The sequence below is a fragment of the Rugosimonospora africana genome (genome assembly GCF_016862975.1).
In the GTDB taxonomy this organism is placed as follows: Bacteria; Actinomycetota; Actinomycetes; order Mycobacteriales; family Micromonosporaceae; genus Rugosimonospora; species Rugosimonospora africana.
The window spans coordinates 1-57,671 of the sequence record NZ_BONZ01000062.1 but is presented as its reverse complement, the minus strand read 5'-3'; the positions used below and the strand labels follow the sequence as shown (position 1 = coordinate 57,671).

Annotated in this window: 44 protein-coding genes (1 of these 44 running past the window's edge); 22 read left to right on the top strand and 22 right to left on the bottom strand. The window is 69.6% G+C overall.

Features of this window, described 5'->3' with window-relative positions:
• Positions 1-352, bottom strand: partial view of an orotate phosphoribosyltransferase gene (locus Raf01_RS30870; protein WP_203921583.1) — the 5' portion only. The gene continues 170 nt to the left of window position 1, outside the view; only the first 352 of its 522 coding nucleotides appear in the window; it begins with the start codon at positions 350-352; its stop codon lies beyond the left edge, outside the window.
• 70 nt (positions 353-422) lie between these two features.
• On the opposite strand from Raf01_RS30870, the gene Raf01_RS30865 reads away from it, so the two are divergent.
• Positions 423-902, top strand: a complete 480-nt coding sequence (locus Raf01_RS30865) for a MarR family winged helix-turn-helix transcriptional regulator (RefSeq protein ID WP_239134069.1) — start codon at positions 423-425, stop codon at positions 900-902.
• Positions 899-2,137: an MFS transporter gene (locus Raf01_RS30860; protein WP_203921582.1), complete on the top strand. Its 1,239-nt coding sequence runs from the start codon at positions 899-901 to the stop codon at positions 2,135-2,137. Before Raf01_RS30865 ends, Raf01_RS30860 begins: the two co-directional genes overlap by 4 nt.
• Before the next feature lie 5 nt (positions 2,138-2,142).
• On the opposite strand, the gene Raf01_RS30855 is transcribed toward Raf01_RS30860, so the two are convergent.
• Entirely contained in the window at positions 2,143-4,350 is a 2,208-nt protein-coding gene (locus Raf01_RS30855) for a transglycosylase domain-containing protein (protein ID WP_203921581.1), read from the bottom strand.
• A 527-nt stretch (positions 4,351-4,877) separates the two neighbouring features.
• Between Raf01_RS30855 and Raf01_RS30850 the strand changes: the two genes are divergently transcribed.
• The 5 genes from Raf01_RS30850 to Raf01_RS30830 are packed head-to-tail and all read left to right on the top strand — an operon-like array spanning position 4,878 to position 9,151.
• Positions 4,878-6,455 (top strand): sensor histidine kinase, encoded by a 1,578-nt coding sequence (locus tag Raf01_RS30850; RefSeq protein WP_203921580.1) that lies wholly within the window; start codon positions 4,878-4,880, stop codon positions 6,453-6,455.
• Positions 6,452-6,910: a roadblock/LC7 domain-containing protein gene (locus Raf01_RS30845; protein ID WP_203921579.1), complete on the top strand. Its 459-nt coding sequence runs from the start codon at positions 6,452-6,454 to the stop codon at positions 6,908-6,910. The genes Raf01_RS30850 and Raf01_RS30845 overlap by 4 nt, the downstream gene beginning before the upstream one ends.
• A 28-nt stretch (positions 6,911-6,938) precedes the next feature.
• The gene (locus Raf01_RS30840) at positions 6,939-7,283 is read left to right on the top strand and encodes a DUF742 domain-containing protein (protein WP_203921578.1); all 345 of its coding nucleotides are present in this window, start codon (positions 6,939-6,941) and stop codon (positions 7,281-7,283) included.
• A gap of 10 nt (positions 7,284-7,293) precedes the next feature.
• The gene (locus Raf01_RS30835) at positions 7,294-7,869 is read left to right on the top strand and encodes a GTP-binding protein (RefSeq protein WP_308442674.1); all 576 of its coding nucleotides are present in this window, start codon (positions 7,294-7,296) and stop codon (positions 7,867-7,869) included.
• Positions 7,870-7,918: 49 nt separating this feature from the next.
• Positions 7,919-9,151, top strand: a complete 1,233-nt coding sequence (locus Raf01_RS30830; RefSeq protein WP_203921576.1) for a styrene monooxygenase/indole monooxygenase family protein — start codon at positions 7,919-7,921, stop codon at positions 9,149-9,151.
• A gap of 11 nt (positions 9,152-9,162) precedes the next feature.
• Here the strand turns inward: Raf01_RS30830 and Raf01_RS30825 are convergent, their stop codons facing one another.
• Positions 9,163-10,098, bottom strand: coding sequence for a U32 family peptidase (locus tag Raf01_RS30825; protein ID WP_203921575.1), 936 nt, complete (start codon positions 10,096-10,098; stop codon positions 9,163-9,165).
• A 135-nt stretch (positions 10,099-10,233) separates the two neighbouring features.
• On the opposite strand from Raf01_RS30825, the gene Raf01_RS30820 reads away from it, so the two are divergent.
• Positions 10,234-11,046 (top strand): IclR family transcriptional regulator, encoded by an 813-nt coding sequence (locus tag Raf01_RS30820; RefSeq protein ID WP_203921574.1) that lies wholly within the window; start codon positions 10,234-10,236, stop codon positions 11,044-11,046.
• Here Raf01_RS30820 and Raf01_RS30815 read toward each other — a convergent pair.
• Entirely contained in the window at positions 11,030-12,076 is a 1,047-nt protein-coding gene (locus tag Raf01_RS30815; RefSeq protein ID WP_203921573.1) for a zinc-dependent alcohol dehydrogenase, read from the bottom strand. The genes Raf01_RS30820 and Raf01_RS30815 overlap by 17 nt on opposite strands.
• A gap of 202 nt (positions 12,077-12,278) precedes the next feature.
• Entirely contained in the window at positions 12,279-12,419 is a 141-nt protein-coding gene (locus Raf01_RS30810) for a hypothetical protein (protein WP_203921572.1), read from the bottom strand.
• Between the two features lie 392 nt (positions 12,420-12,811).
• On the opposite strand from Raf01_RS30810, the gene Raf01_RS30805 reads away from it, so the two are divergent.
• From Raf01_RS30805 to Raf01_RS30775, 7 genes are all read left to right on the top strand, one after another.
• Positions 12,812-15,673: a beta-L-arabinofuranosidase domain-containing protein gene (locus Raf01_RS30805; protein ID WP_203921571.1), complete on the top strand. Its 2,862-nt coding sequence runs from the start codon at positions 12,812-12,814 to the stop codon at positions 15,671-15,673.
• A gap of 89 nt (positions 15,674-15,762) precedes the next feature.
• Positions 15,763-16,776, top strand: coding sequence for a hypothetical protein (locus Raf01_RS30800; RefSeq protein ID WP_203921570.1), 1,014 nt, complete (start codon positions 15,763-15,765; stop codon positions 16,774-16,776).
• 380 nt (positions 16,777-17,156) lie between these two features.
• Positions 17,157-18,173, top strand: a complete 1,017-nt coding sequence (locus tag Raf01_RS30795; RefSeq protein WP_203921569.1) for a LacI family DNA-binding transcriptional regulator — start codon at positions 17,157-17,159, stop codon at positions 18,171-18,173.
• Positions 18,174-18,205: 32 nt separating this feature from the next.
• Positions 18,206-19,777 (top strand): sugar ABC transporter ATP-binding protein, encoded by a 1,572-nt coding sequence (locus tag Raf01_RS30790; RefSeq protein WP_203921568.1) that lies wholly within the window; start codon positions 18,206-18,208, stop codon positions 19,775-19,777.
• Positions 19,774-20,826, top strand: coding sequence for an ABC transporter permease (locus tag Raf01_RS30785; protein ID WP_203921567.1), 1,053 nt, complete (start codon positions 19,774-19,776; stop codon positions 20,824-20,826). Before Raf01_RS30790 ends, Raf01_RS30785 begins: the two co-directional genes overlap by 4 nt.
• Entirely contained in the window at positions 20,823-21,851 is a 1,029-nt protein-coding gene (locus tag Raf01_RS30780) for an ABC transporter permease (RefSeq protein WP_203921566.1), read from the top strand. Before Raf01_RS30785 ends, Raf01_RS30780 begins: the two co-directional genes overlap by 4 nt.
• Before the next feature lie 110 nt (positions 21,852-21,961).
• Positions 21,962-23,041: a substrate-binding domain-containing protein gene (locus tag Raf01_RS30775; RefSeq protein ID WP_203921565.1), complete on the top strand. Its 1,080-nt coding sequence runs from the start codon at positions 21,962-21,964 to the stop codon at positions 23,039-23,041.
• A gap of 124 nt (positions 23,042-23,165) precedes the next feature.
• Here Raf01_RS30775 and Raf01_RS30770 read toward each other — a convergent pair whose 3' ends face one another.
• The 7 genes from Raf01_RS30770 to Raf01_RS30730 all read right to left on the bottom strand — a co-directional run bounded on the left by Raf01_RS30770 (position 23,166) and on the right by Raf01_RS30730 (position 39,706).
• Positions 23,166-23,882 (bottom strand): SDR family NAD(P)-dependent oxidoreductase, encoded by a 717-nt coding sequence (locus Raf01_RS30770; protein WP_203921564.1) that lies wholly within the window; start codon positions 23,880-23,882, stop codon positions 23,166-23,168.
• Positions 23,883-24,054: 172 nt separating this feature from the next.
• Positions 24,055-27,126 carry an RICIN domain-containing protein gene (locus Raf01_RS30765; RefSeq protein ID WP_203921563.1) on the bottom strand — a complete coding sequence of 1,024 codons (3,072 nt, stop codon included), beginning with the start codon at positions 27,124-27,126 and terminating at the stop codon, positions 24,055-24,057.
• Positions 27,127-27,636: 510 nt separating this feature from the next.
• Positions 27,637-29,289: a ribulokinase gene (gene araB, locus Raf01_RS30760; protein ID WP_203921562.1), complete on the bottom strand. Its 1,653-nt coding sequence runs from the start codon at positions 29,287-29,289 to the stop codon at positions 27,637-27,639.
• 372 nt (positions 29,290-29,661) lie between these two features.
• On the bottom strand, positions 29,662-33,729 hold the full coding sequence (locus Raf01_RS30755; RefSeq protein ID WP_203921561.1) for a PxKF domain-containing protein: 4,068 nt from the start codon (positions 33,727-33,729) through the stop codon (positions 29,662-29,664).
• A gap of 27 nt (positions 33,730-33,756) precedes the next feature.
• Positions 33,757-36,402 (bottom strand): LamG-like jellyroll fold domain-containing protein, encoded by a 2,646-nt coding sequence (locus Raf01_RS49880; protein ID WP_239134068.1) that lies wholly within the window; start codon positions 36,400-36,402, stop codon positions 33,757-33,759.
• 611 nt (positions 36,403-37,013) lie between these two features.
• On the bottom strand, positions 37,014-38,930 hold the full coding sequence (gene htpG / locus Raf01_RS30735) for a molecular chaperone HtpG (protein ID WP_203921560.1): 1,917 nt from the start codon (positions 38,928-38,930) through the stop codon (positions 37,014-37,016).
• A gap of 125 nt (positions 38,931-39,055) precedes the next feature.
• Positions 39,056-39,706 (bottom strand): TetR/AcrR family transcriptional regulator, encoded by a 651-nt coding sequence (locus tag Raf01_RS30730; RefSeq protein WP_203921559.1) that lies wholly within the window; start codon positions 39,704-39,706, stop codon positions 39,056-39,058.
• A gap of 118 nt (positions 39,707-39,824) precedes the next feature.
• Here Raf01_RS30730 and Raf01_RS30725 point away from each other — a divergent pair, with 118 nt between their 5' ends.
• From Raf01_RS30725 to Raf01_RS30715, 3 genes are all read left to right on the top strand, one after another.
• On the top strand, positions 39,825-40,850 hold the full coding sequence (locus tag Raf01_RS30725; RefSeq protein ID WP_203921558.1) for a glycoside hydrolase family 113 protein: 1,026 nt from the start codon (positions 39,825-39,827) through the stop codon (positions 40,848-40,850).
• A 77-nt stretch (positions 40,851-40,927) separates the two neighbouring features.
• Complete coding sequence (locus tag Raf01_RS30720) at positions 40,928-41,623, top strand: SRPBCC family protein (protein WP_203921557.1); 696 nt, start codon at positions 40,928-40,930, stop codon at positions 41,621-41,623.
• A gap of 63 nt (positions 41,624-41,686) precedes the next feature.
• Positions 41,687-42,574: an aminoglycoside phosphotransferase family protein gene (locus tag Raf01_RS30715; protein ID WP_203921556.1), complete on the top strand. Its 888-nt coding sequence runs from the start codon at positions 41,687-41,689 to the stop codon at positions 42,572-42,574.
• 11 nt (positions 42,575-42,585) lie between these two features.
• Here the strand turns inward: Raf01_RS30715 and Raf01_RS30710 are convergent, their stop codons facing one another.
• Both Raf01_RS30710 and Raf01_RS30705 read right to left on the bottom strand, forming a co-directional pair.
• Complete coding sequence (locus Raf01_RS30710; RefSeq protein WP_203921555.1) at positions 42,586-44,592, bottom strand: amylo-alpha-1,6-glucosidase; 2,007 nt, start codon at positions 44,590-44,592, stop codon at positions 42,586-42,588.
• A gap of 74 nt (positions 44,593-44,666) precedes the next feature.
• Positions 44,667-45,779 (bottom strand): glycosyltransferase, encoded by a 1,113-nt coding sequence (locus Raf01_RS30705; protein ID WP_203921554.1) that lies wholly within the window; start codon positions 45,777-45,779, stop codon positions 44,667-44,669.
• Between the two features lie 223 nt (positions 45,780-46,002).
• Between Raf01_RS30705 and Raf01_RS30700 the strand changes: the two genes are divergently transcribed.
• Entirely contained in the window at positions 46,003-47,775 is a 1,773-nt protein-coding gene (locus Raf01_RS30700; RefSeq protein WP_239134067.1) for a glycoside hydrolase family 3 protein, read from the top strand.
• A gap of 110 nt (positions 47,776-47,885) precedes the next feature.
• On the opposite strand, the gene Raf01_RS30695 is transcribed toward Raf01_RS30700, so the two are convergent.
• The gene (locus Raf01_RS30695; RefSeq protein ID WP_203921553.1) at positions 47,886-48,794 is read right to left on the bottom strand and encodes a DMT family transporter; all 909 of its coding nucleotides are present in this window, start codon (positions 48,792-48,794) and stop codon (positions 47,886-47,888) included.
• Between the two features lie 286 nt (positions 48,795-49,080).
• On the opposite strand from Raf01_RS30695, the gene Raf01_RS30690 reads away from it, so the two are divergent.
• A complete protein-coding gene (locus Raf01_RS30690) occupies positions 49,081-49,719 on the top strand; it encodes a hypothetical protein (RefSeq protein WP_203921552.1) in 639 nt (212 codons plus the stop codon).
• Here Raf01_RS30690 and Raf01_RS30685 read toward each other — a convergent pair.
• Positions 49,643-50,488 (bottom strand): aldo/keto reductase, encoded by an 846-nt coding sequence (locus Raf01_RS30685; RefSeq protein WP_203921551.1) that lies wholly within the window; start codon positions 50,486-50,488, stop codon positions 49,643-49,645. The two genes, Raf01_RS30690 and Raf01_RS30685, sit on opposite strands and share 77 nt — an antisense overlap.
• 160 nt (positions 50,489-50,648) lie before the next feature.
• On the opposite strand from Raf01_RS30685, the gene Raf01_RS30680 reads away from it, so the two are divergent.
• Positions 50,649-50,810 (top strand): hypothetical protein, encoded by a 162-nt coding sequence (locus tag Raf01_RS30680; RefSeq protein WP_239134066.1) that lies wholly within the window; start codon positions 50,649-50,651, stop codon positions 50,808-50,810.
• A gap of 152 nt (positions 50,811-50,962) precedes the next feature.
• Here the strand turns inward: Raf01_RS30680 and lon are convergent, their stop codons facing one another.
• The 3 genes from lon to Raf01_RS30665 all read right to left on the bottom strand — a co-directional run bounded on the left by lon (position 50,963) and on the right by Raf01_RS30665 (position 55,313).
• Positions 50,963-53,293 carry an endopeptidase La gene (lon, locus tag Raf01_RS30675; protein ID WP_203921549.1) on the bottom strand — a complete coding sequence of 777 codons (2,331 nt, stop codon included), beginning with the start codon at positions 53,291-53,293 and terminating at the stop codon, positions 50,963-50,965.
• A 155-nt stretch (positions 53,294-53,448) separates the two neighbouring features.
• Complete coding sequence (locus Raf01_RS30670; protein WP_203921548.1) at positions 53,449-53,853, bottom strand: hypothetical protein; 405 nt, start codon at positions 53,851-53,853, stop codon at positions 53,449-53,451.
• 101 nt (positions 53,854-53,954) lie between these two features.
• Positions 53,955-55,313, bottom strand: a complete 1,359-nt coding sequence (locus Raf01_RS30665; protein ID WP_203921547.1) for a pyridoxal phosphate-dependent decarboxylase family protein — start codon at positions 55,311-55,313, stop codon at positions 53,955-53,957.
• Positions 55,314-55,392: 79 nt separating this feature from the next.
• Between Raf01_RS30665 and Raf01_RS30660 the strand changes: the two genes are divergently transcribed.
• Entirely contained in the window at positions 55,393-55,812 is a 420-nt protein-coding gene (locus tag Raf01_RS30660) for a hypothetical protein (protein ID WP_203921546.1), read from the top strand.
• A 129-nt stretch (positions 55,813-55,941) separates the two neighbouring features.
• Here the strand turns inward: Raf01_RS30660 and Raf01_RS30655 are convergent, their stop codons facing one another.
• From Raf01_RS30655 to Raf01_RS30645, 3 genes are all read right to left on the bottom strand, one after another.
• A complete protein-coding gene (locus tag Raf01_RS30655) occupies positions 55,942-56,550 on the bottom strand; it encodes a maleylpyruvate isomerase family mycothiol-dependent enzyme (RefSeq protein ID WP_203921545.1) in 609 nt (202 codons plus the stop codon).
• A gap of 78 nt (positions 56,551-56,628) precedes the next feature.
• Positions 56,629-57,090 (bottom strand): SRPBCC family protein, encoded by a 462-nt coding sequence (locus Raf01_RS30650; RefSeq protein ID WP_203921544.1) that lies wholly within the window; start codon positions 57,088-57,090, stop codon positions 56,629-56,631.
• Positions 57,087-57,389: an ArsR/SmtB family transcription factor gene (locus Raf01_RS30645; protein WP_203921543.1), complete on the bottom strand. Its 303-nt coding sequence runs from the start codon at positions 57,387-57,389 to the stop codon at positions 57,087-57,089. The genes Raf01_RS30650 and Raf01_RS30645 overlap by 4 nt, the downstream gene beginning before the upstream one ends.
• Positions 57,390-57,671: the final 282 nt, after the last annotated feature.

Below are 57,671 nucleotides of genomic sequence, written 5' to 3'. Positions count from 1 at the left end.
TCACCACGTCCTCGACCACGAGAACGCGGCGCCCGGCGATCTCCGCGCCCTCGGCCAGCCGGGCGGTGCCGTACGACTTCGCCGCCTTGCGCACGAACGCGCACGGCAGGCCCGTCCTGCGGCCCAGCGCGGTGACCACCGCGATGCCGCCCATTTCCAGCCCGGCCAACACCTCGACCCGGTCGGGTACGAGCGCCGCCATCCGCTGCGCCAGGGCGTCGAGCAGCACCGGATCGGCCTCGAACTGGTACTTGTCGAAGTACTCCTCGCTCACCCGCCCGGACCTCAGCACGAACCGTCCGCTCAGGCGGCTGACGTCACGCACCCGGCGAGCGAGATCGATGTCCTCCACCCCGCCAGCATGCCAGCGCGTGAGCGGAAGCATAAGCAGCTTTCATAAGTTCGTGATACAACTGATCCTCATGGCAGGTACCACGGGCAGGCGGCGGAAACACCCGGCCGAACTCGACCTCGTGTCGCTCGCGACGCATCTGGAGCGCATCCTGTCGCTCATCCGGCGGCTGAGCCCGCCCGGCATGAGCCTCACCACCGCGTCGACCATGCGCGCCCTCGAGGAGGGCGGAGCGTCCCGGCTGTCCGACCTCGCGGCCCGCGAAGGGGTGACTCAGCCGGCCATGACCCAGCTGGTGACCCGGCTCGAACGCGACGGCTACGCGGAACGCGGCGGCGATCCGGACGACGCCCGGGTGGTCCGCGTGCGGCTGACCCAGCGGGGCGCGCAGGTGCTGCGGGAACGTCGCGAGATCCGCGCACAGCAACTGGGCGGCATGCTCGGGCGGCTGTCCGCCGAGGAGGTCGAGGCGATCGCCGCGGCCATGCCCGCCCTCGACCGGCTCATCGCCATGGGCCAATCGACGCCAACCCCCGGAGATGTTCAATGACCAACGCACATCCCGCGCCAGCCAGCCCGTTCCGCCAGCCGAAGGCGGTCTGGGCCGTCGCCTTCGCGTGCGTGATCTCATTCATGGGCATCGGCCTGGTCGACCCGATCCTGCCGGCGCTGTCCAGCCAGCTCAACGCATCGCCGAGCCAGGTCGAGCTGCTGTTCACCAGCTACCTGGTGGTGACCGCGGTCGCCATGATCGTGACCAACTGGGTGTCCAGCCGGCTGGGCGCCAAGCGCACGCTCATCGCGGGCCTGATCCTCATCGTGGTGTTCGCCGCGCTGGCCGGCGCGTCGAGCGGCATCAATGGGATCGTCGGCTTCCGGGCCGGATGGGGTCTGGGCAACGCCCTGTTCATCGCGACCTCGCTGGCCGTCATCGTGGCGTCGGCCAGCGGCGGGTTCGGCGGGGCGATCATCCTGTACGAGACCGCGCTCGGCCTGGGTATCGCGGTGGGTCCGCTGCTCGGCGGTCTGCTGGGCGGCATCAGCTGGCGGGGGCCGTTCTTCGGCGTCTCCGCGCTGATGGCCATCGCGCTGATCGCCACCGTCGTGCTGGTACCGCAGACCCCGAAGCCCACGCACCACACGTCGATCACGGCGCCCATCAAGGCGCTGCGGCACCGCAGTCTGCTCATCATGAGCATCACGGCGATCTGCTACAACTGGGGCTTTTTCAGCCTTCTGGGGTACGCGCCGTTCCCGATGCACCTGTCCGCGCACAAGCTGGGCTTGGTGTTCACCGGCTGGGGCGTACTCGTCGCCATCTTCAGCGTCGCGGTCGCACCCCGCCTGCAGCGGCGCTTCGGTACCGCGCCCACGCTGTACGTGAACCTGGCGCTGCTGGCCGGCGTGATGGCCGTCATCGGCGCGTTCACCTCGTCCCAGGTCACCATCATCGTGGCCGTCATCGTGGCCGGGGCGTTCATCGGCATCAACAACACGCTGACCACCCAGGCGGTGATGAGCGTGGCTCCGGTCGAGCGGCCGGTGGCGTCGGCCGCCTACGGGCTCGTGCGCTTCATCGGCGGCGGGATCGCGCCGTTCGTGGCCGCCAAGCTCGCCGAGCACTACTCCGTACACGTGCCGTTCTACCTGGGTGCGCTGGCGTTCGCCGTAGCCATCCCGGTACTGGCAACCGGTCACCGCATGCTGCGCGTGGCCGACAGCGGCGGCGCCGCCGCACCCGCCACCGCGGCTGCCGGCACGCCGGCCGTTCAATCGGCCGGCTGATCAACTCATTGGGTCGACCCGCCGCGATGTCCACGGCGACCGGGCCCCGGCGGCGCACCCTGGTCGCCCTGATCCGGCTGCTGGTGAGGAGTGACGGCGGGCGGATTCGCGGGCGGCCGGCCGTCCGGGCCGTAGGCGATGGTGACGCTGGGCGCGGTGAACTTCTTGACCGGCAGGCCCTGCACCGCGGTCATCAGGGTGTGCGCCACCGCCGCGGCCACCGACGACTCGACGGCGGAGCCGACGCTGTCGCTGGCGTTGGCCGGGTCGGCGGCGATGCCGGCCGCGGCGACCTGCGGGGTGAAGCCCACGAACGTCTCGGTCGCGTTGTTCTCCGAGCTTCCGGTCTTCCCGGCCACCGGCCGGTCGCCGAAGATGCCGCCGACGTTCGTGGCGGTACCGCCGTTGCACATGCCGTACGCCGACTGCTGGCCGACCGGGCAGCGGGCGGCGTCGGTGGCGGCCCGCGCGATGTCCGGGTCGAGTACCTGGTGGCAGTTCGGGTCCCCGGCGCTGACCTTGTGGCCGCTGGCGTCGGTGATCGACACGACCGGTACCGGCTTGCAGTACGTCCCCTCGTCGGCCACGGTCGCGTACGCGTTGGCCAGGTCCAGCGGGGTCGTGTCTGCCACGCCGAGCGTGAACGAGCCCCACTCGCTGGCATCGTTGGCGGCCAGCGACGCGTCGCTGGAAGCCCGGAACGTGATGCCCAGCCGCTGCGCCATCTCGACCGCCTTCTGCGGCCCGATCTGCTCCTCCAGCCACACGAAGTAGGTGTTCACCGACCGGCCGTACCCGTCCCACATGGTCCGCTGCCCGTCCATGAAGGACGGGTTGTCGTTGACCGGGCACCAGAACCCGCCGCAGCTACCCGGGCCGCTCGCCGGGAACTGGGTGACCAGCGGCGACGGCGCGTCGAACCGGGTGGACAGCGGCTTGCCCGCTTCCAGCCCGGCGAGCATGGTGAACAGCTTGAAGGTGGAGCCGGCCTGGTACCCGTTGACTCCGTTGCCCCCGGCGATCAGCTGGCTGACCGTGTTCGGGTACTGCTGGCCCGGCGGGTTCGGGGCGAGGCTGTAGTGCCGGTTGACGGCCAGTGACAGCACCTGACCGGTACCGGGCTGGACCACCGCGATCGGGAGCGCCTTGGCGCTGTCGTACCCGTACACCGACAGCGACTGGTGCAGCGCCGACGCCTGGATGTTCGGGTCCAGCGAGGTGACGACCGTGTACCCGCCCTCGCTCAGCGCCCGTTCCCGGTCGGCGACCGTCGTGCCGAACGCGGGCTGGGCGTTCCACCACTGCCGGAAGTAGTCGCAGAAGAAGCCCCAGTCGTTGTGCGCCGCCGGTACCGCCGTGCAGTTGTTCGGCGACTGGCTGGGGTGCAGGTCGAGAGGCGTGGCGGAGGCCGCGTCGGCCTGTGCCTGGGTGATCACGTGCATGCCGGCCATCGCGCCCAACACGTACGTGCGGCGGCTCAGCGCGGCCGCCTTGTCGCCGTCCACCGGATTGTCGGTGTCCGGAGACTGGACCAGTCCGGCGATGAGGGCGGCCTCGGGCAGGGTCAGCTGGCTCGGCGGCTTGCCGAAGTAGCCCTCGCTGGCCGCGTAGATGCCGTACTCGCCGTTGCCGAAGTAGGCGATGTTCAGGTACCCCTGCAGGATCTGGTCCTTGGTCATGCTCTTTTCCAGCCCGACCCCGTAGCGCACCTCCTGGATCTTGCGGCCCGGGGTGTCCTCGGTGGCGGCGGCGCGCTGTGCCGGGGTCAGGTTGGGATCGGTCTTGAGCACGTTGCGGACGTACTGCATGGTCAGCGTCGACGCGCCCTGCGCGGCCTCGCCGCTGCTGCCGTCGGAGACCAGAGCCCGCAGCACGCTCTTCAGGTCGACCGCTCCGTGCTGGTAGAACCGGGTGTCCTCGGCGGCCACCATCGCCTGGCGCATGACCGGTGCAACGTCGGAGAGCGCGACGTTCTTGCGGTTCTCGTCATAGAACGTGGTGATCAGCGTCTTGCCGTCCCGCGCGTAGATCGACGTGGTCTGCGGCGACGGCGCGATCTTCAGATCGCTCGGCAGAGACTCGAAGTCGGCGGTGAGGCTGTTGATCGACAGGCCGCCGACCAACGCGACCGGCAACGCGGCCACGGCCAGCACGGCTCCCGCCGCGACCACGCACATCGCGACGCCCGTGAACCTGCCCACCCGGCTCGCCATCGCCTAACCCCCACCCCGCGTCGGACACACCGGCTCAAGACTTGCCACGCGAATGCCCGCGTGCCCAGCCAGACGGCTAACTGATGCGGAAATCTCAGCCCGTACCGAGGCTTTTTGGAGGAAGAGAGCGGTGCCGCGTGCGGCGATGACCTCACCTGGCCGCGTAAGAGGCAATTGCTCGGTATCCGCGGTTAATACCGTTCCGCGGACCGCCCGGCGGCGCCACATCCGAAACGGCGGTGACGATTCGCGGCGAACCCATTACCGCTAGTCGATCTTCCGGCCAGTGAGGCGCTTCCCTGTTACACGAATGGGGCGATCGACGATCCTCCTTTCGGCGGACCGATCCACGGTGCGATCAGCGCAAATAGCACCAAGACGTGAAAATGTTGCGCTTCTGGCGGTTGAGTGGTTGACTCGCCTCTCAGACGCCCAAAACCGCGCGGACGGCTCTTACGCCGTCCTCTTGGTTTATATCGGGATTAACGGAAGAGCGCGTATGTACTGCGAGATCGCGTGGTGAGCCGGTGAGTTGGCGACAGCGGCTGGCTGACTGGTTGGGCCCTTCCGACGGCGAGGCGCCGGAGCGGCCCACCGTGTTGAACGCCGAATTCACCACCGAACCCCTGCCCCGATCGGCGATACCGGCCGCCGAGTTACCCGCCGGACCGGCCAGGGTCACCCCGAACACCACGCGTCCGGCGCCGGGCACCCGCCCGGGCCCGGGCACAGCCACATCGGGTATGACGGGAATGCCGGGCATGGCCAGCCTGCCGGGTATGGCGGGACCGGGTATGGCGGGCATGCCGGGCATGAGGCCCACCGGCACCGCCCCGGCCGGACTGACGGCCGAGGCCGGCCGGGCCGGCGACGGGGTGTGGCCGAGGGTCTGCGAGCAGTTCGCGCTGCGCGTACTGGCCGCGGTCTACCAGATGAGTTCCCAGCTGGAGGCTGCCGAGGCCGAGGAGGAGAACCCGGAGCGGCTGGAGAAGCTGTACCGCATCGACCACGCCAACGCCCGCATCCGCCGGCAGGCGGAAAACCTCCAGGTGCTCGCCGGGCACAAGGTCGAGGACGCCGGCCGGCAGGTGACCCACCTGCTCGACGTGGTCCGTGCCGCGGCCTCCGCGATCGAGCACTACCCGCGCGTGCACTTCGGGTCGATGGCAGAGCTGGCGGTGGTCGAGTTCGCCGCCGACGATGTGATCCGGGTACTGACCGAGTTGCTGGACAACGCGACCCGGTTCTCCCCGCCCAGCTCCACCGTGCGGGTCTCCGCGCACATCACCGAACTGGGCAGCGTGCTGGTGCGCGTGGAGGACTCCGGCGTGGGCTTGGGCGCGGTCCGGCTCGCGGCGCTCAACGCGATGTTCGAGGCCGACTACCCGGCCGTGCTGAGCGGTAACCCGGACTCCCACATCGGCCTGCTCGTCGTCCAGCGGCTGGCCCTGATGCACCGGATGCGGGTGCGCCTGAACGGCCGCCAGCCGGGTGGCACCACCGCCACGGTCCTGATCCCTGACGGGTTGATCTGCGAGGTTCCGCCGTTGCCCGACGACCCTCCGCCAGCCTCCGCCAAGGAGCCGTCCGGCCAGTTCGACACGTCCGACGGGTACCGGGGGCGGGCGCCGGTGGCCGACGGGCAGCCGCACCAGTACCAACAGCAGCCGGGCGGCCCGAACGACGGAGCCGACGAGTACCCCTCGCTCCAACTCTCGACGGCCGCCGGCCTGCCCCGGCGTCCGCGCACCAGCCTGCGCGACCAGCCGACCGCCGGTGGTTTCGGCATCGACGCGACCAACGGCACAGCGCCGAGTCTCGGCCCGACCAACGGCAACCCGCCCGGCGGCTTCGGTGGCGGCCTGCCGACCGCCGGCCCGGCGGCGGGCGGTCGCAAGGCCGGGATCGCGGCCGTGTTCGGGCAGGCGGCACCCGACGCCGACCGGATTCCGTGGCCGGACGAAACGGCGGACTTCGCGGCCGGCATCAGCGACGCCCACGACGCCGCGGAGAGCGACGCCGCGGAGAGCGACACGTTCGACGCCTTCGGCGGCGACGTGCATACCACCTTCGGTGATCAGGGCTTCGAAGGGACGGACCGATGACGGTACCCACCAAGCACTCCGCTTCGTCGACACTGCACACGCCGCAGGACTTCGCGTGGCTGATCGGCCAGTTCGCCGATGAGGTGCCCGGCGTGACGCACGCGCTGATCGTCTCCCGCGACGGGCTGCCGCTCGTCGGCTCCCGCCTGGTCACCCGGGACCTCGCGGATCAGTTGTCCGCGTTGACCGCCGGCCTGATCAGCATGGCCGACCGCAGCGCGTCGCTGCTCGACCTGGGCGCGTCGGAGTACATCACGATCCGGCTGCCGCGCGGGCACCTGTTGTTCATGCGGGTCGGCGACGCGGCCGGGCTGGCCGTCGCCGCGGGCAGCGGATGCGACCTGCGCGTGGTGGCCTACCAGATGACCCAGTTCGTCGGTGCGGTCGCACACCTGCTGACCCCGCAGCTGCGCAAGGAGCTGCACGGCGCCACCATCAGCCAGCGGCCCCGGTAAACGGCGCCCGGACTTCAGGAGCGACACCGTGGCCACCACGCACTGGAAGGTGCGGCCCTACGTTCTCATCGGAGGCCGCACCCGAACCCGCCGGCATCTGCTGGTCCACACGCTGGTGTCGGTGCCGTTCTACGACGCGCTGTTCGCGTCCCGGCTGCTGCCGGAGGCGCGCTCGCTGTACGAGCACGCCCGCGAGACCCGGTCGGTCGCCGAACTGTCCGCGTACTCGGGCATGCCGCTGGGCGTCACCCGGGTGGTCGTCGACGACCTCGCGTCCACCGACCGGCTGGTGGTCCACCCGGACACCTACGATTCGCCGTTCGACTTCGACCTCCTGGAGAGACTCCGCGATGGCCTTCGCCAGCTCGCCTGAGCATCCGACGATGACCTCCGCGAAGATCGTCATCGCGGGCGGTTTCGGAGTTGGCAAGACGACCTGCGTCGCCGCGATCTCGGAGATAGCACCGATCAACACCGAGGCGTGGATGACCGCCGCCAGCGAGCCGGTCGACCGGATGGATCCCGGCATCGACAAGACCACGACCACCGTGGCCATGGACTTCGGCCGGTTGACCATCGCCGACGATCTCGTGCTGTACCTGTTCGGCACGCCCGGTCAGGCGCGATTCTGGCCGATGTGGGACGACCTGTGCCGGGGCGCGGTCGGCGCGCTGGTGCTGGTCGACACGCGGTGCCTGGAGACCTCGTTCGCCGCGATCAACTATCTCGAACAGGACAGCGATGTGCCGTTCGTGGTCGGCGTCAACCTGTTCGACGGGATCCTCACGCACAACCTCGACGACGTCCGCGAGGCGCTGGCGCTGTCCCCTGGGGTACCGCTGATCACTTGCGACGCGCGCGAGTCGGGGTCGGTCGCGCAGGCGCTGCTGACCGTGGTGACCCACACCATCCAGACCACGTCCGGAACTCCGGAGTCGGACGCGCTCGCCGTCGGGTGAGCGGCCGTCGCGACGCGGACGAACAAGAGCTTTTCAACAGGAGGTACCCGTGCGGAAGATCTTGATCGTCGGCGCCGGCCAGTCCGGCCTGCAGTTGGGCCTGAGCCTGCTCGCCCACGGCTACGAAGTGACCATCATGTCCGCCCGTACCCCAGACGAGATCCGCCGCGGCTGGGTGATGAGTACCCAGGGCATGTTCCACCGGGCACTGCAGACCGAGCGGGAGCAGCAGCTCAACCTGTGGGAGGAGGAGACGCCGCACTTCGAGGGCCTGCACGTGCAGTTGTCGGCGCCGCCCGGGCAGCGGGCGCTCGCCGTCCCGTGCCCGCTCGACGACTACGGGCAGAGCACCGACCAGCGGGTGAAGATGGCAGCCTGGCTGGAACTGTTCGAGGAGCGCGGCGGTACCGTCCACTACCAGGGCGTGACGACCGCCGACCTGGACGGGCTGACCCGGCTCGGCCGCTACGACCTGACCGTTGTCGCCGCCGGCAAGGGTGAGCTGGTCAGCGTGTTCGACCGCGACGCGTCCCGGTCGCCGTACAGCGAGCCGCAGCGCGGGCTCGCCGTCGCGTACGTGCACGGCATGGCCCGGGACCCGCTGTGGCCGGTGTGCAACGTGGGGTTCAACGCGGTACCCGGGCTGGGCGAGCTGTTCGTCATCCCCGGCCTGACGCTGTCCGGCCCGTGCGACATCCTGTTCTGGGAAGCCGTCCCGGACGGTCCGCTCGACCAGTTCAAACAGCGGATGGACCCGTCCGAGCACCTGAAGATCACGCTCGATCTCGCCCAGCAGTACGTGCCGTGGGTCTACGAGCGGTGCGCGAACGTGGAGCTGACCGACGGCCGCGCGACGCTGTCCGGCCGGTACACGCCGACCGTGCGCCGGCCGGTGGCGGTGCTGCCGTCCGGCGGCCTGGTGCTGGGCATGGCCGACGTGGTGGTGGCCAACGACCCGATCACCGGGCAGGGCAGCAACACCGCGGCCAAGTGCGCGGCGGCCTACCTGGAGGCCATCCTGCGGCACGGCGAGGCGCCGTTCGACCATGAGTGGATGGAGCAGACGTTCGAGCGGTTCTGGGCGCAGACCGGCGAGGCGGTCACCGCGTGGACCAACGCGATGCTGCAGCCGCTGCCGGAACACGTGCAGCAGTTGCTGGGTACGGCGGCGGGCAACTCGGTCGTCGCGCGCCGGTTCGCCAACGGCTTCTCCGACCCGAACGACTTCCGGGACTGGTTCATGACTCCGGAGGCGGCCGGCGCCTACCTGGCCACGCTGTAAGAGCAGCCGGCTCAGGTGACCGGGACGGCGAGCCCCTTCGCGTGCGGCGCCGAGCAGGTGGGGTTCGCGCCGCTCCGGGCCAGCAGGTCCAGGCCCAGCCGGGCGCGCCGGACCCGTTCCCGGGTCAGCTCGACCGCGGTGCGCTCCAGGTGGCTGCCGGATGGGTACAGGTCCGGGGCGTTGCGCAGGCCGAACTTCGCGTACACCGGGGCGACCAGCTCGATGAGCCGGGGCAGCTCGTAGTGGCGCACGAAGCCGCCCAGGTTGTCCGGTGCCTCGACGTAGATGTCCAGGGGCAGTGCGGTGACCGACCGGATGGCCGCGGTCTGCGCGAGGGTGAGGTCGGTCGGCAGGTTGATGGTGTCCGCGCCGAGCCCGGCGATGACCTGTGCCGCGGCGGGATTGGCGACCGGCAGCATCACCGAGACCTTCGCCTGCATGTCGGCCGGCAGCACGCCGCCGGCGCGCAGCTTCGCGAAGACGGCGAGCACTCCGACGTCGGCGATGAGCACGCTGCGCACGCCCAGGTCGGCCGCCCGGCGGATCTCGTCGACCACCGCGACGAGCTGGTCCTGGCCGCGGGTGGTCGGGGCGAGCCCGCCGCCGGCCGATGCCCGGGTCATGGCGGACGCGTCCCAACCGGCGCACGGCCGGGCGAACAGGCTCAGTTCGATGCCGGCGCCGGCGGCGAGGGTGACCATCTCGGTGATCTCGGCGTCGGTGAGCAGCCCGACCCCGCTGCCCTGGGACACCCGGGTGACCGGTACCCCGAACCGCTCCGCCTCCTCCAGCACCGCCTCCAGGCAGCGCGGCCCCTCTACGCTGGGAATCTCGACCCGGTACTGCGCTCCGTCGGGGAATCGCTGCGCGGACGGTTCGGGCGGATACTGGTCGGACGCCGGCAGTCCGAGCGCGACGAGCAGATCGCCTGTGGTCGAGTCGGTCATCGCACCGCCACCCTGGTCCCAACTATTCGATATCTCGGACTCAGTTCAATATGCCGTACATCCGACGGTATGCGACAGCGCGGATGCGCGTCAATGACACGCTAGAATGTCGGTCCGTCGAAGGGAGTCCGCAACATGGCCAGAGCGGTGCCGGCCGTCACCCGCGCGCTGGATGTGCTGGAGCTGTTCCTTGACCGCAACACGCTGACGGCTCCCGAGGTCGCGGAGCGCCTCAAGCTGCCGCGCACCACCGTGCACGAGCTGGTCAACACGCTCGTCGACCGGTCCTACCTGATCGCCTCGGAGAGCTCGCCGATCCGGTACCGGCTGGGCATGCGCCTGTTCCAGCTCGGCAACCGGTTCGCCGAGCAGCTCGACCTGGCCCGCGAGGCGCAGCAGGTGGCCGCCGAGGTGGCCGGCGCGTGCGACGAGACGGTGCACATCGCGGTACTCGATGGGGCGCACGTGGTCTACGTCGCGAAGGTGGACTCCACGCACCCGGTCCGGATGGTCTCCGCGGTCGGCCGGCGGCTGCCGGCGCACTGCACGGCGGTGGGCAAGGTGCTGCTCGCCGCGCTGTCCACCGAGGCGCTGGAGGCTCGGTACCCGCCGGGGCAGAGCCTGTCCGCCATGACCCCGAACAGCGTGACCTCACCGGCCCGGCTGCGCGCGGTGCTCTCCGAGGTGCGCGCGCAGGGCGTCTCGTACGACAACTGCGAATCCAACGACGCGGTGCGGTGCGTCGCCGCGCCGGTGGCCGACCACAGTGGAGCGGTCGTCGCCGCGATCAGCATCTCGGTGCCCATCATCCGGTGGACGCCGGAACGGGAGAAGGAGTGGACCACACTCGTCCGGGCCGGCGCGCTCTCGCTGTCCCAGCGGCTGGGCTACTCCGGCAGTTCGGACGCCATCGGGCTGGAGCGGCTCGCGGTCAATTCGGGCGGATGAGCACCTTGAGCGTCTTCACCCCGCGGTCACCGAGCACGGCCAGCGCGGTGGGCGTCTCAGCGAGTTCGAACCGGTGGGTGATGAGCGCGCCGGGATCGAACAGTCCGGCGGCGTACAGCGCGACCACCAACCGCCAGGCGGCCGGCGCCGCGGCGAAGGCGCCCTGCACGCGTAGCTGACCGAGGCTGATCACGTCCGGGTCGAGGGCCGGCCGGGCCGATCCGGAGATGCCCAGCAGCAGTACAGTGCCGCCGCGCCGGGCCAACGCGAGGGCGGTCGCCGCGCCCGGCGCCGAGTTGGTCGCCTCGACGACCAGATCGAAGCGGCCGCGCAACTCCGGCTCGGTACCCCCGGCACCGACCAGGACCGCGGTGGCGCCGCACGCCTCGCCGTAGCCCACCCGGTCCGGGCGGTGGCCCAGCATCACCAGGTCGGCCGGCGTGTGCAGGCGCAGCAACTGCAGCGCCAGCAACCCGAGCGGCCCGTCGCCGACCACCGCGACCCGGCTGCCGGCCGCCGGCATGCCGACCTCCAGCAGCCCGCTGGCCACGCACGCCGCCGGTTCGATCAGCGCGGCCGGCTCGATGTCCCGGTCGGCGGGCAGCGCGTGCACCAGCGCGACCGGCACGGTCATTCTCTGGGCCAGCGCGCCGGGATGGGTGAAGCCGGTCTCCGCGTACGCTCCGGCGCACAGGTTGGACCGGCCCTCCCGGCACCGGTCGCACCGGTCGCAGGCGCGCACGCCCTGAGCCACCACGGGCTGCCCCACCTCCAGGCCGTCGACGCCGGCACCGAGTTCGACGACGTGACCGGACCACTCATGGCCGGGCACGATCGGGTAGCACGCGAAGTCCGCCGGCCGTTGCCCGGCGAGCAGTTCCAGATCCGAACCGCAGATCCCGACGGCCGCCGGGGCGATCAGCACTTCGCCGGGGCCCGGGCGCGGATCGGTCAGCTCGACGACGCCGTACCGGCCGGGTCCGGAGACCACGAACGCGCGCACGGCGGTCAGGCCGTCCGTGCGGTCCACGGGACCCGGTGGGACCGGCTCCCAAGGCTCTTGGACACTGCGCCAGATCCCTTCCGGACGGACCCCGAACCCGAACCTGCTGCGGTGAATCTAGCCTGCGACCGGGGTGCCTCAAAGCCATCCCGACCGGCCCGTACGACGCCTAATACAACAGACGGAACGCCGGTGGACCGGTCCCCTACCGCTGTCCGTAGACGGGTTGCTACCACTCATGAAAAGAGTCGAGGTAGACCGCGTCCCCTGACCCGAAGGCGTCGCACTTGCCTGCCACAACGAACCCGATGACGTACCCGAACATGGGAACCCCCAGCACGCTCGTGACGGCGCCGGCCATGGTCGACACCCACCGATCGGGATGGCAATTGTTCGAAATATCGAACTTCGCGACATCGCGGTCAGCATAGGCTCGCCCATAGACGGCAACCTGTCAACGGCTCCGATGACGCCGAGTATTCCTTGCTGGACAAGGATTCTGGCACGTGAAGCCGTGAGCACGCGGTCGCCGCCTGTCACATTCAAGCGTTGACAAGTATTTCGAAATGGTTCTACCGTGCAAACCAATATCGGATGTCGTTCGATATTTCGAATGATCGACGTCCCAACGTCCACCCACGACTTCGCCGCATCGCGAGACCGCTGTCAATGCCGGCCCCGGCAGCACGCAGCGGGCCAGATACAGGGGGTCCCACCTCATCGACTGCTGAACCCGTCCGCGATCCAAGGAGGAGACCGCACATGTCACGAATGTCCCGTCGGGACGCACTGCGGTTGGGCGCGTTAGCCACCATCGTTCCGGCGGCAGCGGCATCGCCCGCGTTCGCCACGGCGGCGTCGGCCGCCGCGGCGGACGGTACCGGAGGCGCGACCACCACGGTCACCGGTGCCCCGCCCGGTACCGCGATCCCCACGCCGTCCAGCTGGATTATCAAGCCGTTCGACAACACCGAGGTGACGCTGGCTCCGAGCCTGTTCACCGCGAACCGTGACCACGTCCTGAACTTCCTGCGCGAGTACCCGATCGACCGCATGCTCGCCGTGTACCGGGCCAACGCCGGCCTGGACACCCTGGGCGCCCAGGCCCCCGGCGGATGGGAGACGTTCGACGGCAACCTGCGTGGCCACTACGGCGGTCACTTCCTCAGCGCGCTGGCGTTGGCCTACGCGCACACCGGCGAGCAGGTCTTCAAGGATCGCGCCGACTACATGGTCACCGCGCTCGGGCAGTGCCAGGACGCGCTGAACGCCACGGTCGGGCAGCCGGCGCCGCCCCCACCGCCCCTGGGCCGGGTCGCCGGGAAGTTCGGGCAGGCCCTGCAGCTCAACGGCAAGGGGCAGTACGTCACGCTGCCGGTCGGGATCGTCAACGGCCTGACCGACTTCACGATCGCGACCTGGGTGAACCCGGCGACGGTCAGCACCTGGTCGCGCATCTTCGACTTCGGCACCGGCACGACCCGGTACATGTTCCTCACGGTCAGCGCGGGCTCCGCGCCCCGGTTCGCCATCACCACCAGCGGCGGCGGCGGTGAGCAGCAGCTGACCGGCACCAGCCGGTTGCCGGCCAACCAGTGGAGTCACGTCGCGGTGACCCTCTCCGGTGGCACCGGAACCCTGTACGTCAACGGGGTCGCGGTGGCCACCAACAGCTCGATGACGCTGACCCCGTCGAGCCTCGGCTCGACCACCAACAACTGGCTCGGCCGCTCGGCCTACGGCGACCCGCTGCTGTCCGCCTCGCTCGACGAGTTCCAGGTCTTCAACCGGGCGCTCGCCGCCTCCGAGGTGCAGGCGCTGACCGCCTCCGCCGACGGTGGACTGGGCGGCGGCAACGTCGCCTGGTACAAGTTCGACGACGCGACCGGCAACACCACCACGGACTCGTCCGGCAACGGCAAGGACGGCTCGGTGGTGAACCCGTCGACCGGTGCGCCCGGCCCCAGCCACGCCGGCTACCTCGCGGCGTACCCGGAGACGCAGTACATCCTGCTGGAGCAGTTCGCGACGTACCCGACGATCTGGGCGCCCTGGTACACCTGCCACATGATCATGCGCGGGCTGGTCGACGCGTACCAGCACACCGGCAACGCGCAGGCGCTGACCATCGTGCTGGGCATGGCGGACTGGGCGTACAGCCGGCTGGGCCACCTGCCCCGTACCCAGCTGGACCGGATGTGGAAGATCTACATCGCCGGCGAGTACAACGCGATGCCGGTGGTGATGGCCGACCTGTACGCGCTGACCGGCAACGAGAACTACCTGACCACGGCACGCTGCTTCGACAACACGTACCTGCTCGACGCGGCCATCGCCAACCAGGACACCATCAACGGCGAGCACGCCAACCAGCACATCCCGCAGTACGAGGGATACCTGGAGATCTTCGAGCAGACCGGCGACACCGACTACTACACCGCGGCCGCCAACTTCTGGGACATGGTCGTGCCGCACCGCATCTACATCGACGGCGGGATGGCCGGGTCCGGCGAGATCTTCGGCGCCCGGGACGTCATCGCCAGCACCATCCAGACGTCCAACGCGGAGACCTGCCCCGCGTACAACATGCTCAAGCTCAGCCGCAGCCTGTTCTTCCACACCGGCAATCCGAAGTACATGCAGTACTACGAACGGGCTCTGTACGGGCAGATCCTCGCCTCCCGGGAAAACATCGACAGCGACACCAACCCGCTGCTGACCTACTTCATCCCGGTCAACCCGGGCGCCCGGCGCAGCTACGGCAACCTGGGCACCTGCTGTGGCGGCACCGGCCTGGAGACGCACGCCAAGTTCCAGGACTCCATCTACTTCACGTCGATCGACGGATCGGCCCTGTACGTCAACCTCTACATCCCGTCCACTCTGGACTGGGAGGACCGCGGGTTGCGGGTGAGCCAGGCGACCGACTACCCGACCGACCCGTCGGGTACCAGCACGCTGACCATTACCGGCAGCGGACAGCTGGACCTCAAGCTGCGGGTGCCGTACTGGGCGGAGAAGGGCTTCACGGTCAAGCTGAACGGCAAGACGCAGAAGCTGACCGCCACCCCCGGCGAGTACGTCACGCTGAGCCGCCAGTGGAGCTCCGGTGACACGGTGACGGTCGCCGCTCCGTTCACGCTGCGCATCGAGCGGGCACTCGACCAGCCGGGTACGCAGAGCATCGCGTACGGCCCGATCCCGATGGTCCTCAAGAGTTCCGCGACCACCTACCAGAGCCTGAACTTCTACAAGGACTACACGCTCAGCCGCGACCTGAGCCAGGCGATCAAACCGACCGGGACGCCGATGACGTTCACCACCAACGGGTTCACTCTCGCCCCGTTCTACATCGACGACACGTCGCCGTATCACGTGTACTTCCACCGGGTCGAACCGAAGGTCGTGTTCGGCAGCGTGGACAGCGGCGTGGTCAACCACGTCGGCCCGGACGGCCGGACGTTCCTCGACGTGGTCTGGGACCAGGGGCCGTTCACCGACAAGGGCGGTCTGGTCCGCGCCGTGGAACAGACCGCGTCCCAGTGGTCCGACAGCGGGCTGCTCACCCGCCAGGAGCGGGAGGCCGTGATTTCCGCGGTCGGCCGCTCCAGCCTTCCGGCATAATTCACCGTCCCTCCCCGCGTCAATTCCACCTGCCGGCGCGGCGCCCGCCGCGCCGGCATTTTCCCCCTACCGAAGGGATCGCCATAGCCATGCGCCACCGACGGACCGCCTTCATCGCGACCGCACTGTGCGCCGTAGCCGCGGCCGGCACCGCGGTCGCCATCGCCGCACCGGCCTCGGCCGCCCTGACCACCTCGTGCACCGGCACCGCCTCGGATGTGACGGTGCCGAACGACCTGTTCGTACCCGCGAACAAGTCCTGCGACCTGACCAACGTCACGATCAACGGTGCCACCACGGTGCGCGGCGGCGGCAACCTGCTGCTGACCGACTCCCGGCTCAATGGCACGCTGACCGTGCAGGACAACGGGTTCGTCGACATCGAGCGGACGACGGTCACCGGTGCGGTCAAGCTCAACTCCGCGTTCGGCGGGTACGCCGAGAACAGCACGCTCGGCGCGAACGTGACGGCGACCAGTTCCGGGTTCTTCTACAGCATCGGCTCCTCGCTGGTCGGCGTCAGCTCGACCAACGGCGAGACCTACCTGGAGTCGGCCCGGATGTCCAAGAACCTGACCACCTCGGGTGACGTGCTCACGGACGTGTACAACAGCGTCATCGAGGGCACCGTCGACATCTCCGGTGCGCAGACCGGCAGCGTGGTCTGCACGTCCGAGGTCGACGGCAACGCGAGCATCAGCGGCAGCACCGCCGCCGACGGCAGCCTGGTGCAGGTCGGCGCGTCGGCGCCGCTGACCGGGTGCGGATTCGACGTGTTCGCCGGCAACCTGGCGCTGACCGGCAACGCGTCGCCGGTCTACGTCAGCGACAACGTGGTCCGTGACGACCTGACCTGCACCGGGAACGCCTCGGCTCCGGTCGGGTCGAGCAGCCGCATCCGCGGCCAGGCGACCGACCAGTGCGCGCCGGCACCGGCGGGCGCCGCGGCACCCAACGCCCGGACGCTGGCCCCGAACGCGGCGGCCAAGTCGGCCGCGCCGGCCACCAGCCGGGGAGCCGACGCACTCGCCGCGGTGAAGAGCCGTGGCAACAGTGGTACCGCTGCCGCCCACCAGGCCGGGCGAGCGGCGATCGGTAGCTGAACAAAGGTATCCATCCCGCCGGGCGGCCGGCACCTGCCGACCGCCCGGCGCGGGCCCGAGGGCTCTCGACAAGACCCATCGACACCGTGCGCGCCATCGTCGTGTGCGGTGCCTCATCGTGTCCGTAGACGGTGAATCCGTTGGCGTTGTTAAGGGTGAGGACATCCGCACATGTGCGACGCATCGACAATCACGGTTTCGTGTCGGGTCTTGACCGCATCCAACACCGTCCCTATGGTTACGTCATTGTTAACGCTCACACTGTCTGGTCCAGGTCGGATGGGAGTGGTCGCGTGGAATCCCGTCAGCCCGCGCAGGGCGAGCATCGTCAGCCCTCTAGTGCCGAACCGGCGACGTCCGCCCGCGCCCACCGCCCGTCGATGATGGATGTCGCACGGCTCGCCGGCGTGTCCCACCAGACCGTGTCGCGCGTGCTCAACGACCACCCCAACGTCCGGCAGAGCACCCGCTCGCGGGTGCTGTGGTCCATGCGGGAACTCGGCTACCGCCCGAACAGCGCGGCTCGCACGCTGGTGACCGGCCACTCGCGCACGATCGGCGTCATCGGCCTGGACAGCACGCTCTACGGCCCGGCCGCCACGATGCACGGCGTCGACGACGCCGCGCGCCGGGCCGACTACCGGGTCAACACCGTCGGCCTCGCCTCCATCGACCGCATCTCGGTGCTCGAAGCGGTCGAGCGCCTGGCCACGGCCGGCGTGGAGGGGGTGGTGGTCATCGCGCCGCTCTCCTCGGCGAGCGAGGCGCTGGCCGACCTCCCGACCGACATCCCGACCGTGGTGGTCAACGCGCACCCCGAGTCCGACATCGCGTCGGTCACGGTCGACCAGGCGCACGGCGCGCAGCGGGCGACGGAGCACCTGCTGTCCGCGGGGCGCAGCACGGTGTGGCACGTCGCCGGCCCGGCCAACTGGTCCGAGTCCCGGGGCCGCATCGAGGGCTGGACGCGGGCGCTGGACGCGGCCCGGGTCGACGTACCGCCGCCGCTGACCGGCGACTGGAGCGCCCGCTCCGGGTACGAGGCGGGGCGGGTGCTCGCCCGCCTGCCGGAGGTCACCGCCGTGTTCGCGGGCAACGACCACATGGCTCTCGGCCTGCTGCGCGCGCTGCACGAGTTCGGCCGCGCGGTGCCGGACGAGGTGGCCGTCGTCGGCTTCGACGACATCCCGGAGGCCGCGTACTTCACCCCGCCGCTGTCCACCGTGCGGCAGGACTTCAGCGAGGTGGGCAGGCGCTGTGTGCGGCTGCTCATCGGACAGATCGAAACACCGGGCGAGGCCGCCGAGTGCAGCGTCGTCACGCCGGAGCTGGTCGTGCGCCGGAGCAGTACCCCCAGCAAGGTCCCCCAGGTCGGTCGAGGTTCGGGACGCGAGTAACCCAATGATTGTTAACGAGCACATCCATCATCATGGATCTATTAGCCGGGGAGGTGTGGGCGGTGCGGACGGACTCGACGGATGACACAGCCGAGCCGGCTGGCTCGGGACTGCGCTACGACGCGGTGGACATCTCCAAGCGGTTCTCCGGTGTCGAGGTACTCAAGGCGGTGAGCGTCACGTTCCGCCCCGGCGAGATACACACGCTCGTCGGGGAAAACGGCGCCGGAAAGTCCACGCTGCTGAAGGTGATGGCCGGGGTCTACACACCGGACGGCGGGAGCCTGTCCCTCGGCGGGGTACCGCAGCACGGCCTCACGCCCCGGGAGGCGCAGTCGCGCGGCGTCTACTTGGTACCGCAGGAGCCACGGCTGATGCCCGACCTGTCGGTGGCGGAGAACCTGTACGTCGGGACGCTGCCGAAGGGGCGGCTGCGCGTCAACGTCGACTGGCGCGCCGTGTACGCCCGCGCGGACGCCGTGTTCGCCAAGGTCGGGCTGAGAGTGAATCCGCGCCTGGCGGCGGGGCGGCTGTCGATCGCGCAACAGCAGCTCGTCGAGTGCGCCCGCGCGCTGGCCCACGACTGCCGGGTCATCTTCTTCGACGAGCCCACCTCGCCGCTCACCGCTCACGATTCGCAGCGCCTCTTCGAGCTGATGAACGACCTGCGCGGGCACGATCTGGCGCTCGGCTTCATCAGCCACCGGCTCGACGAGGTCGAGGAGGTCAGCGACGCCATCACCGTGTTGCGCGACGGGCGCGTGGTGGCCGAGGCGAGGCGCGGTGAGCTGACCCGCCAGGAACTGGTCGGCGCGATGGTCGGCCGGTCGCTCGCGGTCACCCAGCGGGCGGCACACACCACCACGCCGGGAGACGTCGCGCTGGACGTCCAGGCGCTGTCCTGCCCACCCGAAGTCAACGGGGTCTCGTTGCGGGTACGGGCCGGCGAGATCGTGGGCCTGGCCGGGCTCGTCGGCAGCGGCCGTACCGAGTTCGCCGAGACGGTGTTCGGCCTGCGCGGCCCGAGCGCGGGCCGGGTGCTGCTCGGCTCCCGCGACATCACCGCCAGGTCGCCGCGTACCTGCATCGACGCCGGGTTGGTGTATCTCGCCGAGGACCGTGGCCGCAACGGGGTCTTCGCCGAGGTGGACCTGTCCCGGAACGTGACCGCGGCGACGATCGGACGGCTGCCCAGATGGCTGTCGACGTTCCTGCGGCCAAGACAGGAGCAGGTCGCGGCGCAGCGGGCCGCCGAACGGATGGACGTGCGGGCCGCGTCGATGGAGCTGGCCATCAAGGCGCTCTCCGGCGGGAACCAGCAGCGGGCACTGCTCGCGCGCTGGGTCGCCGCGGCCCCGAAGGTCGCCATCTTCGACGAACCCACCCGGGGCGTCGACGTGGGTGCCAAGGAGGGCATCTACGAAATCATCGAGTCCCTGACCCGCAACGGCCTGGCCACCCTCGTCATCTCCTCGGAGTTGGAGGAGTTGGTGCGGCTCTGCGATCGGGTGTACGCGGTGTACGAGGGTCGGGTGGTCGGCGAAGTGGCGGGCGACGACATCACCCTGGAAACACTGGGCCAGCTGGCGGTGGGGGCATCATGACCACGCAGACCAACGCCGAAACAGTCCGGCCGGCGACCGAAGCCACGACGTACCGGCGCTCGTGGTCGGCCGCGATCCTGCGCCGCGAGCTGCTGCTGCTCATCGTCATGGTGGCGATCGTGCTGGCCAGCATCGCCCACCATCCGTACTTCTGGTCCTCGCGGAACATCGCGTTCATCCTGGCCGACTCGATGGTCATCACGTTCCTCGCACTCGGCGAGACCTTCGTGCTGCTCAGCCGAGGCGTGGACCTGTCCATCGCGCCCATCATGGGGTTGTCCGCCTGCATCGTCGGCTTCCGTGCCCAGGACCACGGGATGACCCTGCTGCCGGCGGTGTTCCTCGGCGCCCTGGTGGGCCTGGCGCTCGGGCTGGGCAACGCGCTACTGGTCGCGGTGCTGCGGTTGCCACCCATCATCGCCACGCTCGGCACCCTGTCCGTGTACGGCGGCCTGCAGTTCGTGGTGACCGGCGGGCGTCAGGTCGACCACGTGCCCACGCAGTACACCGACCTGGGCAGCGAGACGCTCGCCTGGGGCATCCCGACGATCCTGCTGATCGGGTGCGCGGCCGTCCTGGTGACCGCCGTGCTGCTGCGGCACACGACATTCGGCCGCTCGGTGTACGCCACCGGCAACGACCTGGAGGCCGCGTACCGGGCCGGTATCCGCACCCAGCGGGTCATCTTCGTCTGCTACCTCATCTGCGGGCTGTTCGCCGGGCTGGCCGGCGTCATCTACCTGATGCGCACCGGGTCGGCGGTCGCCACCACGGGTACCGACACCGACGCCAACCTCAACGCCATCGCCGCCGCGCTCATCGGCGGCACCGCTCTCACCGGCGGCCGGGGCGGCGCCTTCGGCGCCATCGCGGGCAGCGTGTTCCTGTCCCTCACGCTGACCGCCATGGTGTTCGCGGGCATCCCCGCGATCTGGCAACCGGCCGGTGTCGGCGCGGCGATCCTCATCGCCGTCCTCGCCGACGGCAAGGCCCGGCGGCGCAACAACACATTCCGGTTGGGACGGGTACGGCTGCGGAGGTCGTCATGACGAACATCGCGCTGCCCCGGCGGTACACGCTGCCGGCCTGGGGGCTGACCCTGATCGTGGCGCTGGTCGCCGAGCTGGTGTATTTCAGCCTGACCACCCGGCAGTTCGCCGGCCACGGTACCGGCATGCTGGTGCTCACCGAGCAGTTCGTACCGATCGGGATCCTGGCCCTGGGCGCCGGCATGGTGATCCTCACCGGAAACATCGACCTGTCGGCCGGTGCCACCGCGAGCCTGTCCGCGATCGTCGTGGGTACCGAGCTGCGCCACGGTGTGGGCATGTGGGGCGCGATCGGGATCGCGGTCGCGGCCGGTGTCGGGTTCGGCCTGTTCAACGGGCTCGTGGTCGCCCTGCTGGGCATCGACTCGCTGCTGGTGACCCTGGCCACGCAGTTCATCGCGACGAGCCTGGCCACGTCGATCGGGGGCGAGTCGCCGCCGTACGGGTTCAGCGACATGTTCCAGCGCATCGGCACCGGACTGGTCGGGCCGATCCCCTCCGCCCTGCTGCTGTTCCTGGTGCTTGCCGCGATCACGGTCATCCTGGTCAGCCGTACCGGTTTCGGCCGGGCGCTGACGCTGATCGGGTACAGCCGGTCGGCTGCCGACTACTCCGGCATCCGTACCCGTCGCACGCTCGTCATCGCGTTCACGCTCAGCGGGCTGTTCTCCGGCATCGCCGGTCTGGTACTGGCGGCGTACTACAACTCGGCGCGGGATGACATCGGGACCACGTTGCTCCTCCCCGCGATCACCTGTGTCGTGCTCGGCGGTGTCGACATCTTCGGCGGCAAGGGACGGATCGCCGAAGTCGTCGTCGCCGTGTTCTTCCTGGGATTCCTGTCCCAGGGCCTGCTGATGTCGGGCCGCAGTTCGCTGACGGTCACGATGATCACCGGAATCCTGCTCATCGTCGCGCTCGTCGTGAAGCTCTCGCTGGAGCGTCAGTCGGGCGAGTCGCTGGGTGGCGCACTACGACGGCTCCTCTCCCAACGCGGGTTCCGGAGGCCGGCGCGACAGCGTTAGTCCGCCGGCGAATCGCCGGAATCCTCACCACACACGCGCGACGGTCTTTCTGAGACCGCCGCGGGGTACCCCCTATCGGTCATCATGGTTGTCCCAAAGGAGAGTGGACAATGTCCATGCGACAGGCAAGCGGCTTCACCACCCGCGCACGGTTCGGCGCGGCGGTTCTCGCGGCGGCGGCGGTCGTCAGCGTCAGCGCGTGCTCCAGCGGCTCGAACGCGGGCGGCACGTCCGGCGGCAGCGTCGCGAAGGTCAAGTCCGGCGACCCGATCACCGTCGCGATCGTCCCCAAGCTGCTCGGGTTGTCGGTGTTCGAGGCGAACGTCAAGGGCGCCAAGCAGGTCGCGCCCTCGCTGAAGGTCACCGTCAACTACACCGCCTCGGTGCAGGCCAGCGGCCCGGACCAGGCGAACATCATCAACGGCCTGGTGAAGAGCAACAATCCGCCGAACGTCATCGCGTACTCGGCGAACGACCCCACCTCCGAGGTGCCGGCCCTGATGGCGGCGAAGGCCGCGGGCATCAAGGTGATCGGGTTCGACTCGGACGTGACGGCGACGGCACGTGACTACTTCATCCAGGACACCGGATACCCCGAGATGGGCAAGGCGCTCATCGACGCGGTCGTGCAGAAGTTCGGGGACTCGGGCACCATCGGCATCCTCTCGTCCACAAAGGACGCGACGATCCAGAACGCCTGGATCGACGCGATGCAGAGCTACATCAAGTCCAGCTACCCGAAGCTCAAGGTGGGGCCGATCGGGTACGGGCAGTCCAACCAGGCGACCTCGCAGACGCAGGCCACCAACCTCATCAACTCCAACCCCGACCTCAAGGCCCTGATCCCGATCGACGGCGCGGCGGTGCCGGGCGCGCTCGCCGCGGTGAAGGCGATCGGCAAGGCCGGGAAGATCGGCGTGTTCGGCATCGGCGACCCGAACCCGAACAAGCAGTACTTCGAGGACGGCTCGCTGACCGGCCTGTTCCTCTGGGACGAGGTCAAGCAGGGCCAGCTGATCGCGTACGTGGCGCGGAAGGTTGCCGATGGCACGATGCCGGCGGCCGGCGGCACGTTCACCGCTGGTGACCTGGGCTCGTTCACGGTCAGTGACGACCCGGCTCCGGGCACCATCATCTTCTCGAAGCCGCTCGAGTTCACCAAGGACAACTACAAGCAGTACGACTTCTGATCCCGCTCCCCCCTCCGCGGGCGGTGCGATCCGGTGGATCGCACCGCCCGCGCCGTTTCCGGGTCAGGTTCCGTGGGCCGCGTCGTTTCCGGGTCAGCTTCCGTCCGGCCGTGCCGCTTCCGGGTCAGCTTCCGTCCGGCCGCACCTGTTCAAAGCGGAACTCGCGGATGAAGCAGTCCCGCGGCTGGCCGACCGCGAACAACACACAGTCGACGACCGACGCGGCGGTGAGGTCGGCGTCCGACTCGCGCGGCCCGTCCTGGACGAAGTCGGGCGGGAACAGGGAGAGGACCCGGATGCCCTCGGTACGCAGCCGGTAGGACAGGATCTCGGCGAAGCCGGCCTGGGCGTGCTTGGCGGCGTAGAACGCCGGGTGTGCGCCGGAGCGGCGGTGGCCGACCTCGCCACAGGCCGACACCAGGTTCACGATGTCCGGCCGTGCCGAGGAGCGCAGCAGCGGCAGCAGGTGCTTGGTGAGCAGTACCGTGCCGGTCGCCGCGCCGGCGATCGTCGCGACGATGTCGGCGTCGTCGGCGTCCGGCAACCCCTCACCGGTGAGGTACCCGGCGCCGTTGTTCACCAGGACGTCGAGGTGCCCGGTCCGCTCGGCCAGGGCCGCCGCGAACCCGCGTACCGAGTCCGGGTCGGCCAGGTCGCACCCGAACGCCTCGGCCATCCCCCGCCCGCGTTGCCGGATCAGCTCGGCGGTGCCGGCGGCGGCACCGGCGTCGCGAGCCGTGACGAACACGCGCGCGCCGCGTTCGGCGAAAGCCAGCGCCAGTAACCGCCCGGTGTCGCGCCCCGCGCCGGTGACGGCGATCCGCAGTCCGTGAAAGTCCATGCCGGATTCGAACAGCTGAAGCCGGCTTGAAGTCAAGCACTGCCGGCCGCCGGGGACCCGACCGCCAAGGACAGCCGACCGCCGAAGTCCCGACCGCCAAGGACGGCGCCGGGGCCATCCGGCGCCGGTGTGCGGCGCGGGATGGCCCCGGATCGTGCCGTTTGGCCCGCGGTCAGCTCGCCAGGGTGATGGCGATGCTGGTCGCGCCGGAGTTCGCGGTCACCGTGTGCGTCGACGCGTTGTAGCTGCCGCCGCTGACCGAGTTGACGCCGACCGACAGGAAGATCGGCAACTGGATGGAGATGGCTCCGCCCGGCAGGCTGCCGGACAGGTTCACCGTGACGACCCGCGTGCTTGGCTTGGTCACCGAGATGGACACCCCGTACGTGGACCGGGAGCCGCTGCTGACCGAGTACGACGTGGTCAGGTTCGACACGGCGATGGTCTGCCCGGAGGCGATCCAGGTGTTCGGGATGCCCCGGCCGATGTAGAGCGGCCGGGTGTAGGTGTACGGGCCGCTGCCGGTCGACGACAGGCCCTCGGCGACGATCGACTGGAGCAGCCCTTCCTGCTGCGCCGAGATCGGCCAGGCGTACGGGATGGCACCGAACTGCGGTCCGGCGTGGTTGCCGATCCACGGGTTCGAGGTGCTCGGTCCCGAGCCGTTGGCCTCCCACCACGCGTTCGGGCCACCGGTCGTGGTCGCGATCTGCCAGGCGTAGCTGGTGATCGGCAGGTCGCGGTAGTTGCTGCCGAACAGCCCGTTGGACGCGTACGCGGTGTTGTACGCCGTCGAGTACCCGTTGAACGCGCCGAACGTCGGGTACGGCAGGCCGTGCGAGGCCAGCCGCGCGAAGCCCATGGCGTACATCGCGTCGCTCTGCGCCGGGTCGCCGATGACCCCGTTGAGCGTCCCGCCCATCAGCATCGTCGACCACTGGTTCTGGCCCACCCAGACCGGGGAGGCCCAGTTGGCGTCGTTGTAGGTGTTGCACCGGTTGGACGTGTTCGCCTGGTCCACCACACACGGCAGGTAGTTGAAGCCGTGCGCCGACTCGTTGTTGGCGACCAGGGTGTTGGTGTGGCTGAGCAGGTTGGTGTAGGCGGTGTCCGCGTACTGCGCCTCGGTGGTGTTGCCGATCCGGGTGGCGATGTACTTGTAGGCGGCCAGCGCCTGCAGCGCCGAGTAGTCGTCGAACAGCCAGCGGCCGGACGAGTCGTTGTCGAAGCTGGCCTTCAGCGCGCCGTCCGAGGACAGCTGCCCGGAGTAGATGCTGTGCATGATGGTGTAGAGGCTCGGGCCCCACTGGCTCGAACCGCTGGCGTCGTCGTGGAAGTACTGGCTGACGAACCCGGTGTCGCTCGTCTTGGCCAGGTAGTACGCCCAGGTGGCCGGCGTCTTCCAGTCTCCGTCGTAGTACCAGTTGGCACCGTGCTCGTTGAAGTTGGTCGCCTGCGAGATTCGCGCCGTGAGCAAGAGGTTCTGCGCGTCGTGGAAGTCGCCGGTCTCCAGGCGGGCGTTCAGCTCACCCGGCACGTCGTGGTTGAGCAGCCAGAAGTAGTTGTTCGCGCCGGAGAACTGCGCCTGGCCGATCTGCATCATCAGGCCGTACACGGTGCCCGCCTTGTACGCGTTGACCAGCGCGGTACCGGGGTTGGCCAGGTTGCCGGTGTTGGGCAGGGTCAGGTTGGGCAGGGTGAAGCCGGCCGTCTCGCCGATGCGCCCGTTCCAGTACGCGGCCATCTGGCTGTCCGCCGTGTCGAAGCTCGGTGCGCCGCTGGACAGCGTGGTACCGGTGGGCAGAGCGGCCCCGTTGCCGAAGTTGTCGATGGCGACCACGTAGTCATGGTTGCTGGTCGCGTGAGCCGCCACGGTGTTGAGCGAGGTACTGGTCAACCGGAGCAGGTTCGGTCCGCTGCCGCCCGGGTCGATGGTGACCGCGGCCGACCCGTTGTTGGTCACCGAGACCCGCGCGTAGACCAGGTCGAAGGCGCGCCCGCCGATGGTCACCTTGTCGGCGAACTCCTTGATGGACACCGCGACCGACCCCGAGGTGAATGAGGTGGTCATCGCCGGCAGGTACCCGGCCTCCTGCGTCCACTGCACCGACTGGGCGGCCCGGTTGCCGTTGTAGTGGTAGATGCTGAACGAGTACATCGCGCCGCAGATGTTGGTGCCGTTGTAGTTGTACGTCATCGGTACGCCGCGCGCGAAGAACGACCCGGACAGGTACTGGTACACCGGCCAGTAGTTGCCGTCCCAGCCCAGCGCCGTCTGGTTCGAGAAGCCCTGTCCCAGTGGGTCGCCCGGCGCCGGGAAGTTGGTCCCGTACGCGTTGGCAAGGCTGGAGTTGTTGCAGGCGTTGGGCGCCACGGCTGGGATGCCGAGGTAGGTCGTGCCGCCCGAGGACGAGGTGACCGTCCAGCTGAACGACGTCGAGCCGGAGGCGCCGGTCGTGTCGGTCGCGGTGACCACCACGGTCGACGTGCCGGAGGTGGTCGGGGTGCCGCTGATCAGGCCGCCGGTGCTGATGGACAGCCCGGAAGGCAGACCCGTGGCGGTGAACCGCAGCGTCTGGCCCGACGCGGAGTCGGACGCGCTGATCTGCAACGACACGCCGGTACCGGCGACCGTCGAGCGCGATCCGGGGTTGATGACGGTGACCGTGTTTCCGCTGCCGCTGCCCGCGGAGTAGGCCGGCAGGCGCCAGACCCGGGTGGTCGCAGTGCTGCACGGCAACTGCACCAGAACGGTGTTGCTCGCCGTCGTGTCACCCGTCGGCACGATGCACTTGCCGGAATTCGCCAGTACCAGATTGAAGGTGTTCGTCGCGCCCGACACCGTCACCGGCTGGAGGGTAACCTGCTGGTTCGTCGCACCGCTGCAGGTCAGCTGCTGCACCGCCGCGTTGTCGGCGGTGGACGATCCGGCGACACCGACACACAGCCCGGCGAACGAGGTCACGGTGTAACTCGCCGACGTGCCCGACACCGGCGTGAACGTCCAGTTCTGGTTCGACCCGCTGTTGCACGAGTACTGGATCAGCTGGGTACCCGACGACGTCGACGAATACGGATCGTCCAGGCAGTTGCCACTGGCCTGGTTGACCGCCGTCGTGGTGAACGTCACCGCCGCCAGTGCGGGATGCGCCGAGACCACTGTGGACAGTCCCGCCGCGGCGAGAATCATCGCGGCACCGGCGGCTACCCGGGACCACGGTCTTGCTTTGAGCCTTCGGATCACGTGCTCCTCCTGCTGGGGTGTGGGGCGACGGCCGGCCGGAGCACCGACCGGACAGGCGCCGGCGAACCGTGCACAAACACACGGCGTCGGCGCCGCGCCGCCGCGGGTGTAGAGCTGTGGATCAGTTCGATATATCGAACTACATTCAGAACTTTGGCAAACCGTAGAACCCGAGACATCGACTGTCAACGAAATGATGTCGAGCCGGATCGGGCACATTCCAGGGATCTGCCACCGTACGACCGCTTCGGTCACGGCTGTGGCGCTCGACGGGGCGCCACCCGAGGCTCCGGGCGTTTCGGCGATTATTCGGTATCTCGAACATGCGCGTCGGCGTGCGGGAGGCCGGACGGCATGTGAGCGCTCACAAACAAGCCCTGGAAGACGGAACGGAACAAGCAATACGGGACACCGGACCGGTGCGGTGAGACACCCGGCCGGATGCGGAAGGCACCCCGGCCGGTGCGGCGCAAGAGGCACCCGAACCGGTGCGGCGCGAGGCCCCGCGGACTACGCGATGACCGCCTGGCGGCGCGCCCGCGCCCGCAGCCGGTGCAGAACGTCGTTGCCGCCCCTGCCGAAGTAGTCGTGCAGCCGGCGGTACTCGGCGTAGAGCGTGTCGTACCCGTCCGCACGGGTCGCGTCCGGATGGTAGATGGCCGCCCGCTGCGCACCCATGGCTTCCGAGGCCCGGTAGATGTCCGGGTGGGCGCCCGCCGCAACCGCCGCGTGGATCGCCGCCCCCAGAGCCGGCCCCTGCTCCGACGCCGTGGTGGCGACCGGCCGCCGGGTCGCGTCCGCGTACAGCTGCATCAGGTACGGGTTGCGGATCAGGCCGCCCGCGGCGACCAGCTCGGTCACCGGGAGCCCGGCCGACTCGAACGCCTCGATGATGGTGCGGGTGCCGAGCGCAGTCGCCTCCATCAGCACCCAGTAGCCGTCTTCCGGCCGGGTGGCCAGGCTCTGCCCGACGATGACGCCGGTCAGGTCGTGGTCGGCGAGCACCGAACGGTTTCCGCTGTGCCAGTCCAGCGCGACCATCCCGTGCGCTCCGACCGGTGGGGCCGAACCGAGCGCGGACAGCAGGGTGTGCAGGTCGACGCCCTCGCGCTCGGCCCGCGCGTGGTATGCCGGCGGTACGCAGTTGTCGACGTACCAGGCGAAGATGTCGCCCACCCCGCTCTGCCCCGCCTCGTATCCCCACAGCCCCGGCGAGATCCCGCCGCTCACCACGCCGCACATGCCGGGTACCTCGGCGAGCCGTTCGCCGTTGATGACGTGGCAGATCGAGGTGCCCATGACCGCGAGCATCTGGCCGGGATGCACCGCCTTGACCGCCGGAGCGGTCACGTGCGCGTCGACGTTGCCGACCGCGACCGCGATGCCCTCGGGCAGCCCGGTCCACGCGGCGGCCTGCGCGGTCAACCCACCAGCCCGGGTGCCCAGCGCCGAGAGCGGATGGGCGAGCTTGTCGGTGACGAAGCCGGCGAAGTCGGGGTCCAGCGCGGACAGGAACGTCGGCGACGGGTACCGGCCGTCCTGGTAGATGCCCTTGTAGCCGGCGGTGCACACGTTGCGCGTCTCGACCCCGCACAGCTGCCAGGTGATCCAGTCGGCCGCTTCGATCCACCGGTCGGCACGCGCGTAGATCTCCGGATCCTCGGCGAGCAGTTGCAGCGCCTTGGCGAACTGCCACTCCGCCGAGATGCGCCCGCCGTACCGGCCGAGCCAGCTCTCCTTCCGCCGCTCGGCCAGCTCGTTGATCTGGTCGGCGTACGGCTGTGCCGCGTGGTGCTTCCACAGCTTCACGTACGCGTGCGGCCGATCCCGGAACTCGGGCAGCTCCGCGAGCGGGGTGCCGTCGCGCAGTACGGGCAGCGCCGTGCACGCGGTGAAGTCGATGCCGATGCCGATGACATCACTGGGCGCGATGCCGGCCGCGCGCACGGCCTCGGGTACCGCGACACGCAACACGTCGCGGTAGTCCTCGGGATCCTGGAGCGCCCAGCCGGGCGGCAGCTCGACGCCGGCCAACTCGCGATCCAGTACGCCGTGCGGAAACGGGTGCACGGCACTGGCCAGTTCCAGCCCGTCTTCGACCCGCACCACGAGGGCCCTGCCGGACAGTGTGCCGAAGTCGATCCCGACGACGTAGCTGGCCATAAGAACTCCCGTAGGTCATCATGCCGACGCTGAGGTGACCCGTTCGGCCGCCACGTGTTCGACATGCCGGACACGTGCCCGACGTGGTGTGGATAGGCTGGCCCATCGACGGCCGGCTGTCAATGCCTGCCTGATCTTCGAGCCCCTTTGCCGGACAAGGGTTTTGGCTCCGAGGTACCGCACCGTCCGGGCCGCCGACCCGGTGGCCCCGACCCGGCCCGGGTACGGCGTACCGTCAGGATGCCGCCCCGGTGCCGGATGTTGTTCGGTATCTCGGATCAGCGGCGACGAAACAGCGGACAGCGCCGACACGGCGGCCGGCACCGGACTGAGCTTCCGTCCGGTGCCGGCCGTGTCCTCGTACCGGGGGAACTACGAGAACGAGAACAGAGCGCTGTGCGTGGTGCCGTCGCTCAACCTGAGGTCGAGCCGGCCGCAGGTGCCCTTCCAACTCTTGTCGGTCTGCCAGGTGTAGACGTACTGCTTGGTCGCCGGGTCATAGTGCAGGCCCGCCGAGCGCGACTCGGACACCGCCGGACCGCTGGGCGTATCCGTCCCGCAGTACAGCGGCTGCAGCTTCGGGTACCCGGCGGCCAGCACCGAGGTGCCGTGGTCGCCGCCGACGCTGAAGTTCAGCGGTACCGTCGATCCGGCCTTCGCCGAGTTCACCGCGGGCTCGTTGGCCACGCGGCCGCTGAAACCCTTCCAGTCGAGGATGTTCTGTACCTGGAACTCCTTGACCCCGACCGCGTAGCCCGTCGCCCGGGTCATCAGCACCCGTACCTGTTGCGCGGTGACCGGGGAGAAGTCCACCTCGTTGTAGTTGGCCGCGGGCGTACCGGGCGAGTGGACCTGGCCGGGTACGTCGACCCAGTCGGAACCGTTGTAGTACTGGACGGTGTAGGCGCTCGGCTCCCGGTAGGTGTTGCCACCCGAACCGAACTGCTTGTTGCTGTAGAAGTACAGCTTGACGTTGTCGAACTCGGTCGGCTTGCCGAGGTCGACCTGCAGCCAGTCCTGGGCGTTGGGTGAGCCCACGTCGCCCCAGATCGGGTTCGTGCCGACGTACTGGCCGGAGGTCACCGGCAGGCCGCTGATGGTGAACCCGTCCACCGCGTTGGCCGGGCTGGTCCGCTGCGAGGCCGGGCTGGTGGTGGTGAACGAGGCCGTGGCGGTCTTGCCCGCGGCCAGGTCGATCGCTCCGCCGGTGGTCGAGGAGATGTCCACGCCCGCCCTCTGGAAGCTGTCCACCATCCGCGCGTTGTCCGACAGGCCCACCTGGTCGGCCGCCTTCAGCGGTACCGCGGCGTGCGCGGCCACCTGGGTGGCGCTGTCGGCCACGGTGACCGCGCCGGTCGCCGAGTTCCAGGTCACGTGCGCCAGGTCGTTGACCGTGAACGCGCGCTTGCCGTCGATGTAGAGCGAGTACCCCATCGGAGCGTCCGGGTAGTAGACCGTGCCGCCCGGCTTCTGCCAGACGATGGTCAGGTTGCTGCCGTGGTAGTTGAGGTTGTTCGCGGTGAAGTGGTCGTACCCCATGTCGATCGGGTACAGCTCGACCTGGTTGTCCACCCGCGCCTGCAGGCCCGCGATGTCCTGGAAGAACATCCAGTTGAACGAGCCCAGCACGTCGTGGTGGATGCCGGAGCGACCCAGCGTCTGGGTGGTCGGGTCCCAGTTGAAGAAGTACTCGTTGTTGTCCGGGAACTGGTTGTTCCCGTTGATGTCCTCGTTCCAGGCCAGCCACTGGATCAGCTGCCGGTACATGTCCGGGGTGATGTACTGCGACGGGTAGTTGCGCAGCGCCGTCGAGTACAGCATCGCCTGCAGGGTCGCGTTGATGTTCGAGAAGTTGTTGGTGCCGTGCGAGCAGGCGTCACAGGCCACGTCGGCGGACTGGTCGGCCTGGTCCGCGGTGTAGACCGGGAAGATCGGGAAGTCCGACGAACTCGCGTAGTACCGCAGCGCCTGGGTGAACTCCGCCGTGTTCGGCGCCACCTTGTTGATGAACGGCGTGAAGTTCTGCTGGTCCTTCCAGCAGACCAGGTTGCCGGTGGTGAGGTCCTTCTGCAGGAACACGTTGCCCGGGCAGTTGAGCGTCGGCTTGGTGGGCGACACGATCGTCGCGTCCTTGCCGTTGCCCGACGAGTCGGTCGCCGTGGCGCCGCCGGTCTCGTCGAACTTGTACGACGCCACGTTGCCCGCACCGGCCTGCCCACCGGCCAGCGCCTGCACGTCGGCCGCGCTCAGCGCGTGATCGTAGATCTGGAAGTCGTCCAACCCCGCGTTGAGGTACGGGTCGCCGTAGATCGAGCGACCCATCCAGTTGTCGGTGGTGTTGCCCAGGTTCGACGGGTGCACCGTGATGTTGTTGTTGGTGGCCACCGGGTTGCCGTTGACGTACATGGTGCCGGTCGTGCCGGACACCGTCACGGTCACCAGGGACCAGGCGTTCCGCGGCAGCTGGGTGGTGCTGCTGATCTGCTGCTCGCCGCCGCCACCGGAGGTGGTGATGGCGAAGCGCGGCCCGGAGCCGGCGTTCACGGTCAGGAACATGTACGAGTTGGTGCTGGTACCGATGTCGAAGATGCGCGACCAGGTGGTCGTCGCGGCCGGGTTCACCCAGGTCGACACCGTCCAGTCGCCGGACAGCCCGCTCACGATGCCGTTGGGCATCCGCACGTACTCGCTGGCCCCGGACAGTTGCACGGCGTTCCCGAGCTTGCCGGTGATCCGGGGGCCGGTGGCGACGCCGCCGCCCGGGCTGCCGGTCGGGGTGTTGGTGACCGGGCCGCCGGCCCACAGCGTGTTCAGGATGGCGGACTTGATGCCGTCCGCGACCCCGCTCAGCTGCGCCGCCTTGGCGCTGTTGCCGACCAGCGCGTACTCCTGCGCCGCGGCCTGCGCGCCCGCGTACCAGTACGAGCTCTCGGTGCGGTCCTGCGGCCGGGTGCCGTAGTACTTGAAGGCCACCGAGTCGGCGTCGTTGCCCGGCAGCGTCCCGGACGAGTACTCGATGAGGTCGTTGTGGTTCGTGTCGATCTTGCCGAGCGTGCCTTCCAGGTCGCACTCGCTGTACTCGGCCAGGTTGTTCACGACGGACGTCGGCCCGCCGTGCAACTGGTAGCTCTGCCACGCCTGCGCGGAGGTCCACTGCTCATAGGTGTTGTTCCAGTTACCGGTGTTGCCCGGGTTGTCGTGGTACGCCTGGCAGCCGGACTCTTCGCCCTGAGAGAGCCAGGACCCGTACGAGTACTCGGGGTCGCGCCAGTACTCCAGGTCGTTCATCCGCATCGGAACGGTGAGCGAGATCTGGTTGTTGTAGCCGAGCGCACCCTCCAGGTCCACCGGGAACTGGTAGTCGTTGCCCGGGATGTTGCCGTCGAACGTGTTGTACCGGTTCTCCCAGGTGCGGTAATAGGAGATCTTCAGTACGTTCGGGTCGGGCAGGTCGACGTACGGCACGTTGGCCACCCAGAACTGGTTGTACTCCTTCAGCTGGGTCAGCCACGCGCTGTTCGGGTCGTAGCCGCGGTAGCGCTGGTAGTCGGTCGCCGACTGGGGAAGCTCGTTCGCGATCGCGCCGAGCTGCACCTTGAGGCTGATCGACGCGTTCGGCGCGAGAGTGACGGTACGCGACAGGGACGTGCCGTTGACCGTGAAGCCGTCCCCGCTCATCCGGGGGTAGATCGTGGTCAGCGCGTAGCGGATGGGCACCGTGCCGGTCAGCTCGGTGCCGTCCGCCGACGGCGTGGCCGCGATCGGCGAGGCGGCAGTCAGCGTCGTGGTGGTGCTGTCCGTGCCGGTGTTCGTCAGGGTCAGGTCGGTGACCGCGACGTCGTTGTCGGTGATGAACTTCTTCTCCTGGATGCTCAGCGCGCCGGCGTTGTAGACCCCGGAGAAGTAGCTCGGGTACTGCGTCTGCTTCGAGGTGTCCTCGGTGACCGTCGCGCCCGACACCGCGATGGTGTAGAGGTTCTGCGGCGAACTGGTGGTCGGCGGCTGCCGGTAGGCGTACCCGCCGCCACCGTTCGCGCCGGTACCGCCGGCCTGGAAGCCGAGCTGGCGCTCGGACGTGGTGTACATGTAGAGCGCCCGGCCCCGGGTCATCAGCGCGTCGGAGTCGTTGAGGTACGGCCGGGCCAGGATCCGGTCGAACCAGTACGAGGTGCCGCCGGCGGCCACGTCGGCGTCGAAGATGGTCTGCAGCTCACTCTTGCTCGGGTCGTACGTCCCCGGTGGCGCGGGTACCGGGTTGGCCGATCCGGTGAACGGCGGGACACCCGGGTCCATGCCGGGCGGCTCACCCGGCTGGTACGACGCCTGGGCCGTACCGACCGTGGCCACCATGCTGGCGACCAGCGCGAAGCAGGCGACGAGCGCCTTTACCGCGAGCCGCCGCCGGACAACCGGCGCTGATCTCAGTCGTGGTCGTAGCATGCGGATCCGCCTCTTCCTCTCGGGGCTCTAGGACATGCTCGTGCGGATGTTCGTGCCGATCGCCGCCGCTCTACCGAGCAGATCAACGGCCTGCGGGTCGGTCACCTGGTTGCCGCGCAACGCGGCGACCTGTGCGGTGAAGTCGTTGTCCAGCACGCCGAGCGCGTCGGCCGGCCGGCCCGCCCGCAGTGCCGCGAGCGCCCGGGTCAGCACGACTGTGAGCGCGTTGGTGGCGCCGGCGCCATATGGCTGCCCGGCGACGTAGTCCAGCAGTCCGGCGACCTGCCCCTCGACGATCAGACCGGTCAGCTCCGCCGGCCCCAGGCCGCGCTGGTAGACGCGGAAGTCGTCGACGAGCCCGTTCAGCGCCGGGTCGGCGGAGTTCTGCGAGCGGCCGATCCAGTTGTTCGGTGTGTTGCCCAGCGGAGCCGGGTACAGGCTGAGGTTGGTGTTCTGGCCGACCTGGACGCCGTTGACGTACAGCCGGGCGGTCAGCGCCGACTTCGTCACCGCGACGTGCGCCCACTCTCCCGCCGGCAGTGGCGCGGTGCCGTCGACGTGCTGCTCCCGGCTCACCCCACCGGTGGTGATGGCGAACCGTACCGTACCGGTCGCGCCCGACGGGGTCAGGTACATGTTCACCGTGGTGCCGGTGCCGAAGTCGAAGATGTGCGGGGATCCGGCGACCGGGTTCAGCTTCACCCAGCACGCGATGGTGAAGTCGTACATGTTCCACAGGATCCCGGTCGGCATGCTGGCATACTGCGCCTGACCGTTCAGGCGCAGCGCATTGCCGAGTACCCCGCGCGCCCGGTCCGCGCCGCCGGCCAGGGTGGCGTCCCATCCGTTGCCGGTGGCGTCCGCGACCGCCGTACCCGAGGTCTCGTCGAGCCGGTACCAGGCGACCGGCGCCAGAGCCGCCGGGCCGAGCGTCTGCACCACCTTCTGGATGGTGCCGTCGTCGTTGAAGTAGAGCTTGTCGATGCACACCGAGCGGCGGAACTCACCGCCGCCGGGCAGCGCGCCGTTGTGGTAGACGATGTACCACTGCCCGTTGAACTCCAGGATCGCCGAGTGGTTGGTGGTCGTGTTCGTCACCGTGTCCAGCACCCGCCCGCGGTACGTCCACGGGCCCAGCGGCGCGGTCGCGGTCGCGTAGTCGATGCTCGCCGGGTTGCCGCCGGTGGCCGGGTTTCCCCGCGCGTACGCCAGGTAGTAGAGGCCGCCGCGCTTGAACAGCCAGGGCGCCTCCCAGTAGCCGGTCAGCCCCTGCGGGGTGAGCACGTTGACGATCGGCGACACGATCGTGGCGTCGTGCCCGCTGCCCGAGGAGTCGACGGCGGTGGCGCCGCTTGCCTCGTCGAACTTGTAGCACGCGACGTCGCCCGCGCCGGCCTGGCCGCCGGCCAGTGCCTGCACCTCGGCCGCGGTCAGCCCCCGCCGGTAGATCTGGAAGTCGTCGATGGTGGCATTCAGGAACGGGTCGGAGAACTGCGAGCGGCCTATCCAGTTGTGGTTGGTGGTGCCCAGGTTCGACGGGCGCAGCGTCACGTTCGTGTTGGTGGCCACCGGGTTGCCGTTGACGTACAGGGTGCCGGTGTTGCCGGTCAGCGTGACGGCGACGTGCGACCAGGTGTTCACCGGCAGCGGTGAGGTGGCGGACAGCTGCTGCTCGCGACCGTTGCCACCGGTGGTGATGGCGAACCGTGGCCCGGCACCGGCGTTGACCGTCAGGAACATGTAGACGCCGGTACCGGTACCGAAGTCGAAGATCCGGGTCCAGGTGGTCAACGCGGCCGGGTTCACCCAGGTCGCGATCGTGAAGTCGGTCAGGTCGCCGACGATTCCGGCCGGCAGGTTCACGTAGTCGCTGGTGCCCGCGAGCTTGACCGCGTTGCCGATCCGCCCGGTCGCCCGGGGCCCGATGGCGCCGCCGCCGGAGGCCGGGCCGCCCAGGTCGGCCAGCTCGATCATGTTGCTCTTCAGCTTCGCGGCGCGCGGCGAGGAGAACGAGCCCCAGTAGAGGTACGCCTGCCCGTCGTCGTCGACCAGTACGGTCGGGTCGATGTCGAACGAGCTGTGGTTGGCGACGCTCGCGTCGATCAGCGGATGCCCCAGGGGATCGGTGAACGGACCGAGCGGCGAGTCGCCGACCAGCACGCCGATCGTCATCCCCCCGGTCGACGCCTGCTGTACCGGCAGGTACCAGTAGAACTTCCCGTCCCGCCGCACCATCTGCGGCGCCCACGCGTTGGCGTTGGCCCACGGGATGTCGGACAGCGACAGCCGCGCGCCGTGGTCGGTCCAGTGCTTCATGTCGGCCGTCGAGTACAGGTGCCACTCGCGCATGACGAAGTTGCCCGCGCCGAGCGCCGCCTGGTCCCGGTCAGTGTCCAGATAGAACCGTCCATTGTAGACGAACGCGTCCGGATCGGCGGTGTAGATGCTGGTGACGACGGGATTGCCCGTCGAGATGAACGTGCCGGCGTTCACCGGACCGGTCAGCACCGGGGGCGTCGATGCTTCCGCGTTCTGCGCGTCCGGCGCCGCCGGGGCGGCCTGTGCCGCCCAGTCGAAGTAGGTGGAGGCGACCACGCCGGCCGCGACGCCACCCGCGGCTCGGAGAAGGACGCGACGATCGAACCGCGGTCCTCCGGGCTCGTCTGCAGACACCATTCCCTCCTCAGGGGTCGCGGCCGGGCGTCAGGAGCGTTGACGCGGTGCCGAAGGACGCCGGGACGGGCCGGCGCGACAGCGGTGTGGACCGGGGACTGCCGGGTGCGGCATCTGTTCGGTATATCGAATGACGTTCGGCCGGTGATAGGAAACACTAGGAGTTGCCCTCTTCAATGTCAACGGCCCTACGCGGAGTGGTACGGCGTCGCCGCAGACGTGGCACGAGACCGGCCTCGACCGCCGGCCGCAACGCCGTGACCATTGGTCCGAGATGAAAACTCCCGCCCGATGGGGCACGGAACGCCGGGAACGTTGGGGTCGTCGACCGGCCCGCGGGCACACCGCCACGAGCCCTCACCTGGTCTGACGGTATATCCAGTTTCGTTCCGACTCGTTCGACCAGTCGAACAAGAGGCCGCCGCGGTGGGCCGCGGGGATCCGCTCCGGCAGCCTTTGCTCTGCTTACCTGTACGCAACACTCGAACGCCGTTTGTGTTGCCTATGAGTAAGCAGAGCAAAGCGTCGAGAAGCACACTGCGCCGAAACCAACGGCGGGCCCCGGGATGCTCCCGGGACCCGCCGTTGCGAGATATCTGGTTCGGATCAGCTCACAGGGTGCGCGCCAGCCGATCGGCCAACAGGCGGGTGAAGCGCGCCGGATCGGCCAGCTCACCGCCCTCGGCGAGCAGCGCCATGCCGTACAGCAACTCCGCCGTCTCGGTCATAGACTCGTCGCCGTCCGGGTGCCGCTCGTGCGCCTCCCGCAGGCCGGTCACCAGCGGGTGAGTCGGGTTCAGCTCCAGGATGCGCTTGATCTGCGGAACTTCCTGGCCCATCGCCCGGTACATCTTCTCCAGCGTGGGCGTGACATCCTGCGCGTCGCCCACTATGCAGGCCGGCGACGTGGTGAGCCGCGAGGACAGCCGTACTTCCTTGACGTTGTCCGACAGCGCCGTACCCAGGTAGGACAGCAGCGCGGCGAAGTCCTTCTTCTGCTGCTCCCGCTCCGGCTCGGCGTTCTTCTTCTCTTCCTCGGTGTCCAGGTCGACCTGTCCCTTGGCGATCGACTGGAGCCGCTTGCCGTCGAACTCGCCTACCGAGTCGACCCACATCTCGTCGATCGGGTCGGTCAGCAGCAGAACTTCGAAACCCTTGGCACCGAACGCCTCCAGGTGCGGCGAGTTCTCGATGGTCGAGCGCGACTCGCCGGTCATGTAGTAGATGTGCTGCTGCCCGTCCTTCATCCGCTCGACGTACTCGCGCAGCGTGGTCAGCTGCTGCGGATCCTGCGTGGAAGCGAACGAGGAGATGTCGAGGATCGCCGACTGGTTGTCGAAGTCGTTCAGCAGGCCCTCCTTGACGGCGCGGCCGAACTCCTTCCAGAAGGTGTGGTACCGCTCCGGGTTGGCGGTCATCATGTCCTTGACCGTGGAGAGCACCTTCTTGACCAGCCGGCGCCGCATCAGCTGGATCTGCCGATCCTGCTGGAGGATCTCCCGTGACACGTTGAGCGACAGGTCCTGCGCGTCGACCACACCCTTGACGAAGCGCAGATACTCCGGCATCAGCGCCTCGCACTCGTCCATGATGAACACGCGCTTGACGTACAGCTGGACGCCGCGCCTGGCCTCGCGCATGAACAGATCGAACGGGGCGTGCGACGGGATGAACAGCAGGGCCTCGTACTCGAACGTGCCCTCCGCCTTCATGTGGATGATCTCGAGCGGGTCACTCCAGTCGTGGCTGACGTGCCGGTAGAACTCCTTGTACTCGTCGTCCTTGACCTCGTCCCGCGAGCGGGCCCACAGTGCCTTCATCGAGTTGAGCGTCTCGACGTCGAGGTTGGTCTTGCCCTCGTCGTCGGTGCGCTCGACGGTCATCCGGATCGGCCACGCGATGAAGTCGGAGTATCGCTTGACGATCTCCTTGATCTTCCACTCGGCGGTGTAGTCGAACAGGTGATCCTCGGCGTCCTCGGGCTTGAGATGCAGGGTGACCGTGGTGCCCTGCGGCGCGTCCGTCACCGGGGAGATCGCATACGTCCCCTCGCCGGTCGACTCCCACCGGGTGGCCTCGCTCTCGCCGGCGCGCCGGGTCACCAGCGTGACCTTGTCGGCCACCATGAAACTCGAGTAGAAGCCGACGCCGAATTGGCCGATCAGATCCTGCGAGGCGACCGCGTCTTTGGTCTCCTTCATCTTCTGCAGCAATTCGGCCGTGCCGGACTTGGCGATGGTGCCGATCAGCCGCACCACCTCGTCGCGGGACATGCCGATGCCGTTGTCGCGCACGGTCAGCGTGCGCTGCTCCCGATTGACGTCGATGTCGATGTGCAGGTCCGACGTGTCGACCGACAGATCCTTGTCCACCAGCGATTCGAGTCGCAGCTTGTCCAGGGCGTCGGACGCGTTCGAGACGAGTTCGCGCAGGAAGATGTCCTTGTTGGAGTAAATGGAGTGGACCATCAACTGGAGGAGCTGGCGCGCCTCCGCCTGGAACTCAAGCGTCTCTACCTGATCGCTCATGGGACTCCTTTCTGCGGGCAGGCCCTTGTGATCGCCGATGTTGTCGGGGTTTGCCGTGCGGCCAACGCAATAGCGTGCGGCCCGCGCAATAGTAAGTCACTCGGGGAAACACTCGAGCGCACCCGTCAGCGGGGCGGCCCGCCCCTCAGCGGGACGACCGCGTCGAGCGCCGGCGCGAGCGGCGTCAACGCCGTACGCATGAGGGTCGGCAGCGACCCCGACACGATCACGAAGCCGCTGGTCGACGGGGACGGAGCCGTCGACTCCAGCCACTGTCGAAGCGCGACCCTGGCGGCCGCACCGACACTGGCGGAGAGCGCCTGAGCGGTCAGCCGATCCACGCTCGGAGCCCGTTCGATGATCGCCGCGGCGAGCGGATCTTCGATCATGGCGGCCGCGTCGATGTAGCAGGCACGCAGGGCGGGGTTCGTGGTGATCATCAGCAGCACGTCACCCGCGGGGTGGCCGGGATCGGTGTACTGCTCGACGACGGCGTCGATGATGGCCTCGGCCAGGCTCACGTCGGCGGGTCGGGCCGCCACGGCCGCCGCGACCCGCGTCTCGCGCTCCGCCGCGACGGCCGCGACGATCGCCTGCTCCCGGCTCGAGAAGTAGTTGTTGTACGTCCGCGGCGACACACCCGCCGCTTCGGCGATGTCATCGACGCGGACGTTCTCGGGCCCGCGCTCCAGCGCGAGGCGCAGAGCCGCCGACCGTAGCGCCTCCTTGGTCGCCTGCTTCTTCCGTTCACGCAGGTCCGGCCGAGGCTTCGTCATGTTCCCAGCATCGCACGATACCTGCGCACACGCAAACTTGCGTGCGCGCAAGTTCCTGGCTACGTTCGACCGGACCTCACCGACGACGAGACCGCACCGACAAGGAAGGAACACACGTATGCGAGCCAAGGGCATGGCCTACGACACCGGTTTCCTGATCAACGGCACAAGTTCGCGGGAGCACTTCGACCCCGAACTGGTCCGGCGGGAGCTGACCATTATCCGCGACGACCTGCACTGCACCGCCGTCCAGATCGTCGGCGGCGACCCGCGGCGTCTGGAACTCGCCGCCGAGCACGCCGCAGACCTCGGGCTGGAGGTCTGGTTCTCGCCCTACCCGCTGGAGTTGGCGACCGACCAGATGCTCGCGCTGTTCGCCGACTGCGCGCAGCGGGCCGAACGACTCCGGACGCGGGGAGCCGAGATCGTGTTCGTCACCGGCGTCGAGCTCAGCCTGATGAACCGGGGGTTCGTCGACGGCGACAGCATCGGCAAGCGACTCGACAACCTGCTGACCAGTCCGGGCGGCCGGAGCGAACGGATCGCCGAGGTCCGTTCCCGCCTCGACCGCTTCCTCCGCGAAGCCGTGCCAGCGGTCCGCGAGCGCTTCCGCGGACCGGTCACCTACGCCGCCATCCAGTTCGAGGGCGTCGATTGGGACCTGTTCGACTTCGTGACCCTCGAACTCATTCGGTCCGCGGAGGTTGCCGACCGGTTCAGGGACGGTGTCCGCACGCTTGCCGCGCAACCCAAACCGGTCGCGATCACCGGCTTCGGCACCGCGACCTGGCGGGGTGCCGGCGACGTCGCACCCCGCAGCATGGAGATCCTGGAGTACGACCAGGCAACCGGGGCACCGCTGCGGCTCACCGGGGAGTACGAGCGCGACGAGGCCGGCCAGGCGACGTACCTGAGCGAGTTGCTCGAAATCTTCGACAGCGAGGGCGTGGACAGCGCCTTCGTGTACCTCTTCGCGCTCTACAACATGCCCCACCGCCCTGACGGCGATCCCCGCCTCGACCTCGACCTCGCCGGCGGCGGAATCGTCAAGGTCATCGAGGGTCGCAACGGCACGACGTATCCCGACATGCCGTGGGAGCCCAAGGCCGCCTTCGCGGCGGTCGCCGAGCGCTACGCCGGCTGATCGGTGGCCCGGAGCAGCCTCGGGACTCGAATTACCCAGTACTGGCTTATATAAGTCTGTGCTGCTATGTTCGGCGCATGGTGGATGTGAGCATGCAGATCAACGCGGTACGCCGCCAGGTCAAGGCGAGGACCCTGGAGGCCGGCGAGGCTCGGGTGGTCGCCGTGAGCCAGACCTTCGACGCGCCGATCGACGACGTGTGGGATGCCTGCACCAACGCCGAACGGATCCCCCGGTGGTTCCTGCCCGTCTCCGGCGAACTGCGGCTGGGCGGCAAGTATCAGCTGGAGGGCAACGCGGGCGGGACGGTCGAGCAGTGCGACCCGCCGAACGCCTTCTCCGCCACCTGGGAGTTCGGTGGCGAGGTCAGCTGGATCGAGGTTTGGCTGGCCGCCGATCCGGAGGGTGGCACCCGGCTGAACGTCGAGCACATCGCGCACGTCGACCAGGTTCGGTGGGCCGAGTTCGGGCCGGGTGCCGTCGGCATCGGCTGGGACATGATCCTCATGGGGTTGGCCGGGTACCTCTCCACGGCCGGGCTCTCCATCGACCCCAAGGAAGCCCTTGCCTGGCAGCTGTCCGAGGAGGGCCGTCGGTTCTCAGCGGAAAGCAGCGAGCGCTGGCGTGTGGCGAGCGTCGCCGCGGGCACCGACCCGGCCGAGGCCCAGGGTGCCGCGGACCGGGTCTTCGCCGCCTACACCGGAGGAGCACCGGACCCCGATCAACAAACCCCCGCTCAAGAGACCCCCGATCAAGCGGCCGCCGATCAGTAGGCCGAGCACCGGCCGGCACCGAATCCGGTACGCCGGCCGGTCGCCTTCGGCAGGATCGGAGGCATGGAGTACGACCCGCGGTCGCTGGTGGTGCCCGAGCGGCTCGGCTGGCTGCGCGAGCACGACGCGGGCCGGCAGTGGTTGGGGGCGCTACCCGACCTGCTCGCCGACGTGACGGCCGACTGGTCGCTGCGGGTCGCGGCACCCTACGACGGCTCCAGGTTCGCCCTCGTCCTGCCCGCGACGCTGGCGGACGGTTCGAAGGCGGTGCTCAAGCTCCAGTACCCGGACCGGGAGAGCGCGCACGAGGCGGCAGCGCTGCGGTGCTGGGACGGCGACGGCGTGGTCCGGCTGATCGCTCACGACGAACGCCGCGCGGCACTGCTGATCGAGCACTGCTCCCCCGGCGACTACCTCGCGGAGGCCGACCCCGACAACGCCGTGTCCGTGTTCATCGGCCTGCTGCCGCTGCTGTGGAAGCCCCCGGCTCCGCCGTTCGCCTCACTGGCCGACGAGGCACGGCAGTGGGCCAGCGACCTGATGCCGGAGTGGGAGCGGGCCGGCCGGCCGTGCGAGCGCCGGCTCATCGACGCCGCGCGGGACACCCTGGAGAGTCTGACCGCCGACTCGACCGAACAGGTGCTGCTGCACCAGGACCTGCACTCCTACAACGTGCTGCGGGCCACGCGCCAGCCGTGGCTGGTCATCGACCCCAAGCCGCTGGTCGGCGAGCGGGCGTTCGCGGTCGCCCCGATCGTGCGTGACTACGAGCTCGGGCACAGCCGGCGGCAGCTGCGGCAGCGGCTCGACCGGCTCAGCACCGAACTGGACGTCGACCGGGAACGGGCCCGTGGCTGGACGTTCGCGCAGACCGTGGTGTGGGCGTTGCGCGGCGGTGTGGGATCGCGGTACCACGTCGAGAGCGCGCGCTGGCTGCTCGCCATGCGCTGAGCCGCGTCGCGTCAGGACACGTTGCGGCGCTGTCCCCGCACCGGTACCCCGTCGAGCCGGATCCGGCCCATCGCGGCCGGCACGTGCGGGTTCACGGTGAGCCCGTCTTTCCCCGCGTCCATGCCCAGCACCGTGCGCAGGCCGAGCAGCGGCGCACCGGCGGCCCACGCCTGCGGCCGGCACGCCGTCGGATACTCCACCGGTGTGCCGGTTTCCGACCGAGGGTGTCCGGCGAAGACCTCCGGCAGCAGGAACTCGAAGTCCCTGCCCGCCTCCAGCAGCGCGTGGATCACCTTGGACGCCTCGTCCTTGAAGCCGTACCGGCGCATGCCCTCGGCGATTATCGAGTTGTCGTGCGGCCAGACCGTGCCGTTGTGGTACTCGATCGGGTTGTACCCATCGTCCTTTGTGGACATGGTACGGATGCCCCAGCCGCTCCACATGTCGTCGGCCAACAGCCGCCGTACCACCAGTTCCGCGCGCTCGTCGTCCAGGATGCCGCTCCACAGCAGGTGTCCGAAGTTCGAGGTGCACGCGTCCACCTGGTTCTTCGCGCCGTCCAGCGCGAGCGCGTAGTGGCCCCGATCCTCGATCCAGAAGTCCCGGTTGAACCGCTCGCGCAGCGCCGCCGCGTCGCGTTCGAGCCGTTCGGCTGTCGAGGCGTCGCCCCAGATCTCGCGGGCCAGCCGAGCGGTGCGCAGCCGCGCGTCGTACGCGTAGCCCTGGATCTCACAGGTGGCGATGGGCGGGTCGGCCACCCGCCCGTCGGCGAACATCACCGAGTTCCACGAGTCCTTCCAGCACTGGCTGCGCAGGCCGGCCGAGGAGCGGGTCTCGTACTCGAGATAGCCGTCGCCGTCCCGGTCGCCCGGCCCCTCGATCCAGCCCAACGCGTTGCGCGCCGCCTGTTCCAGTTCCCGCACCAGCGCGACGTTCCCGGTCCACCGCTCGTACTCGTCGAGCAGGATCAGGAACAGCGGGGTCGAGTCGTGGCTGCCGTAGTACGGCGTGTACGGCGCGACGCCGAGGTGGCTCGACTCGCCACTGCGCAGCTCGTGTGGAATCTTTCCCGGCTCGGCGTCGCGGAAGTCGTCGTACTCGGTCGCCTGCAGTTCGGCCAGGGTGCGCAGCGCGCTCTCGGCCAGCGACGGGTGGAACGGCAGAGCCTGGTACGCGGCGATGAGACTGTCCCGGCCGAACAGCGCCATGAACCAGGGCAGACCGGCGGCGGGCAGGCTCATCCCATTCGGGTGCGGCCGGAACCGCAGCGCGGCAAGGTTGAGCAGGCTCTGCTGGTACGTGCGTTGAAACGGCTCGACATCGGTGTGCAGTGTCGGGGCGGTGTCCATCCAGTCGCCGAGGCTCATCTCCATGTTCGGGTGCACGGTGCCCATCCCACCGTGCTCGGTGCGAATGCTCACCTCCTTGCCGTCGACGACGACGCCGATGTCGATGCAGGTGGTCCACTCCTCGCGGGGCGCGATGGTGAGGTTCCAGCGCATCAGGTCCTCGTGCAGCTCGCCCGGTTCCCCGAACCGGATGGTCGTCAAGCGCTCGTACGCCTGGTTCTGGTACCGCAGCGTGACCCGCGGACCGTCGACCTCCACACTGGTCCGGCCGCGCATGCTTTCCCCGCGCTTCACCGCCAGCAGATCGGCGAAGTCGGCACCGAATCGCAACTCCACGCATACCGTGACGGGCTCACCGCTGTTGTTGCTCACCCAGAGGTCCTCGTGCACACCGTCGGCGACGATGCGCTCCCGGCGCACGGCGATCGACGGGTCGTGCCTACCCGCCGCGAGCGCCCCGAACATCCGTGCCGAGTAGTAGTCGTTCGGCCGGCTGGTCAGCACGCGCATCGGCTGGCCGTCGATCAGCAGCGACCAGACCGCCAGGTGCCGCACGTCGGAGTGGAACAGGCCCATCACGTTCGAACTCATGGCCTCGGTGATGTCCACGTCGCCGGCGGCGTCCGACACGAAGAAGCTGCTTCCGTCCAGGACGGTCAGGTTGGCCATTCGTTGCGCATACCCCGGTGGGCGGCCGGGAAACAGCGTTCAGCGCCGCCGCGGCACCCGGCGAGCGGGTACGCCTAATCGAGCTCGGCCAATGCCGGGGTGCACTCCAGCCGGATGGTGTCGAAGTTCTTGCGGTACCCGTCGTTGTCGAGAATCTCGGCGACCGCATGGTCGATCCGCTCGGTGAGGCCGTCGTTCAGGAAGTGTTTCGACTTGCCGGTGTCGATGCCGTCGTCCTCCGCCAGATGGATGCCCACGCCCAATTCCTCGACCCGGTTACCGATCAGTATCTGGTCGCCGAAGAACGGCGCCACCACCATCGGCACCCTGGACAGCACAGCCTCGTGGAAACTGTTGCTGCCGCCGTGGGTGACGAACACGTCGGCCCGGCTGAGCACCTCCTGCTGGTCGACCTTGCCGTGCACGCGCCAGTTGGCTGGGTACTCGGGGAGCACCAGATTGCCCTGGGTGGCGAAGACGACCTCGAAGTCGCGGTCGCGCCAGCGCTGCGCCAATCCCGCCACGCACCGGCGCACGCCCTCGCGGGTCTCCTCCTGGGCGGTCCACATGTTCACCATGACCTCGGTGCCGAAGGACAGGTACACGACCGGGGTGCCGCCGCCCGCGGTCCGCCGGCGGTGGCCGTCGGACAGGTAACCGGCGAACTGGTACCGCGCCGGGCCGCGGTTGTCCCGGAAGTTGTGCGGTGTCAGCGACGGGTACGACCAGAGCAAGTTCAGGTCGCCGGGGACGAACAGGCTGTTGGATATCAGCTCGATGCCCTCCCGCGGTACGGCGATGTCGAAGTGGCGCTGGATCGAGGCGATCGCGTCCTGGTTGGCTTCCGAGGACACGGCATCGGTGAGGTAGCCGCGATCGGTCAGCGGCCCCATCAAACCCGGCACGGAACACCAGCGGGGGCGGTTCAGGATCTGCGCGACGAACGCGCCCTCCAGCGCGCAGAAGTCGTACAGCACCAGGTCCGGATCGAACTCGCGCGCGATGTCCAGGCACTCGCCGAGCAGTCCGTACACCCGCTGGAAGACCTGCGACGCGGGGGTGTTCATGAAACCGGCCGACCGTTCGAGTACGAACACCGGAACGGCGACGTCGGCCAGGTTCGGTTCGCTGTTGTGCCGGTCGACGAGCACGATGCTGAACGCGTGCGAATCCCGGTACTCGCGCACCAGTCTCTTGAGGATGTTAAGGTGGCCGTCGTTGGGGATCGTAAAGATCATTATCTTTCGACCGGGCATGCTACCCCTAACTCCGCTCGCCGGTCGGCGAATGATCGGCAGGGCAGGACCTGGGCCCTGCAGGCGGCATTCACTCATCATTATCGGATGCCGGGCGGCACCGTGCGGCTCAATCCGCCCGGCGCCCGGCGATCCCGGCGTTACGGTGAGGACGGTGAGCAGCGCGCCGAACCCGCCGTACCGCGACCCGGGACTGAGCGTCGCGCGGCGCACCGAGGACCTGCTGGGCCGCATGACTCTTCAGGAGAAGGCGGGCCTGCTGTTCCACACCATGATCGTCATGGGTCCGGGCGGAACGCTCGCCCCGGCCGATCCGCACGCCGGTCTGCTCTCCGCGCGGGACATGGTCGTCGGCTTGGGAATGAGCCACTTCAACCTCATCGGCTCAGCGCCCGCCCGGCAGATGGCGCGGTGGCACAACCGCGTCCAGGATCTCGCCGCGGGTACCCGGCTCGGCATCCCGGTCACGCTGTCCACCGATCCTCGACACGCCTGCTCGGACAACCCCAACACCGCGGTGATGGCCGGCCCGTTCTCGCAGTGGCCCGAGCCGCTCGGCCTGGCCGCGACCCGGGACGCCGCCCTGGTCGAGCGGTTCGCCGACACCGTGCGGCAGGAGTATCTCGCCGTCGGCCTGCGGCTGGCCCTGCACCCGCAGGTGGACCTGGCCACCGAGCCGCGGTGGCCGCGCGTCGTCGGCACGTTCGGCGCCGACGCCGACCTGGCCTGTGTGTTGGTGCGCGCGTACCTGCGCGGGTTGCGCGCCGCGACCCTCGGGCCGGACGGGGTGGCGGCGATGACCAAACACTTCCCCGGCGGCGGGCCGCAGAAGGACGGCGAGGATCCGCACTTCCGGTACGCCCGCGAACAGGTGTACCCGGGCGGCCGGTTCGACGAGCACCTGGCACCGTTCGCCGCGGCCGTGGCCGCAGGGACGTCGCAGCTGATGCCGTACTACGGGATGCCCGTGGGCACCCGGTACGAACAGGTCGGCTTCGGCTTCAACCGGGACGTCATCACCGGCCTGCTGCGCGAGCGCCTGGGCTTCGACGGGATCGTCTGCACCGACTGGGGCGTGCTGACCGACGCGGAGTTCGAGGGGCAGGTACGTCCGGCGCGGGCCTGGGGAGTCGAGCACCTGACCCCGCACGAGCGCGCGCGCAAGGCGCTGGAGGCCGGCGTCGACCAGTTCGGCGGCGAGGCGCGGCCCGACCTCGTCGTCGACCTGGTGCGCACCGGACAGGTCAGCGAGCACCGGCTGGACGCTTCGGTACGCCGGCTGCTGCGCGAGAAGTTCCGCCTCGGGCTGTTCGACTCCCGGTACGTGGACGAGGACCGGGCCGCGTGCACGGTCGGGCGCGCGGACTTGCGGGCCGCCGGGCTGGCCGCCCAGCACGCCTCGGCCACGCTGCTGACCAATGCCGGCCGGGACAGCGCCGCGCACCTGCCGCTGCGGCCGGGGTTGCGGGTGTACTGCGAGAATCTGGCACCCGGCACACTCGCTAGCACCGCGACCGTGGTGGACGATCCGGCCCGGGCAGAGGTGGCGATCCTCCGGCTGGCGGCGCCGTACGAGCCCCGGCCCGGACCGATCGAGTCCTACTTCCACGCCGGAGGCTTGGAGTACCCGCCGGGCGAACTGGCCCGGATCCGCGCGATCACGGACACCGTACCGTCCATTGTGGACATATACCTGGACCGGCCGGCCGTCCTCACCCCGCTGGCCGCGGACGCCGCCACCCTGCTCGTCACGTTCGGCATCGGTGACGGGGCGCTGGTCGACGTGCTGACCGGTCGGGCCGCGCCGGGTGGCCGGCTGCCCTTCGATCTGCCGGGAAGCGCCGAGGACGTCGGGTCGGGCCGGCCGGACGTGCCCTTCGACGCGCCCGAACCGCTTTTCCGGTACGGCCACGGGCTGACGTGGTGACCTGTCAGACGCGCCGAGCCAAACTGGCCGACGGCTGGTCTGGGTCGCCGCGCGGCGTCAAACGCGCCGAGCCAAACTGGCCGACGGCTGGTCTGGGTCGCCGCGCGGCGTCAGACGCGCCGAGCCAGACTGGCCGATATCGGTTCGGCGTCGGGTACCGGTTCGACCCGTGCCGGGCGGCGGGTGGCCAGGACCGAGCCGGCCAGGACGAGCGCGAACCCGAGCCCGATGCCGAGCGTGAACGGCTCCCCGTTGACCAGTACGCCCAGCGCCACGGCGACGGCCGGGTTGACGTACGTGATGACCGTCGCGCGGATCGGCCCGACCTCCGCGATGAGCTGGACGAACAGCAGGAACGCGGCGGCCGTGCACAGGATCGCGAGAACCAGCACGGCGCCGATCACGTTGAGCCCCGGCCAGTGCCGGGGACGCTGCACCGCGGCCACCGGCAGGTACACGAGGGCGGACAGCCCCAGCGACACCCCGGTCACGCCGGCACCCTGCACCTCCGACAGGTACCGGGCCAGCACGTACGGCCCGATCGCGTACCCGATGACGACGCCGGCCATCTCCAGCAGCGCCACCGCGTCGCCGCCCCGTACGTCGAGCCCGACCAGGGCGGCCACGCCGGCGAGCCCGATCAGCAGCCCGACGAGCCGCCTGCCGCCCAGCCGTTCGGTGCCGCCGGCCCAGCCGAGGATCGCTCCGACCAGCGGTACGGCGGCGATCAGCAGCCCGGACAGCGAACTGCTCAGCCGCTGCTCGGCCCTGGCCAGCAGCAGCCACGGGACGGTCACCTCGGCCGCGGTGAACACCAGCACCGCCGGCCAGTGCCGCAGCAGCGGGCGGAGTTGACCGCGCGCACCGGCCAGCGGCAACAGCAGCAGCGCTCCGAGCCCGGTGCGCAGGAACACCAACGACGCGGGCGACAGCGAGCCGACCGCCACCTTGATCAACAAGTACGGTACGCCCCAGATGACGCCCATAGCGATGAAAAGCAGCCAACCACGCCGCGACATCCCGGTCCCCCATCCGTCCTCAAGTCAGGAGCGATTGTGCCTTCCGGTCCTTGCACCGGTCGAGCGAAAATCGGACATCGTTACGGGAGTTTCCTGCCACCGCTGTGACCGGCTCCACAACGCGCGACTGGTCCGGGTCGCCGCCCGGTGAACGACTGGTCCGGGTCGCCGCGCGGCGCCAGACGCGCCGAGCCGGACTGGTCGGACAGACCCAGACCAGTCGGAGCCGGCTGGCCCACGAAATGCCAGATGGCATAGGAACCGGAGGCCGGGGCATGGTGGGTGGGTGTTTACCGACGAACATCTCGCGGCGCTGACCCGCGAGGAGCGCACGCGGCTCGCCCGCCGCCTGGCCGAGCTTGCGGCGGCCGAGCAAGCACCGGCCGAGCGGGCACCGGCCGAACAAGCACCGGCAGACACAGCCGCACCCGCACCGCCGGACGCGGCCAGGCCGTCGACACCCGGCACCACCCGCCGGCGCTGGCTGGCCGTACTGGCCCTGGCCGCCTGCGCGGCAATGATCCCGTGGACCGCCCGGCTGGCCACCACGCTGCCCGAGCGGTACGTCACGCAGCACTGGAGCATCACCTGGGTCGGCTTCGACTCTGTGCTGCTACTCAGCTTCGCCGCCACCGGGTGGGCGACCCTGCGAGGCGGCAGGGCCGTCTGGGCGGCCGCGGCCGTCACCGCCACGCTCCTGCTGTGCGACGCATGGTTCGACCTCACCACCGCGTCCACGCCGTCGGACCTGACCGCGGGCGCGGTCGCCGCGGCAGGGGAGATCCCGCTGGCCGCCCTGCTGCTGTACCTTGCCCACCGCCCGTCCGGCGGTCAGGCACGGCCACGGTTCAGAGGATCTCCAGTGGTTGCGCGGCGCTGGGCGGCGGGTACGCCGCGTCCAACCTGGCGAGGTCCTCGTCGGTGAGGTGGACATCCAGGCAGGCGGCATTCTCGGCGACGTGCGCCGGGTTGCCCGAGCGCGGGATCGCCGCCATCCCCTGCTGCCGCAGCACCCAGGCCAGCGCGACCTGAGCCGGCGTCGCGTCGTGCCGGGCCGCCACCTCGGTGAGTTCCGGACGATCGAGCAGCCGGCCCTGCTCGATCGGCGAGTAAGCGATCACCGGAATCCCACGGTCCCGGCACAGCGGCAACAGGTCGTACTCCGGCCCGCGACGGGTCACGTTGTAGAGGATCTGGTTGGCCGCGCAGGACTCGCCACCCGGAGTGCTCAGCAGGTCGTTCATGTCCGAGGTGTCGAAGTTGCTCACACCCCACTGGCGGATCTCGCCGGAGTCGACCAGCCGGGCCAACCCCTCGATGGTCTCCGCGAGCGGATACTCGCCACGCCAGTGCAGCAGGTACAGGTCGATGTGGTCGGTACGCAGCCGGCGCAGGCTGCGGTGGCAGGCTTCCACCACGCCTTGGGCGCTGCCGTTGGCCGGATTCACCTTGTCGACCAGGAAAACCTGCTCGCGGCGGCCCGCGATGGCCTCGCCGACGAGGTCCTCGGCGTCGCCGTCGCCGTACGTCTCGGCGGTATCGATCAGCGTCATGCCGAGATCGAGCCCGATGCGCAGCGCCGCCAGCTCGTCCGGTCGGGTACGCGGGTTGTCGCCCAGGTACCAGGTGCCGTGGCCGAGCACCGGCATGTTCTGGGTGGACGGCAGGGTGATCACCGGTATCGCGGCGGTCATGGGCGGCTCCGGCCGGGGCGCGGGAACGGAAGACGGTACAGCGATCCCCTACCCTTCCCGTACCGGCCTAACCCGTTTGGCCGGCACGCCCACGGGTAGCCCCCGGGGCATGCCGAATCCGCAACAACCAGAGGCGCGACGCAGCGGCCGGGATCCCCTCGTGCAGGACAGTGCGGAGGACCGAGCCCCGGGAGCGGGCCGGGAACGCGGCCCCAGCAGCGGCCGGCCGGTACCCGAGGAACAGCGCTCCCCGTTCGGCCCGCAGCCTCCGGCGAACCGCCGGGTGCAGAGCGGCATCGAGCCGGAGCCGGACGAGAGCTGACTCGACGCGCTCTGCCCACAGCAGAGCCCGCGCCGCGGCCGGGTTCGCCGAACGCAAAGAGGGCACCGGGTTTCCCCGGTGCCCTCGATCCTTGCCGCAGTGCCTTTCAGGACGCCGCGGTGCCTTTCAGGCGGCGGACGCCGCGGTGCCCGTCAGGCGGCTGCCCCGACCAGCGGGACCGCGCCGACCTCGGCCGGACGCAGCGCCAGCCGCAGTACCTCCGACACCTCACCGGTGACGTGGATGGTCAGCGCCTTGCGCACCTCGGCCGGCAGGTCATCCAGGTCCGGCTCGTTGCGCGCCGGGATGATGACCTCGGTCAGTCCGGCCCGGTGTGCCGCGAGCAGCTTCTGCTTCACGCCGCCGATCGGCAGTACCCGACCGGCCAGGGTGACCTCACCGGTCATCCCGACCTCCGGGCGTACCGGCCGGCCGGAGGCCAGCGAGGCGAGTGCGGTCACCATCGTGATGCCCGCGCTCGGCCCGTCCTTGGGAACAGCGCCGGCCGGCACGTGCAGGTGGATCCGCTTGCCCACCAGGCCGGCCGGGTCGATGCCCAGCTCCGGACCGTGCGAGCGCAGGTACGACCAGGCGATCTGCGCCGACTCCTTCATCACGTCGCCGAGCTGGCCGGTCAGGGTCAGCCCCGGCTCACCGTTCATGGCGGTGGCCTCGATGAACAGCACGTCGCCGCCGGCACCGGTCACCGCGAGTCCGGTGGCCACGCCGGGCACCGCCGTACGCTCGGCGGACTCGAACACGAACCGGGGACGCCCCAGGTACGTCTTCAGGTTGTCCCGCCCCACGTGCACCGGCCCCGACTTCGAGGCCAGCTCCACGGCGACTTTACGAAGCACCTTCGCCAACCCGCGTTCGAGCTGCCGTACGCCCGCCTCTCGGGTGTACTCGCCGGCGATCAGGCCCAGCGCCTCGTCGTCGACGGTCACCTCGTCGGCGGTCAGGCCGGCCCGCTCCAGCTGCCGGGGCCACAGGTGGTCCCGGGCGATGGCGACCTTCTCCGCCTCGGTGTAGCCGTCCAGCGTCACCAGCTCCATCCGGTCCAGCAGCGGACCGGGGATGGTGTCCACCACGTTCGCGGTGGCCAGGAACAGCACGTCCGAGAGGTCGAGGTCGATCTCCAGGTAGTGGTCGCGGAACGTGTGGTTCTGCGCCGGGTCCAGTACCTCCAGCAGCGCCGCGGCCGGGTCGCCGGAGAAGCCGCCGGCGGACAGCTTGTCCACCTCGTCCAGCAGCACCACCGGGTTCATCGAACCGGCCTCGCGGATGGCACGCACGATCCGGCCCGGCATCGCGCCGACGTACGTGCGCCGGTGCCCCCGAACCTCGGCCTCGTCCCGGACGCCGCCCAGCGACACCCGCACGAACTTGCGGCCCAGTGCCCGGGCGACGGACTCGCCGAGGCTGGTCTTGCCGACACCGGGAGGGCCGGCGAGCGCGAGTACCGCGCCGGAGCCCCGGCCGCCCACCACGTGCAGCCCACGGGCCGCCCGGCGGTTGCGTACCGCGAGGTACTCCAGGATCCGGTCCTTCACGTCGTCGAGCCCGGCGTGGTCGGCGTCGAGCACCTCGCGCGCCGCGGTCAGGTCGGTGTTGTCCTCGGTACGGGTCTTCCACGGCAGCTCCAGCACCGTGTCCAGCCAGGTGCGGATCCAGCCCGACTCGGGCGAGGCGTCGCTGGCCCGCTCCAGACGGCCCACCTCGCGCAGCGCCGCCTCGCGGACCTTGTCCGGCAGGTCGGCACTCTCCACCCGGGTCCGGTAATCGCCGGCACCGTCGGGCTCGTCCTCGCCCAGCTCCTTGCGGATCGAGGCCAGCTGCTGCCGGAGCAGGAACTCCCGCTGGCTCTTCTCCATGCCCTCGCGGACATCCTCGCTGATCTTCTCGGTGACCTCCTGCTCGGCCACGTGCGCACGCACCCAGTCGACCAGCAGCTCCAGCCGCGTGGTCACGTCCGGCGCGGCCAGCAGCTCGGCCTTCTGGGTCAGCGACAGCCACGGCGAGTACCCGGCGGAGTCAGCCAGCTCGCCGAGGTCGGTCATCCGCTCGACGGCGTCGATGACCTGCCAGGCCCCGCGGCGTTGCAGCAGCGAAGTGACCAGCGCCTTGTACTCGCGGGCCAGTTCCCGAGCCTTGCCGGCAGGTGCCGGCTCGTCCAACGCGACAGCCTCGACCCACAGCGCCGCACCCGGCCCGGGAATCCCGGAGCCGATCCGTGCGCGGGACAGTCCGCGGATCACCGCGGCGGGCTCGCCGCTGGGCAGCCGGCCGATCTTGTCAATGGTGGCGATGGTGCCGACCGACCCGTACTCGCCGTCCAGCCGGGGCACCGCGAGCAGCGTCTTGTCGCCGGTGGTCCGGGCGGCGTCGATCGCGGCTTGGGTGCCCGCATCCAGGGTCACCGGAATGACCATGCCGGGCAGCAGTACCTCGTCGGTCAGCGGTAGAACCGGAAGAGTAGCCATGTGCACCTCTGTAATCGCGTAATCATGAGCCTGTTGCACTCAAGTTTTCGCAGAGGCGATCTGTTCCATGATGTGGCGCCCGTCACGCCACCGCCCCGGCGGCCCGAGACCAGCGACCGCCCTCGGGGCCGGAGGCCGGCGGCTCAGGGTCCGCTTCAGGCCGATCGGGTGGAGGGGGCGACGGTCAGCCGGCGGCTGCGACCGGCACCCGAGGGCCGGGCGGCCTGGGGCTGTCGCCGGGACCGCCGCCCGGGCGACGTCGCCGGGGTCGCCGCCGGATCGGCCTGGGTACCGCGCAGGATCCCCCAGCGGCGCAGGTACGCGTCGGCGAGCATCCGGGCGGCAGGCTGCACGCTCTCCCCGGACAGGCCGCACCACAGGTACACCAGATCCTGGGCTTCGGCGAGCGAGAACGGGCCGGTACCCCGGTGAAACTCCGGCGGCAGGCCTGCCTCCTCCAGTCGGAGGTAGTGGTGCGCGTACACCCACGGGTACCAGTCCGGGACGAACGGCACCGCCGGCCCCTCGGTACGCCGGACGAAGTCCGCCACGGTCTCCATGACACCACCCCCCAAGTGATCATTCCCCCCAATAGCACATTGTGCGGCTTGCGCCCGGTAACACCCGGCAACTCACCGGTCGCCCGCAAAGCTGGCACAGATCAGGGCCGCGCGGCCAGCCGCTCCACCCGGTCGTGCAGCCGGTCCAGGTACCCCTCGGCCTCCGGCTTCATCAGCACGCTGCGCAGGATCCGGCCACGCGGCACGTCGTCGGCGACCCGGTGGCCGCGCTCGCGCAGGGACGCCCCGGTCACCGCGTAGGTCGCCAGGAACACCGGGTCGTCCCGGTCCGTCATGCCGTGGTGCAGCATCCGGTCGGACGCCTCGTCGATCGCCGACAGTGTGGCCAGCCGGGGCAGGTATGCCACGATGTCCAGTTCGGGCCGCTGGTACGGGGCCAGGTACGCCGAGCCGGACAGCAACTCGGCCCAGCGCAGCGCCGCGCGGCGACCCGGGCGCAGCACCGCGCCCAGCCCGTCCGGGGTCAGCGGCAGCAGCCGCAGCGTCAGCCACAGCGCCGCGGCGGCCGCGCCGGCCCGGCTGCACTCCAGCGAGATCTCGCCCAGGTGCAGCTGGTCCGAGGTGAAATACGTGTACGGCGAGTCGTGCCGGTAGAACCGACCGACCGCCGGATCGGCGAACAGCACCGCCCCGCAGCCGTAGGGCTGCAACCCGTGCTTGTGCGGGTCGACGACGACCGAGTCGCACCGAGCGATCGCCCGCCAGGGTGCCGAGGCGACGCCGTCCTCGCGGTCGTCCGCGATCAGCGTGAAGAACCCGCCGTACGCGGCATCGACGTGCAGCCGCACCCCGTAGCGCTCGCGCAGCGCGAGCGCCTCGTGAATCGGGTCGACCGCGCCCAGCCCGGTGGTGCCGGCGGTCAGCACGACGGTACCGATCCGGCCGGTCTCCAACAGCTCGGACAGCGCCGACAGGTCCATCCGGCCGGCGGCGTCCACCGGCACCGGGTGCCCCTCGACGCCGATCAGGTGGCACATGCGCGCATGGGTGTAGTGGCTGTCCGCGCTGTACGCCACGCCCAGTCCCGGATGGGTCTCCCGTGCGACGAAGAGCACTTCGAGGTTGGCGACGGTACCGCTGGTGGTCAGGTGGCCCAGGTGCTCGCCGAAGCCGAACATGGCAGCCAACTGGGCCACCACGTCCTTCTCCATGGCCGCCGTCGCCGGGCCGCCGTCCAGGGCGTGGTTGTTCGGGTTGACCTGCATGGCGGCGAGATAGCCGGCGATCGCCGCGGGGTGCGGCGGCTTGAGCATCTGGCCGGCGTACCGGGGATGGAAGAACGGGTAGTTGTCACCCAGCCGCTCGGTGAACTCGCCGAACGCCTCGGCGAAGCGCTCCTCGCCGACATCGAGCGCCGGATGCGGCCGGTACTCGCCGAACTCACCCGCCCACCGCTCGTACCAGTCGATCGCCTGCCCCAGCCACCCTCGCAGGTCCATCCGCCGCCTCCCAGCGCACCACCGATCTTCGCGACACCCTAGGTCCCTCGACGGGCGGCCGGTGCCGGAGGATGGCGGGATGGACGGTTCGGACTGGGCACAGCAGCGTGGCCGGGCGATCGCCGCGCACGCGGCCGAGCGGGCAAGGCAGGAGGCCGCCGAGGCCGGGCAGGCCCGCGAGCTGATCGCCGAGTTCGTCCGGGCGGCGCGGGAGCGCGGTCTGACGGTACGGCCGCTGTCCGCCCAGGGGTACGACGGGCGGGCCCGGTACCGGACCGGGCTGCGCGGCTGGTACCTGCGCCCCGACCACACCCTCGCGATCGGCGACGACGGAGAGTTCTACATCCTGACCGTCCCCGGCTCGCTGCGGGCCCGGCTCACCGGAGCCGCCGTCCGGCCGTCGGCGCCCCGGCTGGTGATCGGCGAGGGTGGCCGGGACGGGGAACGCATCCCGCTCCGGGAACTGCTCCGGTTACGCCTGGAGCGGGACGAGGTGTGACGCTCCCGCCTTTGCTCTGCTTACCTCCACGCAACGCTTCCGGCCAAAATCGTTGCCTATGGGTAAGCAGAGCAAAGCTTCCGCAAGCGGCCCCTCGCCGGAAGCAAAGCCGGACAGGGTGGCGGAACCCTACTTCGCGGACAGGTCGATGCCGGGGCGTCGGCGGCCGGCCAGCGCCAGGACGAGGTCGCCGGCGGTCGCCTCGAGCGGCTCGCCGGCGCCGAATTGCCAGTCGAGGTCCTTGGCCTTCAGACGTCTCCCGGTGGCGTCGACGCCGAAATGCGCGGCAACCCCACCCTCAGCCAGCGAGGTGAGCACGAGCTGGGTGGCCTGATCGTCGGCGGTTCGGGGCAGATCGAGGGCGGTGGTGATGTCGAGGCCGTGGATGACGACGTGGCTCAGCGCCCCGACAGCGCCGCCACCCGGCGGGGCCCAGACGGCCATCGTGTTGCTGCGCAGGTCGTCGAGTAGCCTGCCGAAGGCCAGCCCGCCGTCTCGGCGCGCCAGTTGTTCGGAGAGCGCGCCGAAGTCGTGGCCGACTGCGGCGAGTTCGGCCATGAACGCCGGCCCGTCGTAGCGGGCGGCCATCGTCATGTGGGCCACGACGTTCCTGACCGCCCACCCCTCACACAGTGACGGCGCGTCGGCGATCGACGTCGGCTCGGCGGTCAGAGTCTCGGCGAGAGCGCGAAACTGTGGACCGACGAGCGTCTGGGCGTCGTTCTCGGTGGTGGTCATGTGGTCCTTTCTCGGATGGGATCTGCGGATGGGTGGATGGGTCGCCGCCGAGGTTCGGCCACGCCGACAAGAAGGTGGTCACGAGCCGGCCTCCCCTGCCGCGATCGCGGCGATATAGGCGGCGGCCCGGCTCAACGCGGTACCCCAGCCGGCACGCGCCTCCGGGGTTCGCAGCTGCGGCGGGAGCCCGCGCTGGGTGGTGACGACCTCAGTGGTGCCGTCACCGAGGTCGACGAACGTCACCTCGCTCAGCACGCCCGAGTCGATCTCGCGCCACGAGACAAACCGCGGGGCGTCAACGTCGACGTAGACCGCGCGCATCGTGTACCTGTCCCCGCTGCGGTCGTTGACCATCGTGGTCTCGAACGCGCCACCGGGGCGCAAGTCGACCACGATGTTCTCCACGGGCGTGTGGGTTCCGGTCGGACCCCAGAAGTGCGTCAGGTGATCCGGCGTTGTCAGGCATTCGAACACCAGGTCGCGTGGCGCGGGGTGGACGTGCCGGACGGTGAAGTTCTCGTCGGTGGAAGACTCGGTCAACGTCGCTCCCCAGCGAGGCGTCGCAGGTGCTGTTCGAGACGGTTGTGCCGGTCGATCCACTCTCGCCGCTGCGAATCGATCCAAGCCAGTACCTCGACCAACCTCTCGACCTCCAGGCTCGCCGGCCGCGCCTGCGCCTTCTTCCGCCGCGAAACCAGCCCGGCCTCCTCCAACACCTTCAGGTGCCGCGAGATCGCCTGCTGCGTCAGATGGAACGGTTCGGTCAACTCCTTGACGGTGGCGTCTCCCCCAGCCAATCGCGCCACGATCGCGACACGCGTGGGGTCGGCCAGCGCCATGAAGGTCCTCGCGAGGACCTGGGTCTCAGCCTCCTGCACAAGCCAAGCCTTGCACAACCAATCGGTTGTGTAAAGCGATCAGCCGGCCGGAAGCAAAGCCGGACAGCACGATGCCCGGCGCGCGTAACGCACCGGGCATCGTGCCTAACGAAGTCGGTCGGTGTTTCCGGAGACTGTGCTCGCCTCCGCCACAGACCGGCTCCGGCTGCGCTCAGTCAACTGCGGCGACAGCCTCCGGCATGTCAGGCCGGGACTGGTCGGAGGCGCGGAAGACCAGCTTGG

Coding starts and splice junctions, on each gene's coding strand:
- Raf01_RS30865 (WP_239134069.1), top strand. CDS start 423: ATGGCAGGTACCACGGGCAGGCGGCGGAAACACCCGGCCGAACTCGAC.
- Raf01_RS30860 (WP_203921582.1), top strand. CDS start 899: ATGACCAACGCACATCCCGCGCCAGCCAGCCCGTTCCGCCAGCCGAAG.
- Raf01_RS30855 (WP_203921581.1), bottom strand. CDS start 4,350: ATGGCGAGCCGGGTGGGCAGGTTCACGGGCGTCGCGATGTGCGTGGTC.
- Raf01_RS30845 (WP_203921579.1), top strand. CDS start 6,452: ATGACGGTACCCACCAAGCACTCCGCTTCGTCGACACTGCACACGCCG.
- Raf01_RS30835 (WP_308442674.1), top strand. CDS start 7,294: ATGACCTCCGCGAAGATCGTCATCGCGGGCGGTTTCGGAGTTGGCAAG.
- Raf01_RS30825 (WP_203921575.1), bottom strand. CDS start 10,098: ATGACCGACTCGACCACAGGCGATCTGCTCGTCGCGCTCGGACTGCCG.
- Raf01_RS30820 (WP_203921574.1), top strand. CDS start 10,234: ATGGCCAGAGCGGTGCCGGCCGTCACCCGCGCGCTGGATGTGCTGGAG.
- Raf01_RS30805 (WP_203921571.1), top strand. CDS start 12,812: ATGTCACGAATGTCCCGTCGGGACGCACTGCGGTTGGGCGCGTTAGCC.
- Raf01_RS30800 (WP_203921570.1), top strand. CDS start 15,763: ATGCGCCACCGACGGACCGCCTTCATCGCGACCGCACTGTGCGCCGTA.
- Raf01_RS30795 (WP_203921569.1), top strand. CDS start 17,157: ATGATGGATGTCGCACGGCTCGCCGGCGTGTCCCACCAGACCGTGTCG.
- Raf01_RS30790 (WP_203921568.1), top strand. CDS start 18,206: ATGGATCTATTAGCCGGGGAGGTGTGGGCGGTGCGGACGGACTCGACG.
- Raf01_RS30785 (WP_203921567.1), top strand. CDS start 19,774: ATGACCACGCAGACCAACGCCGAAACAGTCCGGCCGGCGACCGAAGCC.
- Raf01_RS30780 (WP_203921566.1), top strand. CDS start 20,823: ATGACGAACATCGCGCTGCCCCGGCGGTACACGCTGCCGGCCTGGGGG.
- Raf01_RS30775 (WP_203921565.1), top strand. CDS start 21,962: ATGTCCATGCGACAGGCAAGCGGCTTCACCACCCGCGCACGGTTCGGC.
- Raf01_RS30770 (WP_203921564.1), bottom strand. CDS start 23,882: ATGGACTTTCACGGACTGCGGATCGCCGTCACCGGCGCGGGGCGCGAC.
- araB (WP_203921562.1), bottom strand. CDS start 29,289: ATGGCCAGCTACGTCGTCGGGATCGACTTCGGCACACTGTCCGGCAGG.
- Raf01_RS30755 (WP_203921561.1), bottom strand. CDS start 33,729: ATGCTACGACCACGACTGAGATCAGCGCCGGTTGTCCGGCGGCGGCTC.
- htpG (WP_203921560.1), bottom strand. CDS start 38,930: ATGAGCGATCAGGTAGAGACGCTTGAGTTCCAGGCGGAGGCGCGCCAG.
- Raf01_RS30730 (WP_203921559.1), bottom strand. CDS start 39,706: ATGACGAAGCCTCGGCCGGACCTGCGTGAACGGAAGAAGCAGGCGACC.
- Raf01_RS30725 (WP_203921558.1), top strand. CDS start 39,825: ATGCGAGCCAAGGGCATGGCCTACGACACCGGTTTCCTGATCAACGGC.
- Raf01_RS30720 (WP_203921557.1), top strand. CDS start 40,928: ATGGTGGATGTGAGCATGCAGATCAACGCGGTACGCCGCCAGGTCAAG.
- Raf01_RS30715 (WP_203921556.1), top strand. CDS start 41,687: ATGGAGTACGACCCGCGGTCGCTGGTGGTGCCCGAGCGGCTCGGCTGG.
- Raf01_RS30710 (WP_203921555.1), bottom strand. CDS start 44,592: ATGGCCAACCTGACCGTCCTGGACGGAAGCAGCTTCTTCGTGTCGGAC.
- Raf01_RS30695 (WP_203921553.1), bottom strand. CDS start 48,794: ATGTCGCGGCGTGGTTGGCTGCTTTTCATCGCTATGGGCGTCATCTGG.
- Raf01_RS30685 (WP_203921551.1), bottom strand. CDS start 50,488: ATGACCGCCGCGATACCGGTGATCACCCTGCCGTCCACCCAGAACATG.
- lon (WP_203921549.1), bottom strand. CDS start 53,293: ATGGCTACTCTTCCGGTTCTACCGCTGACCGACGAGGTACTGCTGCCC.
- Raf01_RS30670 (WP_203921548.1), bottom strand. CDS start 53,853: ATGGAGACCGTGGCGGACTTCGTCCGGCGTACCGAGGGGCCGGCGGTG.
- Raf01_RS30665 (WP_203921547.1), bottom strand. CDS start 55,313: ATGGACCTGCGAGGGTGGCTGGGGCAGGCGATCGACTGGTACGAGCGG.
- Raf01_RS30660 (WP_203921546.1), top strand. CDS start 55,393: ATGGACGGTTCGGACTGGGCACAGCAGCGTGGCCGGGCGATCGCCGCG.
- Raf01_RS30655 (WP_203921545.1), bottom strand. CDS start 56,550: ATGACCACCACCGAGAACGACGCCCAGACGCTCGTCGGTCCACAGTTT.
- Raf01_RS30645 (WP_203921543.1), bottom strand. CDS start 57,389: ATGGCGCTGGCCGACCCCACGCGTGTCGCGATCGTGGCGCGATTGGCT.